The sequence below is a fragment of the Ruegeria sp. BJ6 genome (genome assembly GCF_056537885.1).
This window is the reverse complement of the sequence record NZ_JBQFSG010000003.1, coordinates 282,036-339,706: the sequence shown is the minus strand read 5'-3', so window position 1 is coordinate 339,706 and position 57,671 is coordinate 282,036. Positions and strand designations below refer to the sequence as shown.

The 57,671-nt window shown below is 54.7% G+C and carries 45 protein-coding genes, 1 tRNA gene and 3 pseudogenes (1 of these 49 only partly in view); 22 read left to right on the top strand and 27 right to left on the bottom strand.

What is annotated here, in order from left to right:
* The 6 genes from ttcA to ACR0D6_RS10580 form a co-directional block, all read right to left on the bottom strand.
* Positions 1 to 70 carry the 5' end (the start) of a tRNA 2-thiocytidine(32) synthetase TtcA gene (gene ttcA / locus ACR0D6_RS10605; RefSeq protein ID WP_480765463.1) on the bottom strand. 800 nt of this gene lie to the left of the window's left edge, so only the first 70 of its 870 coding nucleotides appear in the window; its start codon is at positions 68 to 70; its stop codon lies off the left edge, out of view.
* A gap of 55 nt (positions 71 to 125) precedes the next feature.
* Positions 126 to 1,745 (bottom strand): acyl-CoA dehydrogenase family protein, encoded by a 1,620-nt coding sequence (locus ACR0D6_RS10600; protein WP_480765462.1) that lies wholly within the window; start codon positions 1,743 to 1,745, stop codon positions 126 to 128.
* 79 nt (positions 1,746 to 1,824) lie between these two features.
* Positions 1,825 to 2,079, bottom strand: a complete 255-nt coding sequence (yidD, locus tag ACR0D6_RS10595; protein ID WP_480765461.1) for a membrane protein insertion efficiency factor YidD — start codon at positions 2,077 to 2,079, stop codon at positions 1,825 to 1,827.
* Positions 2,076 to 2,501 (bottom strand): ribonuclease P protein component, encoded by a 426-nt coding sequence (gene rnpA, locus ACR0D6_RS10590; RefSeq protein WP_480765460.1) that lies wholly within the window; start codon positions 2,499 to 2,501, stop codon positions 2,076 to 2,078. Before rnpA ends, yidD begins: the two co-directional genes overlap by 4 nt.
* Positions 2,502 to 2,529: 28 nt before the next feature.
* Complete coding sequence (gene rpmH, locus ACR0D6_RS10585) at positions 2,530 to 2,664, bottom strand: 50S ribosomal protein L34 (RefSeq protein WP_005980833.1); 135 nt, start codon at positions 2,662 to 2,664, stop codon at positions 2,530 to 2,532.
* Between the two features lie 94 nt (positions 2,665 to 2,758).
* Complete coding sequence (locus ACR0D6_RS10580) at positions 2,759 to 2,914, bottom strand: hypothetical protein (protein ID WP_170657282.1); 156 nt, start codon at positions 2,912 to 2,914, stop codon at positions 2,759 to 2,761.
* 21 nt (positions 2,915 to 2,935) lie between these two features.
* On the opposite strand from ACR0D6_RS10580, the gene ACR0D6_RS10575 reads away from it, so the two are divergent.
* The 6 genes from ACR0D6_RS10575 to ACR0D6_RS10550 all read left to right on the top strand — a co-directional run bounded on the left by ACR0D6_RS10575 (position 2,936) and on the right by ACR0D6_RS10550 (position 9,692).
* Positions 2,936 to 3,694, top strand: a complete 759-nt coding sequence (locus ACR0D6_RS10575) for a TVP38/TMEM64 family protein (protein WP_480765459.1) — start codon at positions 2,936 to 2,938, stop codon at positions 3,692 to 3,694.
* A 3-nt stretch (positions 3,695 to 3,697) separates the two neighbouring features.
* On the top strand, positions 3,698 to 5,116 hold the full coding sequence (locus tag ACR0D6_RS10570; RefSeq protein WP_480765458.1) for a dihydrolipoyl dehydrogenase family protein: 1,419 nt from the start codon (positions 3,698 to 3,700) through the stop codon (positions 5,114 to 5,116).
* A gap of 66 nt (positions 5,117 to 5,182) precedes the next feature.
* A complete protein-coding gene (locus ACR0D6_RS10565; RefSeq protein WP_170657310.1) occupies positions 5,183 to 6,517 on the top strand; it encodes a sensor histidine kinase in 1,335 nt (444 codons plus the stop codon).
* 64 nt (positions 6,518 to 6,581) lie between these two features.
* Positions 6,582 to 6,658 (top strand) — tRNA-Arg (locus ACR0D6_RS10560).
* A 299-nt stretch (positions 6,659 to 6,957) separates the two neighbouring features.
* Entirely contained in the window at positions 6,958 to 7,215 is a 258-nt protein-coding gene (locus tag ACR0D6_RS10555; RefSeq protein WP_480765457.1) for a hypothetical protein, read from the top strand.
* Between the two features lie 311 nt (positions 7,216 to 7,526).
* Positions 7,527 to 9,692 carry a hypothetical protein gene (locus ACR0D6_RS10550; protein WP_480765456.1) on the top strand — a complete coding sequence of 722 codons (2,166 nt, stop codon included), beginning with the start codon at positions 7,527 to 7,529 and terminating at the stop codon, positions 9,690 to 9,692.
* A gap of 63 nt (positions 9,693 to 9,755) precedes the next feature.
* Here ACR0D6_RS10550 and ACR0D6_RS10545 read toward each other — a convergent pair whose 3' ends face one another.
* Positions 9,756 to 13,067, bottom strand: coding sequence for an adenylate/guanylate cyclase domain-containing protein (locus tag ACR0D6_RS10545; protein WP_480765455.1), 3,312 nt, complete (start codon positions 13,065 to 13,067; stop codon positions 9,756 to 9,758).
* A gap of 100 nt (positions 13,068 to 13,167) precedes the next feature.
* Positions 13,168 to 13,680 (bottom strand): annotated as a pseudogene (locus ACR0D6_RS10540) (IS5 family transposase); the annotation flags it as partial.
* A gap of 1,074 nt (positions 13,681 to 14,754) precedes the next feature.
* Here ACR0D6_RS10540 and ACR0D6_RS10535 point away from each other — a divergent pair.
* From ACR0D6_RS10535 to ACR0D6_RS10520, 4 genes are read left to right on the top strand one after another with little or no spacing between them, the layout of a single operon-like run.
* Positions 14,755 to 16,191, top strand: coding sequence for a cytochrome P450 (locus ACR0D6_RS10535; protein WP_480765454.1), 1,437 nt, complete (start codon positions 14,755 to 14,757; stop codon positions 16,189 to 16,191).
* A complete protein-coding gene (locus tag ACR0D6_RS10530; protein ID WP_480765453.1) occupies positions 16,188 to 18,470 on the top strand; it encodes a hypothetical protein in 2,283 nt (760 codons plus the stop codon). Before ACR0D6_RS10535 ends, ACR0D6_RS10530 begins: the two co-directional genes overlap by 4 nt.
* A 9-nt stretch (positions 18,471 to 18,479) precedes the next feature.
* The gene (locus ACR0D6_RS10525) at positions 18,480 to 19,937 is read left to right on the top strand and encodes a Dyp-type peroxidase (RefSeq protein WP_480765452.1); all 1,458 of its coding nucleotides are present in this window, start codon (positions 18,480 to 18,482) and stop codon (positions 19,935 to 19,937) included.
* A gap of 2 nt (positions 19,938 to 19,939) precedes the next feature.
* Entirely contained in the window at positions 19,940 to 21,544 is a 1,605-nt protein-coding gene (locus ACR0D6_RS10520) for a GMC family oxidoreductase (protein WP_480765451.1), read from the top strand.
* Here the strand turns inward: ACR0D6_RS10520 and ACR0D6_RS10515 are convergent.
* The gene (locus ACR0D6_RS10515; RefSeq protein WP_480765450.1) at positions 21,522 to 24,497 is read right to left on the bottom strand and encodes an ATP-binding protein; all 2,976 of its coding nucleotides are present in this window, start codon (positions 24,495 to 24,497) and stop codon (positions 21,522 to 21,524) included. The genes ACR0D6_RS10520 and ACR0D6_RS10515 overlap by 23 nt on opposite strands.
* A gap of 431 nt (positions 24,498 to 24,928) precedes the next feature.
* Between ACR0D6_RS10515 and ACR0D6_RS10510 the strand changes: the two are divergent.
* Positions 24,929 to 25,066: pseudogene (locus ACR0D6_RS10510) on the top strand (IS5/IS1182 family transposase); the annotation flags it as partial.
* Positions 25,067 to 25,547: 481 nt separating this feature from the next.
* Here the strand turns inward: ACR0D6_RS10510 and ACR0D6_RS10505 are convergent.
* The 6 genes and pseudogenes from ACR0D6_RS10505 to dctP all read right to left on the bottom strand — a co-directional run bounded on the left by ACR0D6_RS10505 (position 25,548) and on the right by dctP (position 31,798).
* On the bottom strand, positions 25,548 to 25,955 hold the full coding sequence (locus ACR0D6_RS10505) for a universal stress protein (protein WP_480765449.1): 408 nt from the start codon (positions 25,953 to 25,955) through the stop codon (positions 25,548 to 25,550).
* A 126-nt stretch (positions 25,956 to 26,081) separates the two neighbouring features.
* Positions 26,082 to 27,596, bottom strand: coding sequence for a malonate--CoA ligase (locus ACR0D6_RS10500; protein WP_480765448.1), 1,515 nt, complete (start codon positions 27,594 to 27,596; stop codon positions 26,082 to 26,084).
* 5 nt (positions 27,597 to 27,601) lie between these two features.
* Entirely contained in the window at positions 27,602 to 28,858 is a 1,257-nt protein-coding gene (locus ACR0D6_RS10495; RefSeq protein ID WP_480765447.1) for a malonyl-CoA decarboxylase, read from the bottom strand.
* Positions 28,855 to 30,171, bottom strand: coding sequence for a TRAP transporter large permease (locus ACR0D6_RS10490; RefSeq protein WP_480765446.1), 1,317 nt, complete (start codon positions 30,169 to 30,171; stop codon positions 28,855 to 28,857). Before ACR0D6_RS10490 ends, ACR0D6_RS10495 begins: the two co-directional genes overlap by 4 nt.
* 5 nt (positions 30,172 to 30,176) lie before the next feature.
* Positions 30,177 to 30,719, bottom strand: a complete 543-nt coding sequence (locus tag ACR0D6_RS10485) for a TRAP transporter small permease (RefSeq protein WP_480765445.1) — start codon at positions 30,717 to 30,719, stop codon at positions 30,177 to 30,179.
* A gap of 92 nt (positions 30,720 to 30,811) precedes the next feature.
* Positions 30,812 to 31,798 (bottom strand): annotated as a pseudogene (gene dctP / locus ACR0D6_RS10480) (TRAP transporter substrate-binding protein DctP).
* A 138-nt stretch (positions 31,799 to 31,936) separates the two neighbouring features.
* Between dctP and ACR0D6_RS10475 the strand changes: the two are divergent.
* The gene (locus ACR0D6_RS10475) at positions 31,937 to 32,593 is read left to right on the top strand and encodes a GntR family transcriptional regulator (RefSeq protein WP_480450610.1); all 657 of its coding nucleotides are present in this window, start codon (positions 31,937 to 31,939) and stop codon (positions 32,591 to 32,593) included.
* A 93-nt stretch (positions 32,594 to 32,686) separates the two neighbouring features.
* Here ACR0D6_RS10475 and ACR0D6_RS10470 read toward each other — a convergent pair whose 3' ends face one another.
* From ACR0D6_RS10470 to ACR0D6_RS10445, 6 genes are all read right to left on the bottom strand, one after another.
* The gene (locus ACR0D6_RS10470; protein WP_480765444.1) at positions 32,687 to 33,298 is read right to left on the bottom strand and encodes a transmembrane anchor protein; all 612 of its coding nucleotides are present in this window, start codon (positions 33,296 to 33,298) and stop codon (positions 32,687 to 32,689) included.
* A gap of 12 nt (positions 33,299 to 33,310) precedes the next feature.
* On the bottom strand, positions 33,311 to 34,027 hold the full coding sequence (locus ACR0D6_RS10465; protein ID WP_480765443.1) for a HupE/UreJ family protein: 717 nt from the start codon (positions 34,025 to 34,027) through the stop codon (positions 33,311 to 33,313).
* 49 nt (positions 34,028 to 34,076) lie between these two features.
* Positions 34,077 to 34,397 (bottom strand): hypothetical protein, encoded by a 321-nt coding sequence (locus ACR0D6_RS10460; protein WP_480765442.1) that lies wholly within the window; start codon positions 34,395 to 34,397, stop codon positions 34,077 to 34,079.
* Positions 34,398 to 34,585: 188 nt separating this feature from the next.
* Positions 34,586 to 35,947: a sensor histidine kinase gene (locus ACR0D6_RS10455; RefSeq protein WP_480765441.1), complete on the bottom strand. Its 1,362-nt coding sequence runs from the start codon at positions 35,945 to 35,947 to the stop codon at positions 34,586 to 34,588.
* Positions 35,931 to 36,608, bottom strand: a complete 678-nt coding sequence (locus tag ACR0D6_RS10450) for a response regulator transcription factor (protein ID WP_170657308.1) — start codon at positions 36,606 to 36,608, stop codon at positions 35,931 to 35,933. Before ACR0D6_RS10450 ends, ACR0D6_RS10455 begins: the two co-directional genes overlap by 17 nt.
* Positions 36,609 to 36,672: 64 nt before the next feature.
* Positions 36,673 to 37,086, bottom strand: coding sequence for a hypothetical protein (locus ACR0D6_RS10445; RefSeq protein ID WP_170657233.1), 414 nt, complete (start codon positions 37,084 to 37,086; stop codon positions 36,673 to 36,675).
* A gap of 251 nt (positions 37,087 to 37,337) precedes the next feature.
* Between ACR0D6_RS10445 and ACR0D6_RS10440 the strand changes: the two genes are divergently transcribed.
* Positions 37,338 to 38,464, top strand: a protein-coding gene (locus ACR0D6_RS10440) for an IS3 family transposase (RefSeq protein WP_480765475.1) whose coding sequence is annotated in 2 segments (ribosomal slippage) — positions 37,338 to 37,599 and positions 37,599 to 38,464 — 1,128 coding nt in all. Because the reading frame shifts where the segments join, the coding sequence is not laid out codon by codon here.
* Positions 38,465 to 39,310: 846 nt separating this feature from the next.
* The gene (locus ACR0D6_RS10435) at positions 39,311 to 40,054 is read left to right on the top strand and encodes a hypothetical protein (protein WP_480765440.1); all 744 of its coding nucleotides are present in this window, start codon (positions 39,311 to 39,313) and stop codon (positions 40,052 to 40,054) included.
* A gap of 601 nt (positions 40,055 to 40,655) precedes the next feature.
* Here the strand turns inward: ACR0D6_RS10435 and ACR0D6_RS10430 are convergent.
* The 5 genes from ACR0D6_RS10430 to ACR0D6_RS10410 form a co-directional block, all read right to left on the bottom strand.
* A complete protein-coding gene (locus tag ACR0D6_RS10430; RefSeq protein ID WP_480765439.1) occupies positions 40,656 to 41,639 on the bottom strand; it encodes a hypothetical protein in 984 nt (327 codons plus the stop codon).
* Positions 41,640 to 41,661: 22 nt separating this feature from the next.
* A complete protein-coding gene (locus tag ACR0D6_RS10425; RefSeq protein ID WP_480765438.1) occupies positions 41,662 to 42,726 on the bottom strand; it encodes an HlyD family secretion protein in 1,065 nt (354 codons plus the stop codon).
* Positions 42,723 to 43,802 (bottom strand): AI-2E family transporter, encoded by a 1,080-nt coding sequence (locus ACR0D6_RS10420; RefSeq protein ID WP_480765437.1) that lies wholly within the window; start codon positions 43,800 to 43,802, stop codon positions 42,723 to 42,725. The genes ACR0D6_RS10425 and ACR0D6_RS10420 overlap by 4 nt, the downstream gene beginning before the upstream one ends.
* A 171-nt stretch (positions 43,803 to 43,973) precedes the next feature.
* Complete coding sequence (locus ACR0D6_RS10415) at positions 43,974 to 44,300, bottom strand: potassium channel family protein (protein ID WP_480731771.1); 327 nt, start codon at positions 44,298 to 44,300, stop codon at positions 43,974 to 43,976.
* Positions 44,301 to 45,570: 1,270 nt separating this feature from the next.
* Entirely contained in the window at positions 45,571 to 46,212 is a 642-nt protein-coding gene (locus ACR0D6_RS10410; protein ID WP_170653941.1) for a TetR family transcriptional regulator C-terminal domain-containing protein, read from the bottom strand.
* A gap of 190 nt (positions 46,213 to 46,402) precedes the next feature.
* Here ACR0D6_RS10410 and ACR0D6_RS10405 point away from each other — a divergent pair, with 190 nt between their 5' ends.
* The 8 genes from ACR0D6_RS10405 (at position 46,403) to ACR0D6_RS10370 (ending at position 55,546) form a co-directional block, all read left to right on the top strand.
* Positions 46,403 to 47,266, top strand: a complete 864-nt coding sequence (locus ACR0D6_RS10405; protein ID WP_170653940.1) for an ABC transporter permease — start codon at positions 46,403 to 46,405, stop codon at positions 47,264 to 47,266.
* Positions 47,263 to 48,057, top strand: coding sequence for an ABC transporter permease (locus ACR0D6_RS10400; RefSeq protein WP_480765436.1), 795 nt, complete (start codon positions 47,263 to 47,265; stop codon positions 48,055 to 48,057). Before ACR0D6_RS10405 ends, ACR0D6_RS10400 begins: the two co-directional genes overlap by 4 nt.
* A 20-nt stretch (positions 48,058 to 48,077) precedes the next feature.
* On the top strand, positions 48,078 to 49,193 hold the full coding sequence (locus tag ACR0D6_RS10395) for an ABC transporter ATP-binding protein (protein ID WP_480765435.1): 1,116 nt from the start codon (positions 48,078 to 48,080) through the stop codon (positions 49,191 to 49,193).
* Complete coding sequence (locus tag ACR0D6_RS10390; RefSeq protein WP_480765434.1) at positions 49,190 to 50,245, top strand: ABC transporter substrate-binding protein; 1,056 nt, start codon at positions 49,190 to 49,192, stop codon at positions 50,243 to 50,245. The genes ACR0D6_RS10395 and ACR0D6_RS10390 overlap by 4 nt, the downstream gene beginning before the upstream one ends.
* A gap of 93 nt (positions 50,246 to 50,338) precedes the next feature.
* Complete coding sequence (locus ACR0D6_RS10385; RefSeq protein ID WP_480765433.1) at positions 50,339 to 52,405, top strand: oxidoreductase; 2,067 nt, start codon at positions 50,339 to 50,341, stop codon at positions 52,403 to 52,405.
* A gap of 8 nt (positions 52,406 to 52,413) precedes the next feature.
* On the top strand, positions 52,414 to 53,613 hold the full coding sequence (locus ACR0D6_RS10380; protein WP_480765432.1) for an aromatic ring-hydroxylating oxygenase subunit alpha: 1,200 nt from the start codon (positions 52,414 to 52,416) through the stop codon (positions 53,611 to 53,613).
* Positions 53,614 to 53,638: 25 nt separating this feature from the next.
* Positions 53,639 to 55,207 (top strand): trimethylamine methyltransferase family protein, encoded by a 1,569-nt coding sequence (locus ACR0D6_RS10375; protein ID WP_480765431.1) that lies wholly within the window; start codon positions 53,639 to 53,641, stop codon positions 55,205 to 55,207.
* Positions 55,208 to 55,378: 171 nt separating this feature from the next.
* A complete protein-coding gene (locus tag ACR0D6_RS10370) occupies positions 55,379 to 55,546 on the top strand; it encodes a TetR family transcriptional regulator C-terminal domain-containing protein (RefSeq protein ID WP_480765430.1) in 168 nt (55 codons plus the stop codon).
* Between the two features lie 48 nt (positions 55,547 to 55,594).
* Here the strand turns inward: ACR0D6_RS10370 and ACR0D6_RS10365 are convergent, their stop codons facing one another.
* Positions 55,595 to 57,394: a BCCT family transporter gene (locus ACR0D6_RS10365; protein ID WP_480765429.1), complete on the bottom strand. Its 1,800-nt coding sequence runs from the start codon at positions 57,392 to 57,394 to the stop codon at positions 55,595 to 55,597.
* Between the last annotated feature and the right edge of the window lie 277 nt (positions 57,395 to 57,671).

Genomic DNA, 57,671 nt, shown 5'->3' with positions numbered 1-57,671 from the left:
GTTTCTTGAACTCGGTGGTCGAGGGCGCGCCTGCAAAGAGCGGATGGATATCGTCGGCTTCGTCGAACATGGCCCGCCTCTACAGCAGTTGTCTTTAACGGGCAAGAGTGCCGCGCCGGGGGTTTCTAGGCCACCAGCCGATCAAGAATTGCCTGCGTGTTCAGACCAGAGACTGCGCCGGGCACCCGCCCACTATCGCCCGCGATGCGGGTTGCAATAAAGCCGTCGGCAATCGCGCCGGGCGCATGGCGCAGCAGCAGCGAACCTGTCAGCAACAGGGCCGTGCGTTCGGCAAACCACCGCGCTTCGGCTTCAGGCGGCAGGGTGGGCCAGCGTGCCTGATGTGCCTTCAGCGCCTCGTCGAACCGGTGGTCGACGCCCAATCCTGCAGCCAGTTCGGCATGCAATACATCCGCGGCCAGCGGCTCGCGTGCAAGGCTGCGCAGGATGTCCAGACAGATCACGTTGCCCGACCCCTCCCAGATACCGTTAAGCGGGGCCTCGCGATAAAGCAGGGGCATGGGCGTATCCTCGACGTAACCCATGCCGCCCAGCACTTCCATCGCTTCGACGGTGACAGTGGGACACCGCTTGTTGGCGAGGAACTTGGCCAACGCGACGCCGATACGTGCGAAGGCATTCTCCTCGGCTGTGTTTTCGTCAAACGCCTGCGCGATACGCAGCCCCAGAGTCAGCGCACCTTCCCAGTCCAGCGTCAGGTCGGCCAGAACCGAACGCATCAGCGGCTGATCGATCAAACGCCGTTGAAAGGCGCTACGGTGGCTGACCCAGTGATGTGCCTCGACCAGTGCGGCGCGCATCAGGCCGGCGGGGGCCATCGCTGTATCGAGACGAGTGTGATGCACCATTTCGATGATGGTGCGTACGCCCGCTCCTTCATCGCCCAGCTGGAAGGCCAGCGCGTCGTGGAACTCTACCTCGGACGAGGCGTTCGATTTGTTCCCAAGCTTGTCTTTCAGCCGCATGAGATGAATGGCGTTGCGTTCACCGTCCAGCCAGCGGGGCAATAGAAAACAGGTCAACCCGCCCGGTGCCTGCGCCAGTGTCAGAAACCCGTCGGACATCGGGGCCGAGCAAAACCATTTATGCCCTTTCAGCCGCCAGTGCTCACCGTCCCGTACAGCCACGGTCGTATTGGCCCGCACATCCGAGCCGCCCTGCTTTTCCGTCATTGCCATGCCCAGCGTGGCGCTGGATTTGTTGGCTATGGGTCTGACCGTAGGGTCATAAGATCGTGCGGTAAGTTTGGGTCGCCAGATCGCGGAAACCTGATCGCTGGCGGCAAGAGCGGGTACTGACGCGTATGTCATCGTCAGCGGGCAGCAATGTCCGGGCTCGACCTGACTGGCCATGTAAACCATGGCGGCATGGGTCACGTGTCCGCCCGGCTGACCGTCCCACGCGACAGACGCATATCCGGCAGATTGGCTGGTCTGCATGACCTTGTGGTACGATGGGTGAAACCGCACCTCATCCAGACGGCGGCCCCCAGCGTCAAACAGCCGGAGTTCCGGTGGGTGCCGGTTGGCGTCCCGACCGGCCTCGCGCAAGTCTGTCTGGCCCAGTGTCTGACCGTAGCTTTCCAGAGGTTCGATACGCCCACCGGTACGCGCGACGCCCTCACGAAGAGCGGGGTCCGACGTCCAGAGATTACCGTTGCCCCGCTCTGGCGGCTGGTTGTGAACGTCGTGGGTTGGCAGGCTGTGACGGGCGGCTGATTTCATTGAGACCTCGGGAATTGTTGCCTCAGGTTTTCAGAGGGCTGCCGCGCTGGTCAAGTTTGACGGCCCGTCACGCGCCGCATCAGTGCCGGTCTTGGGGATCGTCGTTGTTGTCAGGCCCCGGTACCGGGTCATACCCGTCGCCGCCCCATGGGTGGCATCGCCCGATGCGTCTGGCCGCAAGCCAGGACCCTTTGAACGCGCCGTGTTTTTCCAGCGCCTCAAGCGCATAGGCCGAACAGGTCGGCTGGTATCGGCAATTAAATCCAACCCACGGGCTGAAAAGTAACCGGTAAGCCCGCACGGGAATGGCCAGGATATGTGCCAGAATGGTCATTTTCGCTTGTCGTGCAATTTGCGCAGCGCAAATCTCAGATCGCCCAGCAACTGGTCATAGGGTCGGGATGCGGTTGCTTCGGCTTTTCCGATCAATACGTAATCCCAGCCGTCATGCCCCAGAACCGGCAGGACCGCACGGGCAGCCTCACGCAGCCTGCGTTTGGCGCGATTGCGCGCCACCGCATTGCCCACCTTCTTTGAACAGGTGAACCCAACCCGAATGCCAGATGCCTCGTCGGGCGCGCGCCTGCGGGCCTGCACCATCATCGAGGCCGTCCCCTGCCGACGTGCTCGCGCAGCCTTCAGGAAATCGGACCGGTTCTTCAATATGGTCAGGGTTTCGGATGCGCAAACGGACGCCGCCGGGGGCGTATCCCCGGGTTGGTCAGTACCATCCACAGGGGCCTCCGGCGGCGTCATTTTCGTCAGAACGTCAGTCGGTGGCGGCTTACGCGCTCAGCGACTTGCGGCCGCGTGCGCGACGTGCGTTCAGAATCTTGCGGCCAGCCTTGGTGGCCATGCGCGCGCGGAAACCGTGGCGGCGTTTGCGAACCAGGTTCGAAGGCTGATAGGTGCGTTTCATCGCTCCGTCTCCAATCTCTTGCGGTCGGGTTCGGCGCGGATTCGCCTGCCCGTGGTGTTCGAAGTCCGTCCTCTACTGGCAAGCGCGCAGTAAGTCAAACCCTCTGAGCCCGCTTTTCGGTGTCTTTTGCAACAAAAACCGCCTGCTTGCCCGGCAAAGGTTTCAAAACCGTGTTTTGTGGCTGCAAACACTCACATTTTTGACCGGACACTTCAAGGCGACGTGAAGTATCTGTTGCTTGCTGCAGCATGGGCGCATGTTGGTGAACAGAATGAATCGACAAAAGCCGAATGATCAGATGAGCAACACGACTCACATGCCCCGCCGCAGGCTGGCCCGTCACGTACCGCTGTTGGCAATTATTGCTGCCGCCCTGATCGGCTTCTTTACGCTTGGCGATTATCTGACATTCGAAACCCTGCGCGATAATCGCGAGGCGCTTCTGGCATGGCGTGACGCTAATTATTGGTCGATGGCCGCCGCCTTCATTGCCGTATATATCGTGATCGTCGCGTTCTCGCTGCCGGGGGCGGCGGTCGCATCCATGACCGGTGGGTTTCTGTTTGGATTGTTCGCAGGCACTGTGTTCAATGTATTTGCCGCTACCGTCGGGGCGTCTGCCATATTTCTGGCCGCGCGCTGGGGGCTGGGTGAGGCATTGACTGCAAGGTTGGAAGCATCTGAAGGCACGATAAAGAAGCTTAAGAATGGACTAAGAGAGAACGAAATCTCCGTCCTGTTCCTGCTTAGGCTTGTGCCGGTGGTGCCGTTCTTTGTCGCCAATCTGGTTCCGGCGCTGGTTGGCGTGAAGTTCCGCAATTTCCTGCTGACGACTGCGCTGGGCATCATCCCTGGTGGTATCGTCTATACTTGGATCGGCGTCGGACTTGGCGGTGTTTTCGATCGCGGCGAGACACCGGATGTTTCGCTTTTGTGGGAACCGTTTATCATCGGGCCGATCCTGGGGCTGTGTGCGCTGGCCGCCCTGCCTATCCTTATCAAGACCTTGCGCGGCCGGAAGGAAACCTGACCCATGAAAAAGATCAAGACCGACATCCTGGTGATCGGGGCCGGGTCCGGTGGGTTGTCAGTGGCTGCAGGCGCCAGCCAGATGGGTGCGGATGTGACCCTGCTGGAAGGCCATAAAATGGGTGGCGACTGCCTGAATTTCGGCTGCGTCCCGTCCAAGGCGCTGATCGCAAGCGGCAAGGCGGCATATGCGCAAAGTCATTCAGTCAGTTACGGGATCGCGGATGCGGAGCCAAAAGTCGATTATGCTGCGACCAAGGATCATGTGCAGGATGTGATCGCGCAAATCGCCCCAATGGACAGCCCGGAAAGGTTTGAAGGATTCGGCGTTCGAGTGATCCGCGAATACGGCTCATTCCTGTCTCCAACCGAGGTACAGGCCGGAGATCACACTATATCGGCGCGCCGCATCGTGATCGCCACAGGTTCCTCGCCGCTGGTCCCGCCGATCCCCGGTCTGGACAAGGTCCCCTATTTCACAAACGAGACCATTTTTGACCTGCGTGAAAAGCCTGAACATCTTCTGATCATCGGCGGCGGGCCGATCGGGATGGAGATGGCGCAGGCTCACATTCGTCTGGGATGCAAAGTGACGGTTATCGAGGGGCTGCAAGCCTTGGGCAAGGATGACCCCGAAGCTGCAGCCGTCGTGCTGTCTGCTCTGCGCGAGGAAGGCGTCGATATTCACGAGCAGTCGATGGTGGCGCAAATTCGCGGTGAGGCCGGTGCAATCGAGGTTGTGACTCAAAACGGAGACATCTTTGCAGGCACGCATCTTTTGCTGGCGGCAGGTCGAAAGGCAAATATCGAACGCCTGAATCTGGAAGCGGCCGGTATCGACAGAACAAAATCCGGGATCAGAACGGATGAGGCGCTGCGCACTTCGAACCGCAAAATCTATGCCATTGGTGACGTCTCAGGCGGTCTGCAATTCACGCATGTGGCGGGTTATCAGGCAGGGGTGATCATTCGCTCTGCTCTGTTCGGGCTGCCGGCAAGGGCAAAGACGGCGCATATTCCCTGGGCTACATATACCGACCCCGAACTGGCGCAGGTCGGATTGAGCGAAGAGCAGGCACAGGGGCAATACGGTGACAAGCTCGAGGTTGCCCGTTTCGACTATCACCACAATGACCGCGCCGTGGCCGAGCGTAAAACCACCGGCTTCATCAAGGTCATGATGGTCAAGGGGCGCCCGGTGGGTGCCACAATCGTGGGGCATCAGGCGGGCGAACTGATCAACTTGTGGTCGCTGGCGCTGGCCAATAACCTAAAGATGGGCCAGATCGCGGCGATGGTGTCGCCCTACCCGACGATCGGAGAGCTTAACAAACGCGTGGCGGGTGCTTATTTCTCGCCAAGGCTGTTTGAGAATCAGACGGTTAAACGAGTGGTCAGGTTCGTCCAACGCTGGATCCCCTGACCTGAAAAGGAGCGTAATTTGAACTCGCTTTCGGGACGATTTCTGATCCTGACAACGGTCTTCGTGATGTTGGCCGAAGTTCTGATCTTTGTCCCGTCGATTGCGCGATTCCGCGAAGATTTCCTGTTGAACCGTCTGGAACGGGCGCAAATCGCGTCGCTCGCACTGCTGGCTGACGACATGCTCGCCGAAGAGCTTGAGGCTGAATTGCTGGAAAATGCCGGAGTCTACAACGTCGTGCTGCGCCGTGACGAGGTGCGCCAACTGATGTTGTCCTCACCTATACCGGATCAAATTACACAGACCTACGATCTGAGAATGGCCGGCGCATGGGTGCTGATCCGCGACGCGCTCAACCGGTTTTTCAAACCCGAGAATGAGATCATTCGCGTGATCGGTGAACCGGTACGGGACGCTGGTCTGCTGATCGAAGTGACGATGGATACCGATCCATTGCGAATGGCGATGATCGATTACGGGCTGAGAATTCTGCTTTTGTCGCTTGTCATCTCGATCATCACTGCCTTTTTCCTGTTTCTTGCGGTCCGCGCCTTTTTGGTTCGGCCGATCAAGGGCGTGGTCGGGTACATGCAAAGATATGCCCGCGCACCTGAGGATGTCCGCGGCATCATCCAGCCGCAGGCCGGAGTGACCGAGCTGCGCGAGGCCGAGGAAGCTCTGCAGATGCTGCAGACGCAGATCACCCATGCGCTTAAACAACGCGAACGGCTGGCCCAGCTTGGTGGCGCAGTCGCAAAGGTCAGTCATGATCTGCGCAACATCCTGACATCCGCGCAGCTTTTCACCGACCGGATCGAAGCCAGCGAAGACCCTTTGGTACGCCGGATGGCGCCCAAGCTGGTGAACTCCATCACCCGCGCGGTCTCACTCTGCGAAAGCACGCTGGCATTTGGTCGCGCCGAGGAACCGGCGCCTACCCTGTCGATGGTACCGTTGCGGCCTATTGCCGAAGATGTCGCAGCGAGCGAGAGGCTGGCACTGGCCGATGGCTGTGTGACGATTGATAACGAAGTGCCAGAGGATTTGATCATCCGGGCCGATCCCGAGCAGATGTTCCGGATCATCATGAACCTCGTCCGAAACGCCCGGCAGGCCCTAGTGGCGGCGGGCAAGCCGGGCCAGATCACCGTTGCTGCCTGTGAGCATGGGACAGACTGGTGCATCGAGGTGCGTGACACCGGCCCCGGCCTGCCCCCCAAAGCGCAGGAGAATTTGTTCACTCCGTTTCAGGGCGGCGTGCGCAAGGGCGGCTCGGGTCTGGGGCTGGCAATTTCCTCGGAACTGGTGCGCGGCCACGGTGGGGAACTGGTTCTCAAGAACACCGGACCCGAGGGAACGACCTTTGAAATAAGGCTCCCGCAGGGTGACATGACTTTTTGAGAGAATTTTGAAGAATCGGCTTGCGCACCACTGACGCTGAGTCTAAACAGCGCCTCACCAACGCGGACCGATAGCTCAGCTGGATAGAGTACTTGACTACGAATCAAGGGGTCGGGGGTTCGAATCCTCCTCGGTCCGCCACTTGGTACTGAAAACATTGAATAAACTACTCTCAGTGCTTTCCTGCCCCTGATCTGCCACTAAAATCAAAGTGCTTGCCGGATTATCTATCCGCCCCCCGTTGAGTCGGAATGTCGCACCCCACCCCCCGGCCTAACCCGAGCGCAGCGCGTTGTAGTTTATACCCCACGCATATCACGCGCGGGGTTTCTGGGCTTTTTGACTTTTTAGTCAGATGAGACGAGAGGGTTGCCATAATTTTTGCGAGTGCTTCTTATGCACGATACAACTTTTACGGTTTAAAGCTCGCAGGGGAATATATGCTGAACACCGAATTAGATTTGGATGAGAGTTCGATAGAACCGTTTGACACTTCTACTGCCAGATTCGATCCGGGGTATTCCGCGCGCCGTAGTCTGCACGTTGAACAAGTCGTGGATGAAGCAATGCGACGTGTAAAAATCGCACGTTTGTTCACAGGGGAAGAACGCCAGTCGATTATTGACGATTTGAATGCAAACGGCGGCTGCGTTGAAGACGCGTTCATCACGCGGCTGACTAGGAGCATTAACGAATGAATCGACCCGCTCCAATGTCACCAATCGTCAAACACGCACGCTTGTCCCGGCAACGGTGGATACTGGAAAGCCGAATTGCTGATCGGAATTCCAGTGTCAGAATAAAAGCCGATGCCGAACGTTTACTGAAAATTGTTGAGGCGCTTGAAAACGCTCCACGAAAACAGACGCGGGGTCGCCAAATTTTGTAGGCAATTAATCTACTGTCGCTGGGTCCACAACCGAGAGACAATTGTTGTCGGGTGAAGTCGCCGGAAATAAAATTGGGCCAACGGCGGCGCAGTTCGCCACAGGCACGAAGGAACTATCTGTTGGCAAATTTCCCCGCTCTTGTACCCGGTGCACCAAACAATCAACCGTCGGCGCTCCCGCCCCTACCGGAAGGATTTACGCTGGATGCGGCACCCGAATTCAGTGCCGGTCAAAAGCCAACCAACGCGGCACCAAGCGCTTCTGCCGAATTCGACCCGACAACGATGCCCGGGCTGCCCGATGGCTTCACGCTGGACAGTGACCCGTCTTTCTCAAACCCGGAAGGCACAGCTTTGGGCCGGGCCCTCAAACGGGGGGCGTTGCGCACAAAGTCGGCCCTGCCTGCGTTCGCCGCGCAAAAAGGCGCGACTGTTCTTGCTGACGCAGCGCTTTCCGAACCGGACCTGATCCGGCACGCGTTTCTTGAAACGACCCGTTTGCCGAACGTGCCCGAAGGATTGGACATTTCCACACCCGAATTGGCGTCCGCCGCTATTTCAAAACTCGGCTACCCTGCGCAGTTCGCGAACACGTTTCGGCAGGCATATGACATTCGCGCCCGCGACGCCGCAGCAGCCGTGGGCAACGAACCGGCTGTTGCGCATCGCGCCGTCGACAACGCGCAAGCTGCGCAAAGTCTGAACGATCAGGCTGCGGCCCTTCCGGGGTCCGCGTCCGCAGAACAGTTCAAGCAGGTCTTGGCGGCTGCGCCGGACACGACGCTGGACGTGTTGAAAGCCTATGCGACAAACCCCGGTACGGCCCTTGCCTTCCTTGGTGAAACCGCAGCGGAAAGCCTGCCTCAAATGGGTACGGCAGCGGCAATAACGCTTTTGACGCGCAGCCCGGCGGCAGGTGCAGCAGTTCTTGGTGGCGGTTCTGCCGTGCAGGAATTCGGCTCTGGCGTGAATGAGTTCTTTCAGGAGCAGGGCGTTTCGCCACGGACGTCCGAGGAAGCGGCGGCCCTGATCCGCGACCCTGAACTGATGGCAGCGGCGTCCCGGCGCGGTCTTGGACGCGGTGTAATCATCGCCCTCGCTGAAATGGCGGGACAAGGCGCAGCAGTTACGCAACTATTCAAGGGCCCGACGAAAGAGGCCGTCAAGAACGTCATCGTGCAAGCCGCAACGGGTGCAGGGGGCGAAGCCGCAGCCCGTGCCGCCACCGGCCAAGAATTGTCCGCCAAGGAAATTATCACCGAAGCACTGGCAGAAGGTATGGCTGCGCCGGTTGAGGTTGCGCCCGCCGTTTATCAATCGCGCCGGAATGCGGCCCCCAATTCATTGGATAGCGGCCCGGGACTGCTTGAGCGTGCAAGCGCGCGGCGCAAAAGCGTATCCTTTGCACGGGAATTGAATGAGCGAATGCGTCCCGGTTCTTCCCGCAACCCATTCATGCCACCGAACAAGAATGCAGGTTCCGAGTGGTGGAACCAACCCGCCGAAGCCCTGCCGGTGCACGAAACAACTGGCGTTGCCTACGAAAACGGAAACATTCCGTCTTTGCCGCCCGGGTATACGCTGGATACAGTTCGCGCCGGGCAGGCTGGGACTGCGGACGTGCAGCCTGCAAGTGTGCCACCGGCAATTCCTGACACAACCCGGCGCGTGCAGGCTACCGTGCCAAGTTCGCCGGTACAAGGATATGGAAGTGCCGGGCAACTGCGGACGTCTGACGTGCAGCCTCTTGGGGCATCAACGGAAGTTCCTGACGCCACCCGGCGCATTGAAACTACCCTCAGGGCGGACGTACCACAAGTTCCGACGGCAGTGCGAACGGGGCCTACAACCTCAGCGCTCAAACGTCTGGGATACAAGGGGCGAACGCATCTGCTAGACAGGCTATTTTCTTCGGAGGACGCGACAGAACAGGTGGAATTCCCGAAACAATGGAGCACGGACATGCGAGCCGTACTTACGGGCACAGTCGCTCGTGATTTGGGGCACGAGGAAAGAATGCAGCTAATGGGTTTGTTGGATGAATTCGACGCATTACTGCGGAACAACGAACCTTGGTCAGCTGTTTTACCCCTGATGGCCAGAGGCGTTTGGCTTGTCCAAATCCCGCTGGCCCTAAAACAAGTGCGGCGGAGCGGGCTGCGCCGTTACTTTTTGCGCCAGAACACGTTGTTTTTCTACAGAACGGGCGGGGAGCAGTCATTCGCTGCGCTTGCAGGGATTTTGGAGTGGCAGGTGTACTGCAGGCGTTTACCGTGTCGCCTCTGAGGTCTGCGATGAGCCCGAAGCGGACCCTGCGAGCGGTTCATCAGCAGGTATGCAATTGCATTGCTACCTAGCATTCAACGCTTGATCGATAGCTGGTAAAGATGACTTTAGACCAAATTCCACGGCATCATTTCGAAGTGCTTGCAGAACGGCGCAGCCCTCCGCACTTCTATGACCGGAATGCCATGCTACAAGAGCGCGAGCTCTGGCTACAAAAAAGTCCGACCACGGCATGTCCTCTTGCGCAAAAAAAGCCTCGAGAGATTCAGCATGTCGTTGGGCCTGCGCCCACTCTTTGCGCTGCAACATAACTTCGATAGCGTCGCGGTAAAAAAAGGGTTGATTGTGCCCCACACAGCCGTTGGCGATTATTTCTTCCGCTTCCGATATCGCTTGGTCTTGCTCTGTTCTGTCCTGAGTGACGCGGGCAAAGTGACCAAGCATTCGGGGTCCACCGAAAGACATTCCCAGTTTCCTTGCTCCCATAATTGCCTGATTGATCGATTCAAGTGCTTCCTGATGCCGCCCGGTTGCGTTCAAATGGATACTATTGAACGACAATGCCTCCTGGATGAGTCTGCTCGCTCCCAGCTTTTCCCCCAAAGCTTTCACATGCTCACATAGCGTATCCACTGATGACCAGTCGCTGAGTTCAACAGCTGCAAAGAGCGCTGCAGCAGCAGCGTTCATTTCGGCACGATCGTGTCCAACGCGGCGAGCTGCATCCATTGTCTTGCGAGACTGTTCGAGCACTTCATCAAGCTCGAGCATATAGACCTTTGTGTGACAGACCTGTGCCGCGTTCGCCACTTCGGTCCGCCCGTAACCATTGGCTCTACTTATTTCTACACAGCGTGACAGCATATCATGAGAAGTGCGCATGCGCCCGGCCACGTAGGCTGCATCGCCCAAACCGCCCAGCCCTATTGCTTCGCCCTCAGTCGAACCGATCTGTCTTGCATATTCGATGCTTTGCCGATGCCCCGCTTCGCATCCAGTGATATCGCCCTTAGGGAACAGCAAGTTCCCACGTAAATGATGAAGGCGCATCAAGGTTTCGATCAAATCATTGGCTTCTGCAATGGGTTGCACTTGGGCCACAAGGTCGAGTGCCTCGTCGGTGCGATCTATGATGCGCATGCCTTCAGCAATGCCGAGCAATGCAACGCATTTTTCCGTATTGTCTGAATGACGGGGAAGAGATTCCTGATATGCTTCAATCGACTTTTCAGTCTCACCCAGTTCCCGCAGCAATTCGCCTAGCAGGCAATGCAAAGCGAAGGACATCTCAGTTTTGTCCGCCACGGCAACGCCGCGTTCAGCCAACCGTTTTGCACTTTCAAACCGCAACGCCGCCTGTTGCGCTTCTGCTGCGTGAAGATACGCCTGTGCCGCGTCCTTGTGGCCGGCACAGTCCAGATGTTCGGCATGCAGTGGAAGATCCTTGTCTGCAAACCAGTCCGCGGCGGCAAGGTGAATTTCATTTCGACGCGCTCGAAGCAGTGAGCCATATACACCATCTCTGACCAGTGCATGAGCAAATAGATATCCGTCACCTTGCTCGCGGATAAGTTGATGGTCTACCAATTTCGCACTGTCATACGAGTCATTGCTGATCAACCGACGCAAAGAAGCCAGCGTAAACCGTTGTCCTAGAACTGAAGCGGCTTGAATGGCCGATTTGTCAATCGCTGGCAGACGGTCGAGTCTTGCTTGTACAATGCTCTGAATTGATCCCGGAACTTGAACGTCGTTGGCCTCATGAGCGCTTCTGAGCAGTTGCTCTAGGAACAAGGGGTTTCCAGCCGCCCGCTCCACACAAGAACGAGCGAATTTGTTAGCGATGTCGACAAAGTTGGCAGCCATTCCCATGGCGTCGGCCTCACCAAGAGGACCCAGATCCAAGGTTATGAAGGGTGCGCCAGCCAGGGCCCCACGCCAAGCCGGATCAATCGGGTCGCCTTCAACCCTCGAAGTAAGAACGATCATGATGGGCGCGCCAATTGAACCAAGTCCCAAACTGGCAATTTGCTTAAGTACAAGCTTGTCCGCCCAGTGGATATCTTCGAAAACGATAAGTCTCGGAAGCTTCCCACTGAGCGCCCGGACAAGCGCGACAACAGTATCTACCTTACCGGTGTTACGCGTCAGATTATCCATAGCATCGTAAAGTGCCTGGTCCTCTGGCGATCGCGGCAGGTTCAGGAGGTCGTTGAGATGGATTTCATTTTCTGCGGTAACAAACCCTTCCGCAACCGCGCTTTTGGCCGCTACACACCGACCTTCTATATCTTCTCCAATCGGCAAATCGAGTAGACTATGGACCAACGAGCGTATCGGATCCTGCCCCAGACCGACACCGAAATCGAGGACAAGAGTACGGTGACACGAAAAGCCGTCTTCTTCGGCCAAATGGCAGTATTCATCCGTTAGACGGGTCTTTCCGATCCCGGGATCGCCGCGAACTTGGATCAGCTGCCCTTCTTCGGCGTCCTTACACACTTTCAGGGCACTCTTGAATTGCTGGATCTCAGCCACGCGGCCAAGAAATGGACTTGCACGCTGCGTTTTTGGAGAGTCCTGGCTGCCTTGCACTGAATGCACTCGCACGGGCTCCAAAAGACCTTTGACGGAAACGTCCCCTACCTCTGTAGCGGCAATTTTCCCCTCTATGGACTGGCGGACCAGTTCAGATATCAGGATTTCCCCGGCGGAAGCCTTATCTGTAAGTCTGGCGGCTAAGTTCACCGACTCTCCGATAACAGTATAATGGCTATCAGGACCAACGCCGCTTGCGACGACCTCGCCACAGGCAATACCAATGTGAGTTTCCAGTGGCCGACCAACCTGTTCTGAGACACCTGACATCGCTTCTTGGATCGCTATAGCTGCGCGGACCGCCCTTTCAGCGTCATTCCCATGTGAAATCGGTGCTCCGAACATAGCCATAACGCTGTCGCCCACGTGCTTATCAACCGTTCCTCCGAAATTATTGACTATGCCATCGGCAGCTTCGAAGTACGCAGCCAAAAGCTCGTGAACCGCTTCTGAATCAATTGATGAAGATAATTTGGTGAATCCACAGATATCCGCAAACAAAACAGTTACTTGTCTGCGCTCACCTGAGTGTTGAGCGGCAGTCTTTGCTTCGACATTTTTCTGCGCTGTCTCGGCTTTTTCAATTGCGGTTTCGTCGATTGTAGCAATCGCCTCTAGCAATTTCCGCCTGTGGCCGACGGCAGTCACACCGATATCTTTCAGGTCTTCTACTGTGAGGTGCGCAAGAACGTGCCCATCGACAAAGTTCTCCTCAAAGGCATCGGCATATTCGCCGAGCCCGAGGTCTTCGAGCCAGGTGCGTACGTCGATTTCCATGCAGGCTCTTTTTTTGTTTCGGGAGCAAATTAGCATGGAAAGTGTCAATGGGTCCATCGAGGCGCCCCCAAAGAGCTGTGCGACACCGCCTGATCTCCACGCGATCCCCGAGCAGCCAGTCTACAGTTGGCAGGCTGTGCAGCAATGCCCTTGCGCCGATGTAATCGCTGACCTGCCCAACGGTCACAAACAGGTTCAGTCGGCGGCCTTTGCTATCGCAGATGGCGTGCAGCTTGGTATTCATGCCGCCCTTGGTCCGACCGATCAGGCGTCCACGCCCCCCTTTTTGACGCCCAAACTAGTCGCTGTGCGGTGTGCCTTCAGGTAGGTCGCATCCTATCATCACGGTCTTATCTTCGCCGTGCTCAGCGGCCAATCCGGCCATCATCCGGGCGAAGATGCCCTTGTCGCTCCACCGTTTCCAACGGTTGTAGAGCGTCTTGTGCGAGCCGTGTTCCTTCGGCACCTCGCGCCAGCGCAAACTATTGCGATTAACGAAGACTATCCCGCTCTACACCCGCCGGTCATCGACGCGGGGTTTGCCGTGAGATTTTGGGAGGAAGGGCTCAAGACGCACCATCCGGGCGTCGGTCAGCCAAAACAGATCAGACATGTTTACCGCTCGTTTTTCAAACCGTGAATCACGCAACCCCGCAGAAATCAATGGGTCCTGACCCTAACGAACTCCAGACTCAAAAACCGCTGCTTTCCAGGCCTCTGTTAGCCTACCGGTCGATTGGTTCAAGCGAGTCGTCGAAAGTTTAGGCGTAGGCCAGACGCCAAAGAGAACAACACTTCAGAATAAAGAAAGTGATGTACAGAATTGCTTTGGTAGGCCGTGGTTTAATTGGTGGTGCGGGCCAGAACCCAAAGACTACAGGCCTTGCGGAATTTTACCGGTTTGTACCCGCGCCAAAGCGAATTGAAGTGAACTTTGAAATTATGAAAAGTTCGTATAGTATCTTGGGTGTGTGCGCTTGAACTTGGCGAAGTTACCTAAACACTTGGCTAGGATATTTGATAAGGTAACCCATTCGAAGACTATCAACTGTCTTGTTGGTCGAAGGCAGAAAATTAGGGAAGGGGGGCAAATTATATTAAAAACAACCTCAATCGGAAAACAGAAATATCTCTGTGACTACGACTTCTGATTTCGGAAATATTCCATTCTGCTGCCAGATCTCGCCAATAAAATCTTTGGCGAAATACACAAAATAGATGACCTGCCATCTTCCACGTTGGTCATTTAGGCAGCCATTCTGAGATGTGACACTTTTGAAGAACCGCCGACTCAAATGGAAATGAATTCGATTGAGAAATGAACTGACAAACATCCATTGTGCAGTACGCATCGAGAGGTGGTTGTGTTCATCTTTTTCAGTTCGCACCGCTTGGGGGTATCTTGGCCTGAAAGAGGCGAAACGGATAACAACCGAAGGCTGTTACAGTGAACGGCGCCCGGATTCCTCAATCAGAGCTTGTGCGGTGTTCGGGTAGTCCGCAACGCGATCCCATTCGAAAATACTCCAGCGAATATCAGGGGAATTGAACTGGGGTTCCAAGGTTCAGAAAGCTTGAATTATTCCCGTAATGCGGTCTTTCGTACGCGATTCAAAAAAGTAAGAAGCTTGCACCAATACGCAGAAGACCCCGGCGGTGCAAATTTCTTCATCAAAGAGTATGATTAATGCCATCGAATAATTTCACTAATCAAAACAAGGGCCACGAACCCCATTTTGGGTCGCCATCAGTGTTGACCAAACTCACTGCGAAAACTAAGTCGGTGGCCGCGCGCCTTAAGTACTCGATTTCAGTTTACCTGCTAAACAATCCAAGGGCAGCGCGAGTCGGTTTTGCCATTGCGCGGCGAATTCGGCCTATTTTTTGCATTGGAACGACATTCATCGCAGTACGAGACTGTGATGTTCAAAACCTCCTGCATCGAGACGAGGACCTGCTGGTCGGTAAATTCATGAACCCACGCATGGTCTGTGGCCCCTTCATTTTGGGCATTGACTGGCGGGAACAACACACATCAGAGCGCACCGCCCTTGAAAACGCACGACATAAGAGTGCCGACAAACGGATAATCCGCGATTATGCTGTCAACTCTGCGCAGCGTCTGATCAATGATGCCACAAATGGTGCAGTACATGGTCGAGCACATCTCGACATTGCGCGAGGATTTTCCGAAATCGTGGCGATTGAGGTTCTCACTCGCTATCTGGGACTGAATATTCCAACTGATGCGAAAGCGCGCGATGAGCTGCGGAATATCTCTACTGCGATTCTGGATCTTCCTCCCGAAGGATCGGTACAGGCGGACGAGCTCTTTCGCTCGGCGACAACAATATCGGAACAGGTTGAGCTCGAAATCAAGCGGATCTTCAGCGAGGCTAACCTGAAGGGTTCGGTACAGGGCGGACCAAGCAACAGCTTCATAAGTCGGCTGGCGCAGGGTTCGCTTGCGACATTAAGCGCTGGAGAGGCTGGAGAGGAATGTGCCCGCCGATCTATTTTGGGATTGTTGACCGCAGGTGCCGCAACTGTTGCACGCGCGACGACCCACGCGTTTGATCAATTGCTCGACCGCCCGCACGAATTCGCGCTTGCACAAGAAACCGCACGGGCACTTTCGGCACGCATGCAAAAGGTTCCCAATCGCTGCGCACAGGATGTGGATGACGAGGTGATTAAATTACGGAACGCGCTATCCGGCTATATCGATGAGGCACTGCGATTTCGCCCCACTTTTCCCTTTCTCGTTCGCTTTGCCCCCCGGCGCACCATAATTGGAACCCAAGAAGAGGACAGGCGCTGCGTGAGGGGTGGAAGCACTGTGATTGCAGCGCCTCTGGCGGCGATGTTCGATCCGGCTGTTGTCGAGTGCCCGGCAGAGTTTCGCGCCGATCGGGGGTCGACCTCGTATCTGCACTTCGGGACAGGACGGCACGCGTGCTTTGGACGCTACATCGCCGAAACCGAAATCTTCGAGATGATCAGGGAACTTCTCTTGCTCAAGGACTTGAGACAGGAGTCACGGCTGCGTCACGAAGGGCCAACAGTAAAAGAGCTCAAAGTATCGTTCGATGCCAGGAGCTTCAGTCAGGGTATCGAACCATGACTTTGCAACGGCTGTGCTTCATTGAAACGATCCGGACCGAGTGTGAGGATGAGCTGCGAAAGGCTCTTTCAAATTACAACCCGGGCATCGCGACCGGTATTTCGAGCCCGCGCTCAATCCGCGCAAAGTGCAACACGGACTTTGATTTTTCGGCGCTGCCCAACTTGCATATGGCAAGTTTCCTGATCATCCCCGGGGAAGGTGATAGCGCGCCAGCGCTCTGTTTTGAAGGTACATTCGACGGAGAACGCACGCGCTTTGTACAAGATTTAGTGCAAGCCTGCAGCGAAGGTGTCCGCCGCACATTCGGATCATGTATCGGTTGCCCGGATCCGAACGAGGCGGCAGCCGAGATTATCGTGCGTTACATTCTCGACCGTCATGTGGACGCAAACCTCTCGTTTTCCGGTGCGCCAGGGCGACCAGTGTCGCGCATACTTGGCGAGCAAGATCTGCGAGATGCAGCTGTCGACTACGTCAAGACTTATCGCTCTTTCATGGTTACTGCACCATCAAGCTATGAGGCGATACTCGAAGACATTCTAGCAAATGTTGTCCGTCGAGGCACCGGAACCGGTACCCACTCCGACCTTCGTTGGGCGGAAGAGGTACCTGCAACCGCTTTCCGGGTTAAACATGGCAGATTGGCCCTCTTCGCAGCGGCAGCGGCAGCTGTTGTGTTCCTTGCGCTGATCCTCAAGTGGGCACTTGATTTGTTCGGCATTTTGTCAAGCGAAACGCTAATTCAACGCGCGCAAGATTGGCCGTCTGTTGTCAAAGCCAGCGCAGGTGCGTTTAAAACCCAACTGGACTGGATATACGGGGCGTTCGACGGTACCGGCCTTCTTATTGCTGCGGTTGTATTCGGCGCGTCTGGTTTCCTGCTCGACCGTATGGGAACCGCGCGGCCAACGGGCGGCGTGATGAAGTCACCTGTCCTACAGGCCAAATTGCTCTTCTACTGCCTTCTCTTCTTTGTCTTCTTCGGCTTTTCGACTTCTTGGGCGACCCATGCCTCGATCCAGGCGGGAGGTTTCGCACCGCTCGGCCTGATTGCAACGCTGGCGGTCTGGCTCATAGCGCGGTGGATCGGATTTACGGTCGAAATCGTGTTTCCTGATCCGCGAAGCCGGGACTACTATCCTGAGATATTGCTTCTGGTCACTCGCTTCGTCGCCCGCGCAGCCTCGGTAGCACTTATCGTGTTAGTAATCGACTATGTGCTTCGTATCGGTGCCCAGGATGTCTACAATCTAAGGTACCTTGGAACATGGCTTGTCGGAGATAATACAGCCTATCCAATCAGCGTCGGAGCGCTCGCTCTCCTGGCGGCTGTCGCGTCTTATTTCTGGCTGGGCTATCTGCGTTCAACGCTATTGTTGCCGCTTGAGACGCGGTTTTTGTTGCCGACTGAAAAAGTGTTGTTGAGTCTGAAACTGCATTTTATCAAGGTTCTCCGCATTTTGGTGATGACTTTCGTCGGCCTTCACCTTGCGTTTCTGATCCTTCCCTCAACCTGGACCGACGCGCCTTTATCCGCGAACCTGTTGCTGTCGCATGCTATCCCTTTTGGAATCTACATCCTTTTTGCGATTGCTTTTCTGTTTTTGATCTTTCTTCTGATCATAGTCTGGATGCGGTTTTGCGAGACTTCCGATCTCCGTCGATATGACCATCCAAAGCGCTTGCTTTTGCGTCCGAAAGAGCTGGCTCGTGCAACCGCACGTGAAGAACACGGAATAAATCTGCTTCAAAACCATTTGGCCAGTGTGACCCACGTGAAACCCGGAGTGCTCAGACTGTACTTCCTGCGATTTACATTATTTGTCATCAATCTGCTTTCTCACTACGTGTTCACACGCGGTACGTTGGGTGGAATTCCAACCATTCTCCATGCGCAATGGACGCTGATCAACGAAGGACGGCGGCTGCTCTTCCTCGTGAGCTATTGTGGCTCATGGGAGAGCTATCTTAATGAATTCATCGATCTTGGCGCGGTTTGGGGCGTCAACTCCATTTGGACGCATACACATCTTCGTCCAGAGTCCAGTTCACAGGTAATCGGATTTTCTCCAACACGGGGTATCCTTTTTGGTGGGGCGCAGGATGCTCGGCCCTTCAAAGCTTATGTTCGCACCAGTCAGATCGAGACGCTGGTGTGGTACAGCGCCTACCCCGGCATCAACACTACCAACATCAATAATAACAGCCGTTTTCGCGAGGGGTTGCTCAAACCTCAAAGAACCGAAACGGCAAGCACTCTGCTTAGGAATATCTGAGGGTTAACAATGGCGGTTCAAACGGTCGAATGGGAAGACGTCCAGTGCCTTTTGTTGAGCGGATTGGGCCATCACAAGCAGTCCAGGAATCTTCTATTGCGGGTCAAGAACAGATCCGAAGCCAAGTCATGGCTGCGGGCTTTACTGGCAAGAGGCGTCGTGCGCTCGGCGCATCAGGTCAATAGTCACAATGTCGATGCGAGCGATCTGCCCGATCATATTGTAAGCATTGCCATGACGTTCTCAGGGCTTCGGGCACTGGGGATCGAAGAGGATACTTTGGAAACCTTTCCGCCAGAGTTTCAGGAAGGGATGACCGGAACGGATCGGCGACGGCACATGCTTGGTGATGTTGACGCAAGCGCGCCAAGCAAATGGGCATGGGGCTGGCGCGCACTCGAACCACATGTATTGATCCAGGTGTTCGCGCGTTCAAAGGCTCATCTCGATCCAGTAAAGCTTGAGCGCGCGATAGGTACTCCAACCGGGTTCGTTACCGTTGATGGCGACGAAATCGGCCCCGAGGGTACGACTGGTCTGCTGACCTACGTGCCGGAAGACCGTCGTGAGCATTTCGGGTTCGTAGATGGTATCTCGCAACCGCTGATCGAAGGAACACCAAGTGCCGAATGCAGGAGATACGGCCCAAACGAAATCTCGATCATCAAGGCTGGGGAACTTATCCTTGGATATGACAATGAACGTGGACTGCAGGCACCCAGCCCGAGCGTAGATACAAATGCCCATGGGGCTGACTTACTATCGTCCACGCCGGGAAGGCGGGATTTGGGGCGAAATGGCAGTTACCTCGTGGTCCGTCAGATCGCACAGGATGTCGCCGCATTCCACAAGTCGGTAGCCGCCATAGCGCCCTGTAAGAAGGAACAAGGGCTTGCTGCTGCCAGGCTCATGGGCAGATGGCCCAGCGGCGCTCCGCTCGTTCGTCATCCCCACGCTGATCCGCTTGCTTCTGGCAATAAGCGGTCGCGGGAAAACGATTTCCTGTTTGACCGAGAGGATCCTGAGGGTATTCGCTGCCCGATAGGTGCCCACATCCGAAGGTCCAACCCAAGAGACTCTTTGCTCCCGGACCCAGAAACCGCGCTTCGACTGTCCAAGCGGCGACGGATATTGCGACGCGGGCGGCTGTATGACCGTGGGGCCTGTGTCAGTACCGCACACAAGGAAGAACTCGGCGGGATATTCTTTATGTGCTGTAACGCTGACATCGCGGATCAGTTCGAACTCATTCAGCATTCCTGGATCAATAATCCCCATTTCTCGACGCTGTATGACGAAAGCGACCCAATAGCGGCCACACATAAGCCTCGTGGAGACCGATTTACCGTCCAGGGGAGCCCAACCAATGTCCAGACGCCAGAATTAGAGGCGTTTACGACCGTCAGAGGCGGAGCCTACTTCTTCCTGCCGGGGCTCCGCGCTCTGAATTACCTATCACATTCGTAACAATGTTGAGTGTCATGACCAAGAACGAGATCGAATTTGACTATATCGTAATAGGCGCAGGCACCGCCGGTAGTTGCCTGGCGGCTCGGTTGTCCGAGGATCCGGACGTCAGCGTTTTGCTTGTTGAATATGGGATTGAAGACAACCCCGATTTGACTGGCAACTCTGACGTCACGAACGTCTTCGGCCTTTGGTCCAACCCCGGTCTGTCGACAAATTTCCCGATGATCAAACGAAACCAAACTCTGAATCGGTGGCGGATGCTGACACGTGGCACCATGATCGGAGGTTGCAGTTCAGTGAATGCAATGATCCACATCCGAGGAAGCGAGCAGGATTATGACTCCTGGGGCGCCAACAACCCGGGGTGGGACTACGATGCGGTCTTGCCTTATTTCATGAAATGCGAGGATTATCTCGGAACCGGTGCCGCGCATCGTGGGAAAGGAGGGCCGATTGTCGTGCGCGATCTCCCACGCCGCTCGTCGGCTGCATCGGAATTCATTGCCTCGGCAGCGAAAGCGGGCTTCAAGGCTTCGGACGACGCCGATCTAAACGGACGGTCGTTGTCGGATGTCGGCGGCTACTACCAATTCGCGATCGACGGCAACGAGCGACGCTCCAGTTCGGCCACGGGCTATCTGGCGGCCATCAGAAATCGGCCTAATTTGACCGTGAAGCCGCTGACCCAGGCACTTTTCCTCGATGTGAGCAAGAAAGATGGCGGCCGAACTCAGGTTTCGGGGGTGCAGTGCCTCGACCGAAGAAGCGGATTTTCTCAGATGTACAAAGCGCACGAAGCGATCGTGCTGTGCGGTGGCACCATCGGATCACCGCATCTGATGCTCGTATCAGGGATCGGTCTTCCTGAGGATCTGAAAGGAGTTGACGTTCCATCGGTCCATCCTTTGCCGGTCGGACATAATTTGCGGGATCATATGATTCTGTTAACCCGCTTCGAAGCCAAGAATGCCCTTCCTCAGCCCATGTTCTTTTCCGAAGCGGGTCTGTTTGCTGAACTCGATGCCAACGCCGGGGTCAAATCAGGCGGAAGGCCGAATATTCAGTACTTTGCACATTCCGGGATTCAGATAACTCGGCCTCCTGGGTTCCCGGAAAAATTCCTTGTTATTGCACCAGCATTAACGCGACCAAATAGCCAAGGGAAGCTTTCGCTTCTCAGCAGCGACCCACGAATTTTTCCAAAGATCGATCCCAACTATCTATCCGCAGGCAGCGGCGACCTTGAAACCTTGTTGGCGGCAATCGAACTCACGCGCGAATTGTCGGACAACCACGCGGGGATCGTGCCTGGCGGCAATACGAACTTACCCGGATCGAAGGCGAGCAAAGCCGCTAGAGAAGCGTTTATCCGGTTCGAGGCGCGTGGCCTTTGGCACCCCACCGGGACCTGCCGGATGGGGCCGCATACAGATTCAGGCGCGGTTGTGGGCGCAGACCTTCGGGTTCACGGGGTTGATGGGCTGATGGTTGCGGATGCCTCGGTTATCCCGGATGCGATCTGTGCCAATACCAACGCCGCAGCTCTGATGATCGCCGAGAAGGCGGCATCGCTTTTGCGCGTTAGGGGGCGACCTGCGCGTTGACGGCATCGGGCAGCAGATGGAAGCCGATGCGCCTCGCGATTTGCAGAGCATTCTCGCGATAGGATCGGGCCTGTACGGTACCGGCTTGTCCACGGCGGCTATGCAATTCGCTTAGACTCCAATTGCACAGCGCGGCCTTTGGCCACTCACCCCGGAATGTAACAAGGGCAAGGCAGGATTCGAGCTCGTCTTGCGCGCTCTCCAACCGGTTCGCCGCCAACAGGGCCTGCCCCTTGGCAAGCGCCAAATGAGACCGGCCAAAATAGTCTTCACCATCAAATCCAGCATTGATTTCAGGTCGTTCGAAGACATCGATTGCCGAGTCGATCTTTCCACTGGCAAGATGTATTTCGATCAGTATTGAAGCGGCGAACGCATACATCTTGTCGATCTGAAATCTTTTCGACAGATCAAACACAAGCTCAATGGCAGAGAGCGCCGCTTTCATCTCACCACGCTCGGCATGGATCCTGGCACGGATCACATACGCCATTGTCTGCGTATATGGATGACGGGCTGCGTCGGCACGTGCAGTTGCGTCACTTGCAACAGCTTCAGCGCGATCCACTTGGCCCATCTCAAGAAACGCGCTGGCCAGGAACGCGTTGATCGACACGCTAGGAATGGATGGCCAACCCGGGTGCTTCTGATCGTATTCTGGCGTGAGCAGGTCAAGGGCGGTGCATAACTCGGTGACAGCCTTGTTGTAGTCGCCTACCTCGTAGGCGATCATTCCTAAGTTGTAGCGCCCGGCGAGCTCAAGGCCGGTATTACCTATGCGACGGCTAAGGTCGATTGCACTCCGCGCATGCTCCAGACCCTTGAGGTGTGCGCCAAGGCGCCAGTTCGCTGCGGCAAGCTGACAATTGATTGCGGCATGGCGATCATCCTCACCATAGTCGACAGCGATGTTTCGGGCCTCTTCAAGCAGTTCCAGTGCCCGTGTCTGACGCCCCAGAGGCGTTAGTGCGCTGCACGCCAATAAACGAAAATCAATTTCCGCGCATGCCTTCTCCCTCGAGGGAGGCACGCGCTCCAATGCTGCTATCCCACTTTCCAGAGTGGCGATTGCATCTCGATTGGCCCAATGGCGAACCGAGCGGGCCATAGCGGCAAGGTAAAACCGCCCGGCATTTGCCCAATCTTCGGCTTGATAGGCATGATCGGCCAGCCGATCCAAATGGGCGTCGAGTCGGGGTTTTTGCAAGGCGACGATTGCCTCAAATGCGCGGCCGTGAAGCTGCTTTCTCTGTTTGCGCAACATAGTCAAATAGGTGACTTCGCGGGTAAGTTCGTGTTCGAAAGAGAAATCGGTACCCGTGGCCCGATCAAGCTGGCGAAGAAAGCGCCCGTCAACAAGCGTTTTCAAAATGCCGTCAAGCGTTTGGTTCTGCGACACGTCAGCCACTGCCTGCAGCACCGCAACGGAAATATCTGTGCCCAGAACTGCTGCAGCCTGCAGGACGGATTTCTCTTTCGTGGACAACCCGTCAATCCGGCTGGCCAAAACGTTTTGAATTCTTGGTGGCACCTCAGATGTATCAATAAGCCCTGTCAGGCGATACCGGCCATGCGTACCCTCAAGCACGCCGAGCTGTGACAACGAACGTATTAATTCTTCAAGGAAAAGAGGTACACCGCCCGCCTTGCGATAAAGTTCAGATGTTATCTGTGCAGAGCTGGCGTTCTTTCCCAACAACGCAACAGCCAGAGTGTCAAAGTCATGGCGACCAAGAGGCGGCAGTTGCAAGTTGATTTGATCTGCATGTTTCTGCCAGTCAATTGCCCTTTCGGGGCGGAGCGTAAGGATAAGGACAACCCGAAATCCTTTCAGATGGGCAACCAGGTTCTCGAGAACTGCCATACTGCCGGCGTCCATCCAGTGCACGTCTTCAAAAACCGCAATCAAAGGTTGCCGATCGGAAGCCGCTGCGATCAGCCGCTCGAAGGCCTCGAAAACCTGCCCACGCTGTTGTACCGGATCAAGCGCTCGCCACGAGGAATTTCCGTCATCCTCAGGGTTTAGCAATGAGGCGAGCGCTGGCTGTATCGACTCCAGGCCAAGATCAAGGGAAGCTGCAGTTCGCAACATGTGCCCAAGCCCGGCCGAACCGTCCTCTTCCGGGTCTAGGAGGGCCTTGAGAAACTGCGTGATTTGACGGTATGTCGTCCTCTGATCCTGACGATCCGCCGCGACTTCAATCGTTTGGAAACCCGTCGTGTCTGCGGTATCCAGAAAATGCCGGACCATTCTGGATTTTCCGAAGCCCGGACCGGCAGTTACCGTGATGACCTGGCCCTGGCCGCGCCGCGCTCCTGCGACTGCCTCTTGCAGCACGGCAAGCTCTGCCTCGCGGCCTACAAATGTTGCACCAAGATCTTTCGCGTTAGCAGTCGCGCGTGGTGCATCCCTGAGACCGGTTAACTGACATACCTCGACCGGGTGAACAAAGCCCTTGATCTCGCGGCCGCCCAAACTCACGATTGAGGCTTCACTTTCAACAAGGGCCGGTAGATCTCCACAGGTCAGAATTTCGCCTGCTGCCGCGATCTCCTGCATTCTCCTCGCGAGCACTACCGAAAGTCCGGTTGCATCGTAGTTTCCAAGAACATCAGTCTCAACAAGACGAAGGATCGCGTTACCCGAGCAGAGCCCCGTGCGAACCCGCATCGCCGATCCAAATTCGGATCTTATTTTTTCATGCAGCTCCAAAGCTGCCTTACAAGCGCAAAGCGCGTGATCCTCCTGCGCTACCGGTGCACCAAACAGCGCCATGAGGCCATCACCTTCAATGTAGTTTACCAAGCCACCGTATTGTCTGATTGCTTTGCGCATCACTGCGATGATGTCGTTGAGTCGATCAACCGCCTCTTCCGGTTCAAGGCTTTCAAGAATGCCGGTTGAGTCGACCAGATCGGAAAAAAGGATAGTAATGTGTTTTTGTTCTTCCACAAAAGTGGGACCGTCTTGCATAGAAAATCCCGAAAATTTGCGCTGCGCTGTGTTACGCAAGCTAGCGCCACAATTCATGCAATACCTGGCTTCGGCACCGCATATCGCGCCACATCGTTGGCAATGGGTTTCCATTTGCCCTGTAGATTCGTCACTTCTATTTGTCGGCAGTCTACCCATTTCACACACCCGGATTCCGAGACTGACTGGTTACAAAACTTCAGTGTCACGCCAACATTATATCAATTAGCGGAAATTGGAAATTTCACATGAGGATCTGACACGGCATTGCTGTGCAATTCGGTTGAAGGCTTCACTTTTTTGGAACCAGTGTAATGGCCTGCCGACAAGAGCAGTTGGGCACCGACGAAGTAAGAGACTAGGGTAAGAACGCGCTGCGTGATTCACGGCTTCCAAAATGGAGTGGTGATATGAGCGACCTTTACTGGCTGACCGACAAGCAGATGGCCAAGCTTTCCCCTTTCTTCTCGAAGCCGCACGGCAAGCCACGGGTCGATGACAAGAGAGTGCTGAGCGGGATTATCTTCATCAATCGCAACGGGTTGCGGAAGCGAAGTTAGATCAAACGAAACATTCTGCGGGAGTATGACAAGGGGGTGTTGGGTCAGTTTATGACGCAAAGGTCAAATTCGTCTGACGCCCAACAATTACTCTGGAACGTCACTGATTTATGACTCAATCGAGGTCCAAAACCTCAAAAAAATCATTGAACCACGTCATTCAATTCTGACCCAAACGTCAAGCATTTCTGACCCAGAACGAAAAGCGGTCCTTCATCGAAGCCGCAGTTGTGGTCTAAATTGAGCCCAAACTTCCCGGATGCTGTACCTCGAATGAAAAGCGGCAAAGCTCCAAAACAATCATTAAGTCTGGTGATGGGACACAAGGCGGGCATGGGCCGTGTGTTGACATGATGCAGTGTTGCATGCCGAAAACCGCCCTTCGCGGACGGTCGTGCAGTTGCCAAGGCGTCCGGACGGGGCCTGCATTCGACTGCGAGTTTTAGCAACAACGACACGATCTATGTAGTTACCTGATCACGTGAACAGCACAATGTGCGTGCCGGACAATACGGGCTGCAGTTGATCCGAGCAGATAGTCCTGCAGTCCGGGTTGATGACTTGCAATCACGATACAATCGATATTGTGCGAAGCCGCATAATCGAGAATGCCGCGCCCTGCGTGACCTTCGACGATCTCAATCTGAGCGTTCGTCGCACCATTCGTTAATGGCGTTAATTTCTCTGAAGCGACGGCTTTGACACGTTCCAAATGATCCTCGGGAAGCAAGTCGTTCGTATATTGAGGCAGATGCTCAATGACATGCAAAAACGTGATGTGACCAGCGCCGGAGTTAAGCGCACGCGCAACTTCAACAGAGCGCGCCGTGTCGCGGTCTCCATCCAGCGAGATCGGAACGAGGATATTCTGATACATTTGATTTCAAGCTCCTGAAGAATTAAAAATCAACGGCTTAAAGGTAAAGTAATCGCACCTTCAGGCCGTTGAAGTTTGGCCCGCAGCATTGTCGAGAAGAGGGCTGACGGACCGGGGAGTGTCTTCCTACGCGGCCGCGAACAGGTCCTTGTATTGGTCACGCAGGATGTTCTTTTGAACCTTGCCCATGGTATTACGAGGCAGTTCATCCAGCACGATCAACTGGCGAGGATGTTTGAATCGCGCAAGGCTGTTGCACACCGCGATCTTCATCTCTTCAAGGTTCGGGGTCTCACCTGGTTCGGCGACGATCACACCCAACACTGTTTCGCCAAAATCGGGATGCGGCACACCCACCACGGCGCTTTCCAGCACACCGGGCTGTTCATCCAGCAAAAGCTCGATTTCCTTGGGATAGATATTATAGCCACCCGAGATGATCAGGTCCTTGTTGCGGCCAACGATATGGACATAACCATCCTCGTCGATCCGGCCCAGATCACCGGTGATAAAGAACCCGTTCTCACGCAGTTCGGCGGCTGTTTTTTCAGGCATTTGCCAGTATCCCTTGAATACATTGGGGCCGCGCACCTCGATCTCTCCGATCTCGCCTTGCGGAAGGGCATTACCATCAGAGTCGCAGATTTTCAGTTCGACACCCGGAAGCGGTAATCCAACGGTGCCTGCACGACGGTCGCCGTCATAGGGATTTGAAGTATTCATGTTGGTCTCGGTCATGCCGTAGCGTTCCAGGATGCGATGACCGGTGCGCTCTTCGAATTGCACATGGGTCTCCGCCAGCAGCGGTGCGGAACCGGAAACGAACACGCGCATATGTTTGGCCAGTTCCTTTGTGAACCGATCATCATCCAACAAGCGGGTATAGAAGGTCGGTACGCCCATCATCGTCGTGGCCTGGGGCATCCGCCCGATGATCTCGTCCAGATCGAATTTAGGTATGAATACGATGCTGCTGCCCGCAGCCAGTGTGACATTGGTTGCCACAAATAGTCCGTGAGTGTGAAAGATCGGCAGCGCGTGCAGCAGCACGTCGTCGGATGTGAAACGCCATTCCGTGACCAGCGTTTGTGCATTCGACAACAGGTTGTTCTGGGTCAGCATCGCGCCTTTCGACCGGCCCGTCGTGCCCGAGGTATAGAGAAACGCCGCCAGATCATCACCTTCCCGGTCAACTGTCTCAAAGCTGACAGGCATGGCTGCGGCCTGATCCATCAGACTTCCACTACCATCAGCGTTCAGGATTTCGACTTGCGCCCCCAGTTGGGCACCGACAGGTGTAAGTTTCTCCTCACTTCTGGTGTCGCAGACGATCAGAGAGGCACCGCTATTTTCAATGAAATAGGTCAATTCATCGACGGTATAGGCTGTGTTAAGGGGCAGGAACACCAGACCTGCCTGCGCGCAGGCCGCATAGAGCGCCAGCGCTTCGGGCGATTTCTCGATCTGCGCCGCAACCCGGTCGCCGGGTTTCAGACCCAACTGAGTAGCCACATGAGCGATCTGTGCCGCAGTACTCAGGAAGTCCTGATGCGTGATCACCGAACTGTCGAGCAGATGCAAAAAAGGTGTGTCTTTACCGGCATGAGCGCCGAACAAACCGTCATAGAGAGGATTGGCCATTAGGGTTACCTTTCCTGTGTCGTGGTGAGAGAGGCCGACGCAGCAAGCGACTTAGCCTCGGGCGAGGCGATAACCTCACGGGAATTGGCGAATTGCTCGTGGTTCTGTGCAACGCGGCTGAGGTCATAGAGGTAGTTAACCATCGTGCCGCCGGACTGCGCTCGGCCCTTGTCCGAGATATCGGCATCGGCATGAACTGCTTGGACCAGCGCGCCATTACCCAGATGGAACCGCGCTACAGGATCGAACGGTAGATCGCCCCGGCCTTTGGCATTCAACAGGTAATGCGCCGCCAGCGCCTTCATCTGATCTGGTTCTTCGATGACCCACTCGATACCTTCCTGAGACAGCCACTTGGTCAGTCCCGGAATCGGCGACAGGGTGACAAAGGTCTTCAGCCCTGTCAGTTCCACCGCCAGATCCGAGGCCACCTGCTTGATCAGCGAATTGCCAAACGAGATGCTGGCGAGTCCGGCCTGACAGTTCGAGATCGAGTAGAACACCGCCGTATCGGCCTGATCTTCGGGGAGAGGATCGCGGTCTTCGGCCAGCAGTGCCTGAACCGAGCCGGGTATCCCGCTATTCAGCGCCACCTCGACAAAGATCAGAGGCTCGTCGGGCATCGAGGGGTGGAAGAAGGCAAAGCAACGCCGGTCAGTAGGCTCCAGCCTGCGGCGCAGGTCGTTCCAGCTGTCGATGGCATGGACGGCTTCATAGGCGATGATCTTTTCCAGAATATGCGCCGGGCTCTCCCAGTTGATTGGGCGCAGGACCAGAAAGCCCCGGTTGAACCAACTGGCGAACAAATGCCGGAAATCCAGATCCAGCGCCTGCAATTCGGGCTCCTTGCCGCCTAACCGCAGCAAATCAGCACGCATTTTCACCAGGGTCCCGGTCGCACCGGGGACTCGGTTTAGGCGGCGGATCAACTCCTGCCGCGCCGGTTCAACGGCGGCGGCGAAGCTGCGATAGCTGGCCTTGGACGGGTTGCGTTCGTATTCGTCCAAAGATGAGCGGACTGTCTCAGGGTCGATATTCATCGCCGTGGCGAGATAACGAAAAAACTCCAGTTTTTCGACGTCGCTAAGCGTTTCGAAGCGACCGAGAATCTCTTCGGCCAATGCCAGCCCTGAGGTTTCCCCGGCAGACCCAACCAACGCGTTGGCCAGTTCAGTCAGCGGACGACCATCGAGGGCCGCTGCGCTGTCGCGGCGATAACGCCGCTCGAACACGGTTGAGAGAAGATCGGCAAACAGGGTCATACAGCTGCTCCCATCACCAGATCAGGAAGCCATGTCGCCAGACCCGGGAACAGGCACAGCAGGACAATCGCGATCACCATGCAGGCCACAAAGGGCAGCGAGCCGGTCAGGATGGTTTTCAGCGAGATGTCCGGCGCGATGCCGTTGATCACGTAGAGGTTCAGACCAACCGGGGGTGAGATCAGACCAATCTCCATGTTGATGGTCAGAACGACCGCGAACCAGATCGGGTCAAAACCGGCGGTGGTGATGATCGGCAGCAGGATCGGCGCGGCCATCAGGATCACCGCGACGGGTGGCAGGAAGAACCCGGCGATCAGCAGGAAAACGTTGACCGCACCCATCAGTACCCAGCGGTTCACGTCCAGCGTGCCGATCCATTCGGCAATCGCTTGCGTGATGAACAGCGAACTGAGCATGTACGAGAAAACACCGGCGGCTGCGATGATGAAGAGAATCATCACGCTCTCCTTGGTGCTGTCGCGCAGCACAACCCAGATGTCCTTGGGGTTCCACAGCTTGTAGATAATCATCGCGATCAGCAGACACAGCAGTGCACCAACGGCAGCCGTTTCCGATGGCGTCGCGATGCCGCCATACATGGCGTAGAGCACGCCTAGAATGATGCCGAGGAAAGGCAGAACACGCGGCAGAATCTCGAACCACTCACCCCAGGTGTAGCTGCCGGACCCCAGACGGGTGGCGTCGCCGGATTTCCATGTCGAATACAGCGACCAGGCCATGAACAGGCCCACCAGCATCAGGCCCGGGATCACACCAGCCAGGAACAGACGGCCAATCGAGGTCTCGGTGGCGATACCATAGACGATCATGGTGACCGAGGGCGGGATCAGGATGCCCAACGTGCCGCCTGCGGCAATCGACCCGGCAGCAACACCATCGGGGTAACCACGCTTGCGCATCTCGGGGATGCCCATTTTACCGATGGCAGCACAGGTTGCGGGTGAGGAGCCCGACATGGCCGCAAACAGGGCGCAGGCGCCAAGGTTTGATACGACCAGACCGCCAGGAACACGGGTCAGCCAGCGCTCCAATGCTTCGTACAGATCAGCCCCGGCTCGCGTCGATGCAATCGAAGCTCCCATGATAATGAACATCGGGATCGAAAGAAGGGCGAAGTTATCCAGCTTGCCGAACAGAATCTCCGGCATCAGTTCAAGCGAGCGTGGGCCGTCGAAGACGATCAAGAAACCAGCCGAAACGATCAGCAATCCGATGGCGACCGATACGCCCGAGAACAGAACAAGGATGGTGGCGATGGCGACAATAGCGCCGAGCAGAAGGGGATCCATCGGCTTTACTCCAGTCCGAAGGGTTTATCTATGCCAAGCAGGACGGCGACGAGGTCGGCGATCAGCTGCAACAGCAGCAGTCCAAAGCCGACCGGGATGCACAGATAGGGAATCCACAGGCGAACACCCCAAACGGTGTCGGATTTCCAGCCACGCTCCCACGCGAAGTGCCAATACTCGTAGCCGTAGAACAGCATGACCGAGATGATGGCGATGGACAGGACCGAGGTCAGGATCGCCATGAAAAACCGCGCCCGCGGGGCAAGTGAGATTGGGATCAGGTCTACATTCACATGTCCTCGCAGGCGTTGCACATAAGGCAATCCAACCAGCGTAGCGGCGATGACCAGATAGATGACTGCTTCGGTTTGCCAGATGGTCGAGCCGTTCAGGACAAAGCGCACAACGATCATCTGGCATGTGATGGCGACGGCGGCGACGATCATGCCTGCGGAACACCATCCGGCCAGAGTTGAAAGCGCAGCGACAAAGCGAAGAAAGGGATTGTTCCCGGTATGGGAAGCAACGGCAGAGCTATGGCCAGCCATTTGCGCCTCCTGTGATTGAGATGCAATTAAGTCTGAAGATCAGAACTGAGATCAGGTGCCGGGCGGCATCAGGGCCGCCCGGCCAAAAAGGATCATTCGACCGCCAGAGCCTTGTCCAGCAGGTCCTGCCCGTCAGAAACCTCTTCCACGAACGCTTTGTAGGATGTTTCCATTGCAAGCGCGCGCCAGGCTTCGAAATCCTCTGGTGTCATTTCGGCGATTTCGACGCCAGCCTCTTCAAACACCTTGGCGGAGTTGACATCCTGTTTCTTGGCTTCTTCAAGATAATAAGCCTGTGCCTTCTCAGACGCGGCCAACAGTGCGGCCTGCTGATCTTCGTTAAGCCCTTCAAAGGTGGATTTGTTCATCAGCAACGGCTGATACATAAACCAAAGCGCTACATCTCCAGCGGGGGTATAGCAGCTGACCTGCTCGTAGATACGATAGCTGACAAAGGACGAGGACGAGGTATTGGCGGCCTGCAGAACGCCGGTCTGCATGGCGTTGTAGATTTCCGATGACGCCATCGAGGCGATCGAGGCATCGGCGCCGGCCAGCATCTGTTCGAATGACTTGCCTGCCGCTCGAGTCTGTAGACCGGCCACGTCTTCTGGCTTGGTGATGCACTTGTCTTTTCCTGCAAAGCCGCCAGCCAGATAGCCGTGGACCAGAACCATCACGTCATCATCGGCCATCTTGGCCTCAAGCGCTTCCATGAAGGGCGAGTCGGCCAGACGTGCTGCGTGATCGTGATTTTTCACCAGACCGGGCATCAGGGTCAGATTGTAAGCAGGTTGCTGACCACCGGCATAGGACAGTGGCAGAACCGTCATATCTAGCTGCCCACGGCTAAGCGGCTTTTACTGCTCGCGCGGTTTGAATAACGATTTTGAGCCGAAAATCTTGATTTCCAGATCGACATCCGCCGCAGCAACCTCATCCGCAACGATCTGTGCGACCTGATGCCGAATGTCCTTGTTCGACCACTGATGAGACAGGCGTAGCTCCTCTGCGGATCCCAATGTACCCGCAGATGCAAGCGCCACAGCAGCAACGGCTGTTTTGAACATGGCTTTCATTTTCTCCTCCCTTTTCCAAACCCGGGCTTGCCGGGGATGAGCAGAAGCATAGGGTGGTTATGTTTTTTAAGTCAACATTTTTGTATACAAGATTTGGAATCTTGAGTTCTCACCCATTCGTGAGTAAAACAGAAACCCATGGACCAAAGACTTGCCGACACCATTGCTCAGGATTTGGAAGAGCTGATCTTTGACGGGACATTTTCGGACGGTGACCGTCTGGATGAAGTCAAATTGGCCGAGCAATTCGGCGTTTCCAGAACGCCACTTCGAGAAGCATTTCAGAGGCTTGCCCTGTCGGGGCTGGTAGACCTCATTCCGCGCAGGGGAGCTTTTGTCCGGCAGCCCGGTCCGGTGGAGCTGATGGAAATGTTCGAGGTCATGGCCGAGCTCGAAGCTGTTTGCGGTCGACTTGCCGCTATGCGTATCTCAGATGGAGCATTGAAAGACCTAACTGACGCCAACGCGAGATGTCAGGAGGCTGTCGATGCCGGGGACCCGGACACATACTACCTGGAAAACGAGCGGTTTCATCGAATCATATATAACCAGTCCGGCAATTCGTTTTTGGAACAAGAAGCGTCCAAGCTGCACAGACGGCTCAAACCATTCCGGCGGCAACAGCTTCGGTTTCGGGGCCGCATGGCACAGTCGATGTCCGAGCATGAAGACATTGTACGTGCTCTCGACAATGGAAATCCCGAGGAAACAGCAAGTGCATTGCGCTCACATGTCGCTGTGCAGGGGGAAAAGTTCCACAACCTGATGGCGTCACTGAAGAACGCACCCGAGTAGCACTGCGGGCAGCGGATTATCAGACATCCCTAAAGGGGCCGAACGGCGCAAAAGAGCCGCCGCACAAGGTATCTGCGCGGCGGCCGGTTTTGCTTATTCGACGATTTCGCTGTAGCCGCCGCGGACTTGTACCATCACGGATACATCACCAGAGTCGCGGTTGCGCCAGAACCAGCCGTGCTCACCGTCAAAGGCGGCTTCGATGGTGCCTTCGGCACCGGTCGATCCGCGCCCCTTTTCATAGGTGATCGACTGACCGCCACCGTGACCATGCAGGTCGAAGTTCACTCGACCGCCGGTCACGACCATGCGATATTCTGCCGTCGCGCCTTCTTCCATAACCAGCTTCCACTCAGCCGACTCTCCAGGCGTGAGAGTAAAGCTGGTTTCATCCTGCCAAACTTCGGCCTCTTGCGCATGAGCTGTACCGACAAAAAGGCTAAGGACATCGTTCAGCAAGCTCGACTGATCCTGACTTTCAATTTCCCTGTCGGCTTCGGCCTCGTCTGCAAGCTGCGTTTTGATTTCACCCATCTCTTGCAGCCCCAGCACACGGCCCATGCCTGTCGGGTCGATCCCGTATTCGGCCGGTAGAACCACAGTGACAAGGATCACAGCAGCGGATGCCCCCGCAATGACTGTCGATCGGATAAGCTGTGCCGAGCTTGGCAGTTCCTCAAGACTAGGTCTTTGTGTATTGAACATGACTGAATTCCTTTACGCGGCAATAAAATAGCCGGTGATTTGATAGCCCATCAGGATGAACCCGAGGGTCATCATGATGACGTTTACGCTGTAAGCTTGCTGGAAGAAGTATGGGCTTTTCCGCCAGAACCCCATGACGATGAGGATGATCGCAAGGGCCGAAAGTTGGCCTAGTTCCACACCCACATTGAACGCCAACAGGTTGGCGAGCAGCCCCTCTGGAGCGATATCGTAGTCGAGGATTTTGGTTGCCAGGCCCATGCCGTGGAACAGGCCGAATATCAGCGTTGCAGCTTTGGTATTTGGCTGGAATCCCAACCAGCGCTGGAACGCGCCGAGATTGTCGAGCGCCTTGTAGACGACCGAAAGGCCGATAATGGCGTCGACGATATAGGCGTTAACGCCCCAGCCGAACCACACTCCCAACAGCATTGTCGTCGAGTGACCGACCGCAAAGAGGCTGACATAGATGCCGACGTCCTTGGCCCGGTAGAGAAAGAAAACGACGCCGAGCAGGAACAGAATGTGGTCGTAACCTGTGACCATATGCTTGGCCCCAAGATACATGAACGGGATGATGTTCACGCCCCAGATTTCCTGGATATAGCCTGCGTCGCCTTCGGTGACATTATGAGCCAGCACCTGAGATGTGCTCAGTGCCAGGTTGGTAGTGATAAGGGCCAGAAGGAGCGTCGCGCGCCTGTCCAGACCCCGAAAGGTAAGATTCATGGATGATCTCCGTTGATATGTGATGTCGAAAACCCCAATCGGGGCGACGTCACACGCGCGGAGGTCGTTCTATACCGTTGTTCCTGAAGGGGCCGCTTGGCACCCTGTCGAACCCCCAGTCATCCGGGAGCGACGCCAGTAAAAGCGCATCGCCCAATTCCGGTATAACCATTTGGCTGTGGTCATGATCGGCACCGTCATGACTGTGCCCATGCATCGCCCACAACAAATCTTCTTCAAAGCCGTGGGTATGCCCGTGCTCGGCAATAATCTGCAAATGTTCCTGCACTGTATCGATTACTGTTGGAGCATGGCCCGAGTTTGGCTGAAGCGACCAAACGATCAAAGACAGACAGAGCAAAGCGGTCATCGCATTTTGCGTATATCTCTGAACTGCTCTCACGCTCACAGGTGCCTCTGCGGTCTTGTTATATCCCCCCTAGGGGTTATCTGGCTTATAAGATAAAACCACAAATTCACGCAAGCCATCCCGCACTCATAGCCCGGCTTAAACCCGCCGGGGGCCGCATCGAAAGAATACCTTCTGTCACGATACTCTCAAAAGACAAGAGATACCTTCAGACCACCAGGTTCTTCCTCTTCTAGCTTCAAGACCGCGTTGTGGTGATCTGCAATTACTTTTGCGAGTGCCAACCCCAGACCACTTCCTTGCCTCGAGCGGGATCCATCCAATGTAAACAACGGCTGAAGAACCTTCGCTCGGTCCTTTGCCGGAATGCCAGGCCCGGTGTCTGAAATGGTTAAACTCTTGTCATCTGTCCGGATTGAAATTTCAGCGCTATCGTCTGCATACTTTATTGAGTTCTCAATCAAGTTTGACCCTAGCTGCAGCAAAAGCTGACGATCCCCGACAATAACTTTGGAATTCCCTAAGTTCAGTTGCAATGATTGCCCAGCCTCATCCACGCTGTCGGCATAGAGGTCGTAGAGCTGCTGTGCCAATTCGTCCAAGTTTATGGGTTCCATATGAGAACGGTCCGTACCAGCCGACAAACGCGATATGCGCAGGATTGCATCAAACGTGCGCAACACTTTGTCCGCTCTGGCAAGCGTCAACTCCTGCTCCGGCCCATCCTCGATGCTCTCCAATGCAAGATGTAGCTCGCTCAGCGGCGTCCGTAGCTCGTGCGCCACGTTACGGGAAAAATCCCTCATCTGTTGGACGGAGGCTTCCAATCGCGCCGCGGCGATATCGAACCCATGCATCAGATCGTCCATATCATCGCGCGAGGATTTCTGTTCAATCCGGTAGTCAAGATTCCCACTTGCGATCTGTTCGAATGCGTTTTGCACCTTGTTGATGCGTCGCTGTTGAACCAGTCCAAGAATAGCTCCAACTATCAGAGTCGCGATCACGGTCACGATTGCGATCGGCCACATAATTTTGGGTAGCAATTCCAGCGTGTCTTCGACTTCATGAATAGGTGTGAAGACCGCCAGCCGACCTTCACGAGCGTTTTCGACCAAAACTCTCCAAAGTTTGGGATCATCTTCCCATTCATGGTGGTCGTCGTGATCTTCGACATCATCCAGTTCGGCCGCAATAGAACCCATCTTGGAAAAGAGCTCTGACCTGGTCAGGTTCTGAAACCCCAGTGTCTCAAAAACACTGCTTTTGATTGGTCCAAAATTCTCGCCTGCATTGGAGATAAATCCGACTGATATGCCGATATGTGCCGGGTTCAGATCCCCGTGCAGTGCGTTGGATGTTGGCGTGGCGAACTCGAACCTTTGAGCGCTCAAGGTCAAATCGTCATCAATCGCATCATAGGCCTGACGCGTCAGCTCGAACCGCAAAATGCTGCCTGCGACAAGCATGATTGCGAGAAATACCGCCGCAAGAAGCAGGGAATTCCGCAATGCGCTCATGCGAAGAAAGTTTCTAAGCGCCGAAAACATATCCCGCCCCGCGAACCGTTTTCAGCAAGGAAGTTTTGAACGGTTTGTCTATCTTATTGCGCAGCCTGCTTACATTTGTATTCACAACATTTGTTTCAGGATCGAAGTTTATATCCCAAACTTTTTCGAGAAGCATAGAGCGAGTCATAACCCGACCTTTGTTGCGCATGAAAACCTCTAGCAAACGGATTTCCTTGGCGTGAAGCTCGATCAGTTGTCCATCTCGGCGACAGGATCGGGCAAGTAAATCCAGTTCAAGGCCCTCATATTTCAAAGTCGTCTCTTCGCCTGACGATACCGAAGGGGCCCGGCGGCCAAGCGCAGCTATCCGAGCAGACAACTCACTAATGGCAAAGGGTTTGGCAAGATAGTCGTCGGCACCGGCTTCCAATCCTTCGACACGATCTGACACTTCATTTAGGGCAGTCAGTATCAATACAGGCGTTGTGTTTTTGGCGGCGCGCAAGGCCTTGAGAACCGACAATCCATCAAGTTCAGGCACCATCCGATCGAGGATAAGCACGTCATAGCTACGGGTGGTTGCTGCAAAAAGAGCATCAGGTCCGTTACCGAAGCAATCCACGGTATGCCCTGCGTCGCCTAAACCCTTCTCGACCCATTGAGTGATCTCCGAATTGTCTTCGAGTAGTAATATCTTCACCCTGATCACACCCGCGATAATTTCAGGAGGCAACATATATGCTGCCTCCTGGTAAGTTTAGGTCTTAATGATCATCTTCGTGGCCATCGTGCTCGGCCCCATGATCATCGCCATCGTCGTGGCCATCGTGATCAAGCTCTTCCAACATTGCGTGCAACGCTTCTGCTGACGCTGCCGTAATCGTATTGTTCGCAAGCACCTCGCCAGACACGCCGTCGATCTGCAGCATCGTATGAGTTGTGGTGCTCTCAAGTTCGGCAACGTAGATCGGGCTGTCGCCATAGTGGTCCACTTCGAGTGCCACCAAGTTGCCTTCTGCGACCCCTGTCGCGATCTCCATTGCTTTCGCGAAGGGAACTGATGGCGAAATCACCTTTTCTGATCCAACCGGCTCAGCGAATGCGAGCGTTGACAGTGCCAGAAGCGCCAGGCCAGATGCACCGGCTACAACCAGTTTGTTAACGTTCAAAGAGTTCATGATGTTTCCTTTCGTGTCAGCGAGGTTCATCCGCTCGCATGACAGGATTTAGGAACCCAAGGTTTCATGCGGATTCGTTAGAGAATACGTTTGTGTTATCTTCTAACTTACCGCTGATACTGACGTCCCAAGATAATGACGCGTACGAATTCTGTTGGCATGCGGGAAATAGACAGTTTGCTCAACGATAGCCACTTAGCCTCCCCACCTGAACTGGTCCACCGTTATGTTTAGGAAACAGATGACCACGAATAGCAAACAAGAGACCGAAGCCCGAAGAGATTGCCTCAAAGCTACGGCAGGTTGAAGTTCTAATGGGGCAAGGCATGTCCCGTCTCGATGCGATCAGACAGATCGGCGTTGTTGAACAAACCTATTACCGGTGGCGCAAGAAGTACGGCGGAATGGGTGTAGATCAGTTGAAAGAACTGAAGCGGCTTCAGAAAGAGAACGAGCGACCGAGGCGCGCTGTTTCTGATCTGACGTTGGATAAACTGATCCTGACGGAAGCTACAAAGGGAAACTACTGAGCCCCGCTCGTCGTCGTGCTTGTATTAACCATGTACGCAAGCAGCTGAACGTTTCTGAGAGACGCGCCTGTCGCGTTCTGGGACAACATCGATCCACTCAACGACGCCCCCCAAGAGGCCGCGCAGACGAAAACTGGCTGGTCGACGACATGATCGAGCTGACCCGTCAATACGGCCGATATGGCTATCGCAGGATCGCAGCGTTGCTGAGAGAGGCTGGATGGTCTGTTAGCGACGGACGAATTGAACGGCTCTGGCGACGAGAGGGGCTGAAAGTGCCAATGAAACAACCTAAGAAAGGGCGGCTCTGGCTGAACGATGGCTCATGCGTCCGGCTGCGACCCGAGCATCGCAACCACGTGTGGTCCTGTGACTTCGTCCATTGCCGAACCGATGATGGCAAAGCCTTCCGGACGCTGAACATCCTTGATGAGTACAGTCGGGAATGTTTGGCTATCAGGGTCGAGCGGAAGCTGAACTCGACCGATGTAATCGACGTCCTGACAGACCTGTTCATACTTCGTGGCGCACCCGGTTTCATACGTTCTGACAATGGGCCGGAATTTGTCGCCCAGGCTGTCCGAGGCTGGATCGGCGCCGTTGGCGCCAAGACGGCTTACATCGAACCTGGGAGCCCTTGGGAGAACGGATACTGTGAGAGCTTCAATGGCCGGTTCAGGGATGAACTTCTAAACGGCGAAATCTTCTACAGCCTGCGCGAGGCACAAATCCTGATCGAACAATGGAGGAAACACTACAACACTAAACGCCCCCACAGTGCTCTGGGCTATCGCCCGCCAGCGCCCGAAACCATCATCCCGGTGGATCACAGGCCGATGATGCACTAACAATCAACTTGGACCAGCCAGATGAGGCTGCTTACTCAGAGCCTAGACTGTTCCGTGGCATACCGCCGCTTGCAACTAGAGTTTGAAGTGATTGGACTCAAAATATCTTCTACTGCTTAAAGAGGACGTTTCGGGTGTTCAGCCAAAAGAAGATCAAGCATCCGGCTTGCGTCGGGAGGCGTTAGATCAAATTCCGTACTTACCTGTAGTACACACAGCTTGCTTTGCTGCCTCCGCCCTAAATGATGAGGTTGGATGGTTTGGTTGGGTTTGTTGCGGCTACTACCTTCGCTTAACAAACAATGAGAGTATCGTTGGCGATCAACCGATAAAACCTAGCGTCGGTTCAACCCGTATCACTCTCAACGAGCGTGCTCTGTTCGAGTTTCAAGTCTAAATTTGTCACCCCTTTTGGCACTCGAAGTAACCCGAAATAGGCTGAAATGTCAGGGATTCTGGCATTGTCATCAATAGTGACACGTTCAGAGAATCGCGAATTCTCTGTCTAAGTTGTTTTTTAGGTATTTTTTCAAGGGTTTAAGTGGTGGAAGGAGGAGCAACCATATATTTCCTGTAACTATATGTTATATATAAATAAAATGATATGTATGTCAACTACATACCACTAAATATACCACACTGAGCATTGGAACTGGCGCTTCAAAGCGTCAAGTTCGATCATGGCGGAACGACCGGTAAAACATAAGAATAGCAGACACTCATACAAGTGCAGCGAACGTCTTCTTCGAGCCCAAACCTCGCAAATGTTGCGCGGTTTACGTGCGTCTGCTTCTAAAAGTTCGCCATGATTGATAGGATCAGCTCGCACTTTTTTGGAGTAACTGTGTGCGCAAACCCAAGGGTCGCCTGACCGAAGTATTTAACCTGCCAGACGATGATGCTGGGAATCCTCGCACTGTCCTGATGTTGGATCGGCTCACACATGTTCCAGAGGCAGGAGACGTATTGCGGGTTGCTGATCGAAACTTGTCGATTGCTCAGGTCGATGGTCGGCGGATAAGGAGTTGCCTGACAGGCTGGAAGATGGCAGGGCGGGGCAGTGTTGCTGTCTTGATCAACGAACCGGCGGATACTCTACAGCCGTTAGCACAGCGTCCAGATCGTCTTTTTGTTACTTGGGCCCCTAAAGACGAATTGCCTTGGCATTTCCAAACTAACGATCTGCCCACATTTACGCGCCTCAATGAAGATTGGAACGCGCATCCAAACGATGTGGACCTCAAGATTGAACGGAACGGTCAAACGCTGTTGGCCAACATGCGACCAAACCCATACGCATATCGTCAATACGAGAATATCCCCGAAATTACAGTCTGCTTCAAAGGCTGCGAGCGGTATCGTGTGACATCGGTAAATGACCATGGTTGGTATGGGGGCCAATGCCGTTTCAGTGGGCTTGCACCGTCATGGGGCGAGTTCTACGAAATTTCAGGCGACACCCGAGACGAGATGGACCCAACACCTTGGATCACGATGGAAGGGCTTGGAACGCGGCATTTTCATTTCTACCTGCGAGACGAAGCCCTTGAGGTCAAAGCGCAAGATTGGTCGTTGGAAACTAAAAGCTGACTTTTAATTTCGTTTCTCGATAGTCGGCAAAGTCCGCGTCTCGTTAGTCTGACCTGGCTGCAGCGAAAGGGCGGTTTGAATCTCGCCGATTTCTGCGAGCGCGAATGGCCGCAAAGGGGAGGTTCGCCGCGCTGCCGAAACTCTCGCGCTGCGGGAGCGAGGGATCTCTGCATCAGCAATAGCAGCATGAGCGAAAGGCGGGTTTGTCCGCGATCAGTGAATTCGTTCGCCCGCTGATTTTGCGTATTCACCGAATAGTGGGTTTGATGAGCGGGGCCGCAGCATTTTGAAGGCGGTCTGCGCGGTTGAACTGGAAGTAGGGCGCGACTTTGCAAAGGGCGCTACCTGCGCAGAGCGGACGTCCTTGAAGCTATGGCTGTCTTCCGTAAATGCTGGAAAGCGATCCCTAAGAGATTGCTTCAGATCGGTGGCTGCGCCGCTCCAGCGGCGCCGACCGTCCATGAGCGACAGGGTGGCCAGCGCGACAGGGTTTTCCAATTTGGATGTACACTGCAGGCCATCAATCAGTGTCGCAGTAGGTGATGTCGAACAGCAAAATTTCGGAACATTGATTTGGAAAAGACTGCCCAGGATATTTGCGTTAGGCCTCGGATGGGGCTTGGCGTTTCTTTTCCGGCAAGAACTCGTCCACTACGACATATGCGATAATCACAAAGATCGCCGCGCTTGCAACTTGTAACACGCGCGTAATGCTTTTTACGTCTGCCTCGTCGGAAAAGGGTGCAACGGACCCGCCATAAACGATCAATGCTGTTGTAATGGCAGATCCGGCGGCGGCGGCGAGCGGTACCTGCGATTTTCCGAGCGCACCGAGCGTGAGGCAAAAGAAAAAGCATAGCAGGACGGGCGTCAAAAAAACGGGGGCTATTACGTTTACTTCATAGCAAATGATAGACACCGCGGCGCCAAGTAGGTTGGCGGTCAACATCGATTTGGCGACGGTTTTCCCCATGGCAGGCATCGCCGCTAGTTGCTGACTTAGAAGAGCCACAAAAAACAGAACCAAAAGCGCCGATGCGCCAGACACGAAGAACGCCATGGCAAACGGAACTGTAACAAGTGACATTCTGATAATCCGGCGATACGGATCGAAGTCGGGCGAAGCTGCTGTTTTTTTCTCGGCAGGCGTTTGGGGTTCAACAGGTATCAGGACAAACATCAACGTCGATACGAAACCTGCAAACAGCAGGTTCATCGGAATCCAAAACACAAGTACCAAAGCCAGATCTTGAGACTGCAGTACAAGGTTCGGGATCATCAAAGCGCCCATTAGTGCTATGACACCCGGCAAAACTCCGGCGCCAGAGACCGACCAAGTGAACGACAGGATGATCCCGAGCGCCACCAGAATGAGAAACACAACAGGATATGGCGCGAACACCGATGACAGCAGGAACGAAATAAACATCAGTCCAATCGAGAAGACGAAAAGTTTACCAAATGCCGCCAAAGGAAGCGCTGCGGGCGCTTGAAGGAAAAGCGCGGTGAACACTGCGCCTACAACCGCAAGTGGCCAACCAAAAAACAAACCCAACGAAAACACACCCGTCACGCCCAGCGTCAAACGCGCGACGGAGCGCTTGTCTTCAGTACGCATAGGAAAAGATCGAAACCAAGCGGATGTAGGCGCGACCGACCGTGTTTAGCAAGGAACTGTCGCTGAGATACATGATAACGTCCGCTTGTCCGTTCAACTGAAAGCGAAGATCATCCTCGGCATTGCCAGCCTCGTAACCGGGCAGAATTATCCGTACCGGGAACCGTTCGGGTTCGCGCAAAAAACCTTTGGTACTGGGTACGCTTGCCAATTGGCCGGGTTCGTCCCCGCCACTCAGCGAAACCGCGGCGCTGAAACTCTCGATTACACCGGGAATAATCTGACCGGGATGCATATCCAGCACCACATCAACAGGAGAACCAACCGACGCCCTGCCGAGGTTATTTTCGGTGAAATAGGCCTCAATCCAGATGTCTGTCGCATCCAGAAACGTCAAAAGATCTTGGCCAGATCTTGCATACGTCCCGGGGGCGATCAGAAGGTTGGATACGACACCTGTTGCCGGAGCGCGTAGTTCTGTCCACTCCAGATTAAGTTCGGCATCCGCCAAAGCCGCCAGAGCTCGCTGGATTTTCGGGTTTTCGATTCCGTCATCGCCAAGCCTTTGCTTGGCTTTTTCCAAGTCCGCTTGGGCGTTCTCGAAATTGGCTTCGGACTCTGCCAATTGCCCGCGTGCATCATCGGCCTTTGAGACGGCGATCAAGCCTTTCTTTTCCAACGCAAAGACACGTTCGGTCTGTATGCGCATCGTGTCGAGATCGCTCTGAGCCCTGGCCAGTTTGGCTTGGGCCGCGCTGACCTCAGCCGAAGATGCGCCTACCTCTTGGGTGGCTGCTTCCAGATCGGCTTCGGCCTTGTCGCGATCAATTTCATAGGGTCTGGGATCGATCCGAACCAGAACATCACCAGCCGAGACGACCTGGCCATTTTGGACAAGTACCTCAGTTACAGTACCAGTGACCTGCGGAACGATTTGGGTGGCAATGGCCTTTACTCTGGCATTGCCGGTAAATGGGGTTTTTCGGTCCGCGACAAGGTACCAGACCAGAAAGAAAAGTATGATGGCCAGCGTCGTCCAAATTGTCTTTCTCATGTAGCTGCTCCATCAGCAGCGTCTTTCGACTCGGCGGGGGCATCGATCCAGACCTTGAACAGTTCGTAGAAGACAGCGAACAGAACGGGCCCCATGAAAATACCGATCAAACCATAGGCCATCATGCCGCCGAGGACCCCGATTAGGATTACAAGCATTGGCGTCTCAAGGCCCTTCGAGATGAAGACGGGACGCAGGAAGCTGTCCATGATCGTCACCGGGACAGCCAGTATGGTGAAGACCAAGGCAGCACCACCTGACATTGAACTCCATGCGTAGATAATCACCGGTAATAGAACCAAGCCGGGGCCAATCTGGATGATCGATAGTATCAGGCAAATGAATGCCAGCGTCGCAGCCGAGTTAATGCCGAACAATACCAACAGTAGCCAAACAACAACAGCTTGTATGGCGGCGACGCCGATCACGCCTTTGGTGACGTTGCGGATCGTTGCGCCTGCCAATGTTACGAACTCACCGCCACGTGGGGCGAAGACACGATTGGCAAATCGTTGAAGGCCTTGCACAAGGTTCGGTCCGGGGCTGAACAGGGCGCCCATAATCAAAACGGAAAGCGCAAGGCCCAATAGTCCTATTCCAATGCCCAATACCTTTCCAAACAGAGACTTGGTAATCTCCAGTATTTGTGCCCCATATTTTGCAAGCGCACCGTCCAGGTTTCGTTCAAACATTCCCCAGACGTCAGCGATTTTTTCCCCGACTAGCGGCAGCTCTTTGATGCCGTCAGGGGCTGGCGGGATTTTCAATTCGCCTCTATCGGCCTGTTCGGCAAACTCAGAACCCAATTCAGCGGCACCAGAAACGGCTGTTGCGACGGGCCCTAATGTCAACACAAGGCCCAAGAGAACCAGTATTGTCGCTGCAAGCTTTTTCCGCCCCCCCAGCTTAGACTGCAGCCAATCAAAAACCGGATAAAGTGCCACACAAAGGATCGTCGCCCAGATCACCACACTTGCGAGCGGCGCGACCATTACCAATGCGCTGTAGAGGAATAGTCCGAGAAACAACAAACGAATTGCGAGATCGACAATCTTCGCGTCCTGAGTCTTTTCCATACCATCCCTCCACTGTTTTCTGAATGTTACACTCAAAAAATAAGATGTGTGATTTTTTTGGAAAGGATCGCGTAGTATGTTGTAATTTATAGGTATTTAGAATGATGATTTGAACCATTGATCAGGGCGTTGCTTTCGAAAACGCCTTCTTTTGGTTCAATTGGGTATCGTCTATTTTTTCGACTTTTTGTCATCTTGAGATAGAATTGTATCAGCCACTGTAGTCGCTGCTGTCACGAAGATGCCAAGCCCCACAATGATGTATACCATTGTAAAAACTTTCCCTGCAGCGGTTTCAGGAGAGAAGTCACCAAACCCGACTGTCGAAATTGTCACAACAGAGAAGTACACGGAGTCGAGCCAACTCCACCCTTCGACGAAGTGATAAAACACCGACGCCCATAAGATCATGCCAGTTGTGAAAGCAAGAAGACCCTTCACTCTGCCATCCTTAAAGGCGACACTGATCCCTTTTGTTATCCTGGTGAGCGAGTTCATGGCTTGACCATAGCACCTAATGAACAATTACATAGTATTATCTGAATTTATTTGAAATCACTTGGCCTGCATCTTGCCCTTTACTTGCGCATACAGCTGGGAAAATGAGCTGTTCCACACCGAGATCATATCCCGCGCATTTGAGAAGGCGGCTTTGGAATTACTTTAACGCGAGGGCAGTCGTGTCGAGCATTCAGGCCACTCGATGCACCCCAATCAAACAACTTCGCCCATTCCATTTACGGATGTGGTTCTTGTCGCGGCAAACCAGTCATTCTTTTGCCGGAGGCAAGTGGGCGCGTGCTATATGGAGGCAAAGCGAGCAGAAAAGCAAAATCATTAGTGGCTTAATCGCCATGTGCTATGAAGCTCTACTTTTCTGCCCAGTTAAGTATCTGAACTTGCTAATCGCAGCGCTGCACATTTTGCACGAATACTTGGTCTAAACAAAGAATTGCAGCGGCTTTGATTTTAGGTCGATGCATACCGACCGGGCCTCCTTCCGCCAACTGCAGGATTGCCTCGCCAGTTTTGCTCAGATACGCTCAGCGCGGCAAACAGCGTTTCTGGAGCATGTGACTAGGAAGCTGAGTTCATGTGATCGCCGCGTGTAGGGCCAATCGAACCAAATTCCCGGCAAGGCTCGATGCCGTTTGCCACATTGGCATGTGGCAAGTCGGCCTTTGAGATACTCCAACGCCTAGGTCAGCAAACGGCTGAAACATCAAATTTCTAGAGATTCACGGAAAGTCATCTTTGTCCGCCCTGCGGCCGTCGGCACCGCGACCGACCATGCATGTGCAGCGAACGGCGGCTTTGATGGGCTGCCATGCAGCACCGTGGTTTATGGCTGGAAGTCCGCTAAGGGCCGGGAGTTGTCGGTGACCTTTCAGCGGTCAATGGCAGCTTTGTCCGCAACTCAGACCTTGAGCCCTTTTCAAGTCTTCTTCTTACACCGCTAAGCCGATCTCCGGCGACAAAGGCGCGGATCAGCGACAATCAACGGCCACTTTCGCCAAGCAGCGGCCAAACCAATTTCATTGATCCTGACTCCCTGTTGGGAAAACCAGGGCTGACTTCCAAATCAGACGCCGAAGACGCCTGTTCCTGCTGGTCTGCCACGCGGCGAATGCGGATTGGGGGGCGAGGCAGCGCCTTAGCAGTCTGTTCCAATGAACTTTTTGCGCCCGTACCGTGCTTCCATCTTGTCGATTGAAAGATGGAGATTAGCCACTTCCAAAGTGGTCAGATAGAAAACTTGTCGCAAATTCTACTCAAATAGCAAGGCACCGCTCAGATCAAAGTGCTTAGGGAACATTGCACGCAGAAATCGAAAAACAATTCTCGTTGCCTCGTTGCGGTCGAAGGAATCCGGATGGAGTAGATAATCGGTCCACATGCCTTCAAGCATTGCAAGTGTGCCGTGCGTAGCGTCCCGTGCAACCTGATTGGGGTGTTCAAGTCCAGCTTCCTTCGCAATTCGAGCGAAAGCGTTGAAAACTAGAGTCCGAAGTTTAACATCGCGGGTATCTGAAAACGCGGCTATTGCAGCTCTGTTTCGGGCCTCACCGCGAAATGCGTACCAAATTGAAACATTTTTCTTGTTGAGGATCGCTTCACTCAAGTCTCCCCTAACAATCATCTCAATATGTTCTTGACCCGTTTGTCCGGTCTTTTCCAGCAAAGCATAGATACCATTGTAGTATAGCTCGGACGAGTAGCGGGCGGCTTCGTCAACCAAGTTATCCTTGCCACCAAAATGAAGGTGAATCATGCCACGGGAAAGCTCGGCGCGGTGAATGATTTCGCTGACTGAGGTCTCTGAAATCCCTTTCTCTGCGACTGAGTCGAGTACTGCCTCGATCAGGGAAAGGCGATTTCGTTCGCGAATTTCTTGTCGTCTTCCAGTCATTTGATCAGGCGGTTCTGTTTGTTTTCAGTCTCTTGCGGTGCCTTCTAGTGGCTGGTTCGAAATTGGCCAACCCCGGCTGTGAAAATATCAGTTGACACAAGTAGTCCAAAAATTCCAGATTTAAATGGACGATTGTCCATTTTGTGATCGACATTGTTGCGCCACCGAAAGCAAAGTTCAGCAGGGAAGCATGACCGGAGTACTACGAAGTGAAACGGGCAAGGGCCTGGCACTGAGCGCGCCTGCGACGCTCTATGTCGGCCTGCTTGTGGCTGTACCTCTATGCATTCTTGTCGCCTACAGCTTTTGGACCCAGACATATGTCGAGGTTGACCGGACACTGACCTGGGCGAATTACCAAGAGGCGTTCACCGATCCATTGGTGCGACACCTGATGATCCGTTCCGTTGCGATTGCGGGAGCGGTGACACTAGCGACAGTCTGTCTGGCCTACCCTATCGCCTACTTCATTGCGTTCAGGACGCAGAAGAAAACCTTATGGTTATTGCTAATCACCATACCCTTCTGGAGCAGCTACCTGCTGCGGGTGTTCAGTTGGAAGCTGATCCTAGGCTTTAACGGAGTGTTGAACTCGGCTTTGATTTCGCTGGGGCTGATACAGGAACCGCTAACATTCCTTCTTTATAACGAGTTCGCCGTAGTTCTAACGCTGGCCCATGCCTGGGCGCCGTTTGCAATCCTACCGATCTATGTGTCGCTGCAAAAGATCGACCGAAGCCTGTTGGAGGCGGCAACCGACCTTGGGTGCAGCAAGTTGGAGAGATTTGTCCGCGTGACGTTGCCCCTGACAGTGCCGGGGATCATTGCAGCCTGTCTGATCATTTTCATCCCTACGGTGGGAGACTACGTCACCCCAGCTCTGGTCGGCGGATCGCAGGGTAAAATGGTGGCGAACTTGATCCAGGTGCAGTTCGGCGCCGCCAATAACTGGCCGTTAGGTGCAACCCTGTCTCTGCTCGCCATGCTATCGGTTGGCTGCGTTGCAATCCTGTTCGTGGTCATTGTCACCGCTTTGGGACGGAGGATCAGATGACCAACGCCATCCGGATCCCATGGTTGCTTGTCTACGCAGTCAGCTATCTGGTGTTTCTATACCTGCCAGTACTGCTTTTGCCGCTGTTTTCGTTCAATGACGGAACCATCGTGGCCTTCCCGCTAAAGGGCTTCACGTTGAAGTGGTACGCGCAGTTGGGGCAGCAGGACACGTTGTTGCAGGCGATGGTGAATTCGCTGATCGTCGGCAGCGTGACTGCCCTGATGGCAACGTCTCTGGGCCTGTTTGCTGCACGCGCCTATGTCCGCTACCGCTTCAAGGGACGTGAGGTGTCGGAAGGCCTGGTCATGCTTCCGCTGGTCATCCCAGGCATCATCGTTGCCAGTTCGATGCTGGTTCTGTTCATCAGCATCGGTCTGAAACCATCGTTAACCACCGTGATCCTCGGGCATGTGTTCGTGGCACTGCCCTTTTCCGTGTCGATTATGAAGTCTGCATTTGACGATTTCGACCAGTCCTTGGAGGAGGCCGCGTTCGACCTTGGTGAAAGCGTCGTGGGGACGTTTCGGCGTGTCACTCTGCCCATTGTTGCGCCCGGCATAGTCGCCAGTCTTCTGGTCACATTTACCGTGTCGTTTGATGAGTTCGTGCTGGCCTTCTTCCTGTCTGGCAACAGTCCGACACTGCCGGTCTATATCTGGAGTCAGATCCGCTTCCCGGCAAAATTGCCAAACACGTTGGCGCTGGGGTCGCTGCTTTTGCTGTCCTCGGTCCTGCTGTTGTTGATCGCCGAATATTTCCGCCGCCGTTCCATCCAATCGTCAGATTGAAGCCAAAGGAAACGAACAAGATGAGCGAACAGAACATCATCGAAATACAGGGCGTCGAAAAACGCTTTGGATCTTTTGTGGCTGTCTCAGACCTGAACCTTACCCTGAAAGAGGGTGAGTTCTTTTCACTGCTTGGTCCTTCTGGCTGCGGAAAAACAACGGCTTTGCGCATCATCGCAGGTTTTCAGGATCACGAAGAAGGCGAAATTCGGATTGATGGTCGAGCGATGGGCGCGGTGCCGGCCAACAAACGTCCCACCAATATGGTGTTCCAAAGCTATGCGATCTTTCCGCACCTGAATGTCGGCGACAATGTCGGCTTCGGATTGCGCAAGACAAAGCTTGCACGAAGGGAAATCAAAGAACGAGTGGCCGAGGCGCTTGAGATGGTTGAGCTTGGCGGCTTGCAGGACCGCAAGGCCAATGAGTTGTCAGGCGGTCAGCGGCAACGTGTGGCGCTCGCCCGGGCACTCGTCATGCGGCCAAAGGTGTTGCTGCTGGATGAGCCCTTATCCGCGTTGGACAAAAACCTACGCGAAGCGATGCAGCTGGAAATGCGCCGCTTGCAGCAGAAGCTTGGAATTACTTTCGTCATGGTCACGCATGACCAGTACGAGGCAATGACCATGTCCGACCGCATCGGCGTCATGTTCGCAGGACAGCTCAAGCAGGTGGATAAGCCAGAGGTCTTGTATTCCCAACCGTGCAACCGGGAAGTGGCGTCTTTTATCGGTGGAATGAACTTTCTGGATGCCGAGGTGACTTCAGAGAATTCTGAAACGCTGGAAGTCAACATTCAGGGCTTTGGCCAGATGGAAATCGGTGTGAATCCCAACGTTCAGGTGCATGACAAGAAACTTCTTGTCGGCGTTCGGCCCGAGCAATTGGAGATCAGCGCGGATAAACCGGATGGCTACGATGCTCATGTTCAGGGCGAGGTGTCGGACGTCGCCTTCTATGGTGAGAGCGTCCACTATTATGTGCGTGTCGATGGTCTGAAGGACAGCATCGCCGTCGCAGTACCGAACTACTTTCATACTGTCGATCACAGCCGCGGCGATACCGTCTGGCTTGGCGTTCAAAGCGCCTCGGTGATCGACTTGGGCAAACGTGAATCTTTGGGAGGAGAAACATGAATAAAGCAGCATCACTTACGGCAGCAGTTGTTGCCACCTTTACGGCCAGCCAAGCGCTAGCAAATGCGGCTGACCTGACTGTTTTCGACTGGTCCGGATATGAGGATCAGGGGTTTTACGGCGACTATGTAGAAAAGTACGGTGGCGCGCCCAGCTACACCTATTTTGGCAGCGTGGAAGAGGCATTTACAAAGCTCCAATCCGGGTTTGAGGCCGATCTGGCCCATCCCTGCACGGACGCCCTCAGAAAATGGGTGGCGGCAGACATGATCAAGCCGATCGACACCAGCAAGCTGGAGAACTGGGACAAACTGATGCCAAAGATCAAAGAGGTCGATGGCATCACGATTGACGGGCAGACCTACATGGTGCCGTTCGAATGGGGCAACACCGGCCTGATTTACCGCACCGACCTGATCTCGGCGGACGATGTTTCGCTGCAGCTGCTAGCAGATCCGGCCTATCAGGGTAAAGTTGCCGTTCCGGACGCAGCATCCAGTGCGTTTGCCATGGCCGCACTGGCAACTGGCGCCTCCAGCTATACCGATATGAGCGACGAGGAATTCCAAAAAGCGGCAGACTACCTGCGGGCGATTCATCCGAATGTGCGCTTCTACTGGTCTGATGCGGGCCAGTTGGATCAGGCAATTGCCAGCGGTGAGGTCACACTGGGATGGGGCTGGAACCAATCGGAACTGAACTTGATCTGGAACGAAACCCCGGCCGTTATGATGCGTGATGTGGACAAGGGCATCGCCACTTGGGTCTGCGGTTACGTGCATCTGAAATCCGCCAAACAGTCGGATGAGCAGGTCTATGACATGCTGAACGCACTCAGCTCTGCTGCAAGCGGAAAATACATCATCGAAAGCTGGGGATACGCCCATGCCAACCAGGATGCATTTGCGCAGGCTGATCCGGCGCTGATTGAAACCTACGGGTTCTCGGACGTGGACAGCTTCTTTGAAGGATCTCTCTTCTTTGACGCGGTTAACCCTGAGCTGGAAGCCAAGATGTTGAAGGAGTTCGAGCGCATCAAAGCCGGCTTCTAAGCGCACCTTTACGACACAGCCGGGAATGGTGGGGACATAGAACCCCTGCCATTCCCACGAAACTATTTCCGATTTTTTGGAGGAAGCGCGGCAATGTCAGGCGCTGACGGATACTCTGTTCTCTTCGAGCCGGTACAGATCGGGCCAGTGACGGCTCGAAACCGGTTTTATCAAGTGCCCCACTGCAACGGTATGGGGCATCTGCGACCGCAGGCCGAAGCCGCCATGCGGGCAATGAAGGCCGAGGGCGGTTGGGCTGTCGTGTCCAATCAAGAGACCGAGATTCACCCGACTTCTGATCTGTCCCCCTATGCCGAAAACCGGCTGTGGGACGAGCGAGATATCCCGGCGCTGCGTCTTATGACCGAAGCGGTTCATGACAAGGGCTCTTTGGCGGCAATTGAATTGGCGCATAACGGCCACCATGCGCAAAATCATCTGAGCCGGGCACCCTTGTTGGCACCGTCTGAACTCGCCCTGCAATCCCCGTACCCCAAGCAGGCCCGTGCTATGGACAAGACGGACATTCGTGAGTTTCGCAAGTGGCACCGCGCAGCGGCGCGTCGCTCACGCGAGGCGGGATTTGACATTGTGTATGTTTATGCCGGGCATCACATGACCCTGCCGCATCATTTTCTGCTGCCACAGTTCAATGACCGGACGGATGAATATGGAGGTTCGTTGGAGAACCGGGTGCGCCTGACCCGCGAGCTTCTGGAAGAAACCCGGGATGAGGTCGGAGACGATTGCGCCATAGCCCTGCGGTTCGCGGTCGATGAAATGCTGGGCTCAGACGGGATGCAAGCGCAGGAGGAAGGTCGCGCCGTTGTCGAATTACTGGCCGAGTTGCCAGACCTGTGGGATGTGAACGTCGCGGACTGGAGCAACGACTCTGCGACGACCCGTTTTGAACCGCGGGACGGCTTTCAAACCTCGTATATCGAATTCGTCAAACAGGTCACGTCCAAGCCCGTTGTGGGTGTCGGACGCCTGACGTCTCCGGATCTGATGGTGTCACTGGTCAAGAAAGGCGTTCTTGATTTTGTCGGCGCGGCGCGACCATCCATTGCTGATCCGTTTCTTCCTAACAAAATCAAGGAAGGTCGCATCGAAGAAATCCGCGAATGCATCGGCTGCAATATCTGTGTTTCATCCGATACGTTGGGCGTTCCAATCCGCTGTACCCAAAACCCGACGATGGGCGAAGAGTGGCGAAGGAAATGGCACCCTGAGATCATTGAACACCGGGGAAAAGAAGAAACCGCGCTCGTTGTTGGCAGCGGTCCCGCTGGGCTTGAATGCGCCATGCAACTGGCGCGTCGGGGCTACGAGGTAACGTTGGCCGAAGCCAAGCAAGAGCTTGGTGGACGTGTGTTGCAGGAATCCGGCCTGACCGGTTTATCCGCTTGGAAGCGGGTGACAGATCACAGGATTTATGACCTTCAACAACGAGGGAATGTTCAACTGTTCACCGACAGCCGTTTATCAGCAAGCGAGGTCGTTGAGTTGGGCATTCCAAATGTCTTTCTGGCCACTGGCGCGACATGGCGGCGAGATGGCCGCGGGAAATCAGCGTTTCAGGGCGTTTCGATAGGCTCAGGCTCTCAGGTTTTCACTCCGAACGACATCATGTCAGGCGCTGTGCCGGGGGACGGCCCGATCATGGTTTACGATGATGACCAAGCCTATCTCGGAGGAGTTTTGGCGGATCATTTGGCTCAGGCCGGACGAGAGATCATCTTTGTGACGCCTGCCTCAATGGTTTCGCCGTTTACTGAATTGACGCTGGAACAGACCAAAGTACAACGCAGCCTGCTGGAAAAAGGCGTTCAACTGGTTTTGTCCCAGTCTTTGGCCAGTATCGCACCCGGTCAAGCGAAGTTGCATTGCGCCTATACCGGACGAGAACAGTTTATTGAGTGTAGCTCTGTCGTGTTGGTAACGCAGCGAATGCGCGAAACCACCCTTTACGATGAGCTGAGCGGTTTGGCCGACAATCCGCTGACTACGTTGGAATTGATCGGTGATGCTGCGAACCCGGGTTTGATCGCTGACGCCGTTTACTCTGGCCACATGGCAGCCCGAAATTTCGAACGCGACGCGGGCGATATCGACCGCGAATTTTTCCGCCGGGAAATCGTTTCCCTTGAATCTGTATGAGGTGCGCTATGCCAAAAGATGACCTGCAAGTAATGCGCGATTTGATGGAAGCGCAACGGGAAGGGTTCGCCTTGCCGCGTCACTTCTATACGTCTCAGGCAGTATACGAGAACGACATCAGTACGTTCTGGAATCGCAACTGGATCTGGGTCGGCCATGTTAGCCAGGTCGCTGAACCCGGTGACTACTTCCTTTTCGACTATGGGTCCGAGTCCGTGATTATCGTTCGGGATCGAGAGGGCGAGGTGCGCGCGCATCTGAACGTGTGCCGCCACCGCGGATCGCGTGTTTGCGTTGAAAAGAAAGGCAAGGCGCGCAGTTTCATCTGCCCCTATCACGCGTGGACCTTTGACCTGAATGGCAAGCTACGAAACGGACGGTCAATGGGCCCGGACTTTGACCCCGGTCAATACGGATTGTTCCCGGTTCAGGTGAAAATTTTCCAGGGCCTGATTTTTGTCTGTGCGGCAGAAGACGCTCCGCCGCTAGATAGTGCTTTGGAGAGGCTGGCCCCGCTTTCCAAGCCGTTCGATTTTGACAACCTGAAGGTCGCGCATGAGGCCTCATATCCCGTACCGGCAAACTGGAAACTGGCACTGGAGAATTATCTGGAATGCTATCACTGCGCGCCGTCCCATCAGGATTATTCGCGTAGCCATTCTCTGAAAGACCCAGCGCAGGTTCTGGAGTTCAGCGGTGCGCTTCATGAGCGGATGGAAGAGGCTGGAATACCTGCTGAGGAGCTGGACCTGACCGGCAAAAACGCGATCGCACCTGGTGCGGATGTTTATTGGCGGCGCTACCCGCTGTTCCCCGGTTATCTGACGGGCAGCAAGGATGGTGCGCCACTTGCGCCACCTTTGGGTGAACTGAAGGGCCATGATGGTGGTGCTACCGACCTGGGGATCGGAACCCTTAACTACTTCCTCGTCTACGCAGATCATGTGGTTGGGTATCGGTTCGTCCCGCGTGCCCTGCAAGAAACAGACATTCAGATCGTTTGGTACGTACGCGGCGACGCTGAAGAGGGTCGAGATTACGATAAGGACGCCCTGACATGGCTGTGGCATGTCACATCGCTCGATGACGAACGGATCATCCGGCACAATCAGGAAGGCGTGAATTCATACCATTTCGTCCCGGGGCCGCTGTCCGAAATGGAATGGAGCATTCCCGGTTTCTATCGCAACTACTTCAGCATGATCTGACACGCTCAGTATTCGGAGACTAAACATGACAGAGTTAACTCAGCGCAGATCAAGACGGCGCGGAGGCGGGCGTGAAGCACGTGCAGCAGTGCGAACCAGCAACGCCGCCTCGCAAGCAATCTGGCCCGGCATTTCGGGTGGCCGGTACAAGCCGCTGTCAGACGCAGATATGGCGCGCATTCACGAAGCCGCGCTCAGCATTCTGGAACGGACAGGCGTCGGGGACCCCACGCAAGAAGTTCTGGATCTCGTGTTGCCAAAGGGGGCGACGGTTAACGAGCATGGCAGACTGTGTCTTCCCCGCGCGTTGATGGAAGACCTTTTGGCCAAAGCGGCCAGCGAATTCTATGTACATGCACGCGGATCGCGGGCCGGTAAGGATGATATGCACTGCACCAAGGACAAGGTGTACTATGCGAACTCCGGCACCGCCGTGACCACTTTCGATGCGGAAACGCGCAGTTACCGGCCGTCAACGCTCAAGGATATTTACGATTTCACCCGTCTGGTGGATCGCCTCGACAACATCCACATGACTGGTGACACGGTTCTGGCGACGGATGTACCCCAGGATTATGAGCATGACATGAGCATGCTTTACGCCATTCTGGCGGGCAGCGAGAAACCATCCTGTCTGACATTCCGCACGCGCGAGCATATTCAGGATGCAATCCATCTGTTCGATCTCGCTTCGGGGGGAGAGGGTAAGTTCCTTGAAAAGCCCTCGGTCATCTTTGGTGGGTGCCCCATCGTTTCACCGCTCAGATTCGGGCGGGAAAATCTGGAAATCCTGATCGATACAGCAAAGATGGGGCTTGTCTGCGATCTGGCCGTCCCGCCGCAAGCCGGAGCTACGTCTCCTGCTCCGTTGGCTGGTACGCTGGCGCAAGCCGTCGCTGAAACCCTGTCTTGTGTAGCCATTGCCAACCTGATCAACTCGGGCACGCCGGTGGTCTTTGCGGCCTGGCCGTTTATTACCGATTTGCGGACTGGATCGTTTACAGGCGGCAGTGGCGAACAGGCGTTGATTTCAGCCGCAGCTATCCAGATGGGCAATTTCTACAACCTGCCGACCAGCGTCGGATGCGGCATGACCGATTCCAAAATTCCCGATGCGCAATACGGGCTGGAAAAGGCGCTTACCTTCGCTTTGGCGGCCCATGCTGGGGCCAACCGGCTCTGCGAATTTGGTGGAATGCTCGGCAGCTTGATGGGCTGTAGCTTTGAGTCAATGGTCATCGACAACGAGGCTGCGGGAATGATATCGCGAACGCTTCGCGGGATCGAGGTGAGCGACGACACGCTTTCGGTCGACGTCATTCATGAATGTGCAATCGACCCCGGACATTTCCTCGGCAACGCTCAAACCTTGCAGTACATGGAAACCGAATATGTCTACCCTACACTGATGGACCGAGAGCTGACAGATACCTGGGAGAAAGCCGGTCGTCAGGACATGTTCGAACGGAGCCGATCCGTTGTGGATGACATTCTGTCCAATCACTACCCGAACTACTTTGGCAGCAAAGCCGATGCAGAGGTTCGATCCAAGTTCCCGATCAAATTGCCCCCGGAGGCAATGCGCGCCGGGTAAGCGGTGCTGAGCGCCGAGCAGGCTTCGCAATACGTAACATTGCGAAGCCGCTTCTTGGTTGTACTTAAGTTAAAAATACACTGCGGCGCGTCAGGTCGTCGGTTACCAGTCGGATCCCTTTTTCAAGGATGTCGAAAATGTTGTTCAACTCGCCGTCCGTGATGATTAGCGGTGAGGAAACTTGCAACAGACGCGTTGATTGCTTTGCTGGAAGGACTCTGGACAGACTACCATTTGCACTCAGATACCTTCAAACCCGAAGAGGCTTTGAAGATCTGCCTGTATGTATTGCAGTCAGTGTTTCCACAACACATTAAAACCCAGTCGGTCGGCGGGTGACCGGGCCTGAAACAACTAAGAGCCAAGTGCGGATAATCGCGAACCCGCTCACGTTTCGTGGTTCAATCGGCGCAAGTCGTTTATCATTGCCTTGGCCAGAGAGATGCACATGAGCAGCAAGACGACGCTGAACGGCAGCGCGCCGATTATCATGGAATTGGTCAAAGCCTCTAACCCGCCGCCGCCCGCAATCAGCAAAGTTCCAATGACAAGGGTCAGTAGAACGCCCCAGATGACGCGATGAAGCAAGCCAGTATCTTCAGACCCACCGGACATGATCGTGTTCATCACAAGGATGCCAGAGTCGGCGGATGTAACAAGGAATGTCATGGTTAGCAGAACACACATGACACTCACTACCACGAGCAAGTCACCCGATATCATCTCCCCCAAGGTGACGAACAGTGTGGCCGTCGTTGATGCGGCAAGGATTGACCCATTGGCATCCCCCTTCAGTTCCAAATCGATGGCAGCTCCGCCAAGAATGGCCATCCAGGCGAAACAAACGAGGGACGGCGCAATGACCGCTCCCAGTATAAATTCGCGTACGGTTCGCCCTCTGGAGATACGTGCGAGGAAAAGGCCAACAAAGGGCGAAAACGCGATCCACCATGCCCAATAAAATGTAGTCCACCCCGCCTGCCATCCGAACAACCTACCTCGTGTGCCCGCGTCATAGGCTGCAGTCTTGGTTGCATCGGAAAGACCGGCGGTATCATTGCTCAAACCTTCAAGAAAGGTTGCTTTTGTTCCCCAAGGGTCAGTCGCACCTGGGAAGAGCTCTCCGACAAAGGGGGCCGCCTCAGCTGGTAATACGGATGCAAACTCAACTTCGGAAATCGGGAGAAACGTTTGGAAACTCAGGTGGATGAAGTTTTTGATATAGTCAACCAGGGCCGTAGCATAGGTCGTCGCCGCAAATGCGAATGAGCCATAAACAATAAAAACCGCCAGTAAAACCAGCGAAAAGAGAAGATTAATATTTGACAGGTATTTGACACCGCGCCCCACGCCAGAGACGGCAGAGAGTGTCGACATCGTCATGACAACTACCAACGCCGTGATAAGGCCGTTGGTCGAAGGCTTTATTGTTGTTGTCGCATTCTCCACAAGCCAATTCGCACCGGTAATCAGAAACGCACCATCTACCAATTGAGAAACGCCATATCCGATCGTTACCGCCACGCCGAGTATCGTTGCCACGACGCCGAGAATATCGATTACATGACCTGCAAGACCGTTTGAGTATTCGCCGAGCAACGGGGTCAAAGCAGTTCGGATCGTCAGCGGCATGCCCCTGGTAAATGCGTAATAGGCGAGGCTTAGACCGGTGACTACGTATATTGCCCAAGCGTGAAAACCAGTGTGCAAAAACGTATAGCGATAAGCCCCTTCAATCGCCTCTTCGCTCTTGGGGGTGACTTCCCCGGAAACGGTCAATGGGTTGGTTTCCCATAGGCCAAGTGGTTCAGCAGTTGCATAGACCATGAGACCCACGCCAAGCCCCGCTCCAAACATCATTGAAAACCAAGAGAAGTTCGAAAATTCGGGTTTCTCATCTTCTACACCCAGCCGCATTCGTCCGGTTGAAGGAATGAATGCTATAAGAAATAGGAAGAATACAAACAATCCAACGGAGAGATTGTAGAAGGTATTGAACTCGGACAACATTCCCGACTTCCAAGAACGCAGGGTATCGTTCGCAGATAGTGGCCACACCAGCGCCCAAAGGACCAGCAGGGAAACCGAGAACTTGCTCACCAGCGCAATCGGAAGACTATATCCTTTGTAAAACCCAGTCCGCTGAGTTCTTATTTTGAGGTCTGTGAAGGGATCCTCAAGCGCCATGTTATCCCGGTCTTACCTAGATTGACTGCTTTGCACGCCGCTCTGTCGGCTGTTAGCATTTACGAGAACGTTTGCGATGCATTTAGCATCCAAAGAATAGGCCTGAACTGCAACGTTTTTCCACTGCGCTGACTTTGATCCGCCGAATGAGCCAAAAAGACCCTCTATGTTTGTTGGCTGGGTGTTGCCCGAAACAAGTTGGAGTTTGGCTGCTTTAACCTCCACTCCGAAGCAGAAGATATCTGCTTAAGGGAGGGTTCAAAGGGAAATCCTTGAA

Bases quoted from the DNA above. Each gene is read 5' to 3' on its own strand.
- ACR0D6_RS10415 (WP_480731771.1), bottom strand. From the start codon at position 44,300: ATGAACTCGCTCACCAGGATAACAAAAGGGATCAGTGTCGCCTTTAAG.
- ACR0D6_RS10500 (WP_480765448.1), bottom strand. From the start codon at position 27,596: ATGGCCAATCCTCTCTATGACGGTTTGTTCGGCGCTCATGCCGGTAAA.
- ACR0D6_RS10485 (WP_480765445.1), bottom strand. From the start codon at position 30,719: ATGGCTGGCCATAGCTCTGCCGTTGCTTCCCATACCGGGAACAATCCC.
- ACR0D6_RS10445 (WP_170657233.1), bottom strand. From the start codon at position 37,086: ATGAACTCTTTGAACGTTAACAAACTGGTTGTAGCCGGTGCATCTGGC.
- ACR0D6_RS10600 (WP_480765462.1), bottom strand. From the start codon at position 1,745: ATGAAATCAGCCGCCCGTCACAGCCTGCCAACCCACGACGTTCACAAC.
- ACR0D6_RS10405 (WP_170653940.1), top strand. From the start codon at position 46,403: ATGACCGGAGTACTACGAAGTGAAACGGGCAAGGGCCTGGCACTGAGC.
- ACR0D6_RS10520 (WP_480765451.1), top strand. From the start codon at position 19,940: ATGTTGAGTGTCATGACCAAGAACGAGATCGAATTTGACTATATCGTA.
- ACR0D6_RS10380 (WP_480765432.1), top strand. From the start codon at position 52,414: ATGCCAAAAGATGACCTGCAAGTAATGCGCGATTTGATGGAAGCGCAA.
- ACR0D6_RS10525 (WP_480765452.1), top strand. From the start codon at position 18,480: ATGGCGGTTCAAACGGTCGAATGGGAAGACGTCCAGTGCCTTTTGTTG.
- ACR0D6_RS10470 (WP_480765444.1), bottom strand. From the start codon at position 33,298: ATGTTCAATACACAAAGACCTAGTCTTGAGGAACTGCCAAGCTCGGCA.
- yidD (WP_480765461.1), bottom strand. From the start codon at position 2,079: ATGACCATTCTGGCACATATCCTGGCCATTCCCGTGCGGGCTTACCGG.
- ACR0D6_RS10555 (WP_480765457.1), top strand. From the start codon at position 6,958: ATGCTGAACACCGAATTAGATTTGGATGAGAGTTCGATAGAACCGTTT.
- ACR0D6_RS10425 (WP_480765438.1), bottom strand. From the start codon at position 42,726: ATGAGAAAGACAATTTGGACGACGCTGGCCATCATACTTTTCTTTCTG.
- ACR0D6_RS10390 (WP_480765434.1), top strand. From the start codon at position 49,190: ATGAATAAAGCAGCATCACTTACGGCAGCAGTTGTTGCCACCTTTACG.
- ACR0D6_RS10565 (WP_170657310.1), top strand. From the start codon at position 5,183: ATGTTGGCCGAAGTTCTGATCTTTGTCCCGTCGATTGCGCGATTCCGC.
- ACR0D6_RS10385 (WP_480765433.1), top strand. From the start codon at position 50,339: ATGTCAGGCGCTGACGGATACTCTGTTCTCTTCGAGCCGGTACAGATC.
- ACR0D6_RS10505 (WP_480765449.1), bottom strand. From the start codon at position 25,955: ATGTATCAGAATATCCTCGTTCCGATCTCGCTGGATGGAGACCGCGAC.
- ACR0D6_RS10400 (WP_480765436.1), top strand. From the start codon at position 47,263: ATGACCAACGCCATCCGGATCCCATGGTTGCTTGTCTACGCAGTCAGC.
- ACR0D6_RS10530 (WP_480765453.1), top strand. From the start codon at position 16,188: ATGACTTTGCAACGGCTGTGCTTCATTGAAACGATCCGGACCGAGTGT.
- ACR0D6_RS10455 (WP_480765441.1), bottom strand. From the start codon at position 35,947: ATGTTTTCGGCGCTTAGAAACTTTCTTCGCATGAGCGCATTGCGGAAT.
- ACR0D6_RS10570 (WP_480765458.1), top strand. From the start codon at position 3,698: ATGAAAAAGATCAAGACCGACATCCTGGTGATCGGGGCCGGGTCCGGT.
- ACR0D6_RS10495 (WP_480765447.1), bottom strand. From the start codon at position 28,858: ATGACCCTGTTTGCCGATCTTCTCTCAACCGTGTTCGAGCGGCGTTAT.
- ACR0D6_RS10575 (WP_480765459.1), top strand. From the start codon at position 2,936: ATGAATCGACAAAAGCCGAATGATCAGATGAGCAACACGACTCACATG.
- ACR0D6_RS10490 (WP_480765446.1), bottom strand. From the start codon at position 30,171: ATGGATCCCCTTCTGCTCGGCGCTATTGTCGCCATCGCCACCATCCTT.
- ACR0D6_RS10535 (WP_480765454.1), top strand. From the start codon at position 14,755: ATGCCATCGAATAATTTCACTAATCAAAACAAGGGCCACGAACCCCAT.
- ACR0D6_RS10375 (WP_480765431.1), top strand. From the start codon at position 53,639: ATGACAGAGTTAACTCAGCGCAGATCAAGACGGCGCGGAGGCGGGCGT.
- ACR0D6_RS10465 (WP_480765443.1), bottom strand. From the start codon at position 34,027: ATGAATCTTACCTTTCGGGGTCTGGACAGGCGCGCGACGCTCCTTCTG.
- ACR0D6_RS10410 (WP_170653941.1), bottom strand. From the start codon at position 46,212: ATGACTGGAAGACGACAAGAAATTCGCGAACGAAATCGCCTTTCCCTG.
- ACR0D6_RS10580 (WP_170657282.1), bottom strand. From the start codon at position 2,914: ATGCTGCAGCAAGCAACAGATACTTCACGTCGCCTTGAAGTGTCCGGT.
- ACR0D6_RS10545 (WP_480765455.1), bottom strand. From the start codon at position 13,067: ATGGAAATCGACGTACGCACCTGGCTCGAAGACCTCGGGCTCGGCGAA.
- ACR0D6_RS10460 (WP_480765442.1), bottom strand. From the start codon at position 34,397: ATGACCGCTTTGCTCTGTCTGTCTTTGATCGTTTGGTCGCTTCAGCCA.
- rpmH (WP_005980833.1), bottom strand. From the start codon at position 2,664: ATGAAACGCACCTATCAGCCTTCGAACCTGGTTCGCAAACGCCGCCAC.
- rnpA (WP_480765460.1), bottom strand. From the start codon at position 2,501: ATGACGCCGCCGGAGGCCCCTGTGGATGGTACTGACCAACCCGGGGAT.
- ACR0D6_RS10420 (WP_480765437.1), bottom strand. From the start codon at position 43,802: ATGGAAAAGACTCAGGACGCGAAGATTGTCGATCTCGCAATTCGTTTG.
- ACR0D6_RS10475 (WP_480450610.1), top strand. From the start codon at position 31,937: ATGGACCAAAGACTTGCCGACACCATTGCTCAGGATTTGGAAGAGCTG.
- ACR0D6_RS10365 (WP_480765429.1), bottom strand. From the start codon at position 57,394: ATGGCGCTTGAGGATCCCTTCACAGACCTCAAAATAAGAACTCAGCGG.
- ACR0D6_RS10395 (WP_480765435.1), top strand. From the start codon at position 48,078: ATGAGCGAACAGAACATCATCGAAATACAGGGCGTCGAAAAACGCTTT.